The 57,671-nt window shown below is 53.1% G+C and carries 51 protein-coding genes and 1 pseudogene (1 of these 52 running past the window's edge); 16 read left to right on the forward strand and 36 right to left on the reverse strand.

Annotated elements, in window-relative coordinates:
• Positions 1-400 precede the first annotated feature (400 nt).
• Positions 401-1,693, forward strand: coding sequence for an MFS transporter (locus tag OMR58_RS11985; RefSeq protein ID WP_200561489.1), 1,293 nt, complete (start codon positions 401-403; stop codon positions 1,691-1,693).
• Here OMR58_RS11985 and OMR58_RS11990 read toward each other — a convergent pair whose 3' ends face one another.
• The 5 genes from OMR58_RS11990 to trxC form a co-directional block, all read right to left on the reverse strand.
• Entirely contained in the window at positions 1,694-2,014 is a 321-nt protein-coding gene (locus tag OMR58_RS11990) for a YfiM family lipoprotein (RefSeq protein ID WP_200561491.1), read from the reverse strand. It abuts the gene before it with no gap.
• Between the two features lie 55 nt (positions 2,015-2,069).
• A complete protein-coding gene (pssA, locus tag OMR58_RS11995) occupies positions 2,070-3,425 on the reverse strand; it encodes a CDP-diacylglycerol--serine O-phosphatidyltransferase (protein WP_234471941.1) in 1,356 nt (451 codons plus the stop codon).
• A 99-nt stretch (positions 3,426-3,524) separates the two neighbouring features.
• Positions 3,525-6,194: a bifunctional acetate--CoA ligase family protein/GNAT family N-acetyltransferase gene (locus tag OMR58_RS12005; protein ID WP_200561495.1), complete on the reverse strand. Its 2,670-nt coding sequence runs from the start codon at positions 6,192-6,194 to the stop codon at positions 3,525-3,527.
• 91 nt (positions 6,195-6,285) lie between these two features.
• A complete protein-coding gene (locus OMR58_RS12010) occupies positions 6,286-7,014 on the reverse strand; it encodes a tRNA-uridine aminocarboxypropyltransferase (RefSeq protein WP_264546057.1) in 729 nt (242 codons plus the stop codon).
• Positions 7,015-7,148: 134 nt separating this feature from the next.
• The gene (gene trxC / locus OMR58_RS12015) at positions 7,149-7,568 is read right to left on the reverse strand and encodes a thioredoxin TrxC (protein WP_105593345.1); all 420 of its coding nucleotides are present in this window, start codon (positions 7,566-7,568) and stop codon (positions 7,149-7,151) included.
• Between the two features lie 266 nt (positions 7,569-7,834).
• Between trxC and OMR58_RS12020 the strand changes: the two genes are divergently transcribed.
• Positions 7,835-8,875: a tRNA/rRNA methyltransferase gene (locus tag OMR58_RS12020; RefSeq protein WP_200545674.1), complete on the forward strand. Its 1,041-nt coding sequence runs from the start codon at positions 7,835-7,837 to the stop codon at positions 8,873-8,875.
• A 77-nt stretch (positions 8,876-8,952) separates the two neighbouring features.
• Here the strand turns inward: OMR58_RS12020 and emrB are convergent, their stop codons facing one another.
• The 14 genes from emrB to OMR58_RS12090 form a co-directional block, all read right to left on the reverse strand.
• Positions 8,953-10,491 carry a multidrug efflux MFS transporter permease subunit EmrB gene (emrB, locus tag OMR58_RS12025; RefSeq protein ID WP_105593132.1) on the reverse strand — a complete coding sequence of 513 codons (1,539 nt, stop codon included), beginning with the start codon at positions 10,489-10,491 and terminating at the stop codon, positions 8,953-8,955.
• Between the two features lie 14 nt (positions 10,492-10,505).
• Positions 10,506-11,678 (reverse strand): multidrug efflux MFS transporter periplasmic adaptor subunit EmrA, encoded by a 1,173-nt coding sequence (gene emrA / locus OMR58_RS12030; protein WP_264546058.1) that lies wholly within the window; start codon positions 11,676-11,678, stop codon positions 10,506-10,508.
• Positions 11,679-11,846: 168 nt separating this feature from the next.
• Complete coding sequence (gene mprA, locus OMR58_RS12035; RefSeq protein ID WP_105593133.1) at positions 11,847-12,377, reverse strand: transcriptional repressor MprA; 531 nt, start codon at positions 12,375-12,377, stop codon at positions 11,847-11,849.
• An 82-nt stretch (positions 12,378-12,459) separates the two neighbouring features.
• Positions 12,460-12,807: an L-valine transporter subunit YgaH gene (gene ygaH, locus OMR58_RS12040; RefSeq protein ID WP_105593134.1), complete on the reverse strand. Its 348-nt coding sequence runs from the start codon at positions 12,805-12,807 to the stop codon at positions 12,460-12,462.
• Entirely contained in the window at positions 12,804-13,547 is a 744-nt protein-coding gene (locus OMR58_RS12045) for an AzlC family ABC transporter permease (RefSeq protein ID WP_264546059.1), read from the reverse strand. The genes ygaH and OMR58_RS12045 overlap by 4 nt, the downstream gene beginning before the upstream one ends.
• A 139-nt stretch (positions 13,548-13,686) precedes the next feature.
• Positions 13,687-14,871 carry an MFS transporter gene (locus OMR58_RS12050; RefSeq protein ID WP_264546060.1) on the reverse strand — a complete coding sequence of 395 codons (1,185 nt, stop codon included), beginning with the start codon at positions 14,869-14,871 and terminating at the stop codon, positions 13,687-13,689.
• 263 nt (positions 14,872-15,134) lie between these two features.
• Positions 15,135-16,130 carry a glycine betaine/L-proline ABC transporter substrate-binding protein ProX gene (gene proX / locus OMR58_RS12055; RefSeq protein ID WP_264546061.1) on the reverse strand — a complete coding sequence of 332 codons (996 nt, stop codon included), beginning with the start codon at positions 16,128-16,130 and terminating at the stop codon, positions 15,135-15,137.
• 66 nt (positions 16,131-16,196) lie between these two features.
• Complete coding sequence (gene proW, locus OMR58_RS12060; RefSeq protein WP_264546062.1) at positions 16,197-17,390, reverse strand: glycine betaine/L-proline ABC transporter permease ProW; 1,194 nt, start codon at positions 17,388-17,390, stop codon at positions 16,197-16,199.
• On the reverse strand, positions 17,387-18,583 hold the full coding sequence (gene proV / locus OMR58_RS12065; RefSeq protein ID WP_200561512.1) for a glycine betaine/L-proline ABC transporter ATP-binding protein ProV: 1,197 nt from the start codon (positions 18,581-18,583) through the stop codon (positions 17,387-17,389). Before proV ends, proW begins: the two co-directional genes overlap by 4 nt.
• Positions 18,584-18,975: 392 nt before the next feature.
• Positions 18,976-19,935: a class 1b ribonucleoside-diphosphate reductase subunit beta gene (gene nrdF / locus OMR58_RS12070; protein ID WP_105593140.1), complete on the reverse strand. Its 960-nt coding sequence runs from the start codon at positions 19,933-19,935 to the stop codon at positions 18,976-18,978.
• Positions 19,936-20,021: 86 nt separating this feature from the next.
• Positions 20,022-22,148, reverse strand: coding sequence for a class 1b ribonucleoside-diphosphate reductase subunit alpha (nrdE, locus tag OMR58_RS12075; RefSeq protein ID WP_264546178.1), 2,127 nt, complete (start codon positions 22,146-22,148; stop codon positions 20,022-20,024).
• Positions 22,145-22,555: a class Ib ribonucleoside-diphosphate reductase assembly flavoprotein NrdI gene (gene nrdI, locus OMR58_RS12080; protein WP_105593142.1), complete on the reverse strand. Its 411-nt coding sequence runs from the start codon at positions 22,553-22,555 to the stop codon at positions 22,145-22,147. The genes nrdE and nrdI overlap by 4 nt, the downstream gene beginning before the upstream one ends.
• 4 nt (positions 22,556-22,559) lie before the next feature.
• Positions 22,560-22,802, reverse strand: a complete 243-nt coding sequence (nrdH, locus tag OMR58_RS12085; RefSeq protein WP_105593143.1) for a glutaredoxin-like protein NrdH — start codon at positions 22,800-22,802, stop codon at positions 22,560-22,562.
• 267 nt (positions 22,803-23,069) lie between these two features.
• On the reverse strand, positions 23,070-23,393 hold the full coding sequence (locus OMR58_RS12090; RefSeq protein ID WP_200545662.1) for a DUF883 family protein: 324 nt from the start codon (positions 23,391-23,393) through the stop codon (positions 23,070-23,072).
• Positions 23,394-23,542: 149 nt separating this feature from the next.
• On the opposite strand from OMR58_RS12090, the gene OMR58_RS12095 reads away from it, so the two are divergent.
• Positions 23,543-23,878 (forward strand): DUF2002 family protein, encoded by a 336-nt coding sequence (locus OMR58_RS12095; RefSeq protein WP_105593145.1) that lies wholly within the window; start codon positions 23,543-23,545, stop codon positions 23,876-23,878.
• Between the two features lie 78 nt (positions 23,879-23,956).
• On the opposite strand, the gene OMR58_RS12100 is transcribed toward OMR58_RS12095, so the two are convergent.
• The 9 genes from OMR58_RS12100 to OMR58_RS12140 all read right to left on the reverse strand — a co-directional run bounded on the left by OMR58_RS12100 (position 23,957) and on the right by OMR58_RS12140 (position 33,120).
• Positions 23,957-24,823, reverse strand: coding sequence for a nucleoside-specific channel-forming protein Tsx (locus tag OMR58_RS12100; RefSeq protein ID WP_105593146.1), 867 nt, complete (start codon positions 24,821-24,823; stop codon positions 23,957-23,959).
• A gap of 413 nt (positions 24,824-25,236) precedes the next feature.
• Entirely contained in the window at positions 25,237-26,301 is a 1,065-nt protein-coding gene (locus OMR58_RS12105; protein WP_264546063.1) for a DUF4056 domain-containing protein, read from the reverse strand.
• Positions 26,302-26,393: 92 nt separating this feature from the next.
• Complete coding sequence (locus OMR58_RS12110) at positions 26,394-27,536, reverse strand: BamA/TamA family outer membrane protein (RefSeq protein ID WP_444861317.1); 1,143 nt, start codon at positions 27,534-27,536, stop codon at positions 26,394-26,396.
• Complete coding sequence (locus tag OMR58_RS12115; RefSeq protein ID WP_234471938.1) at positions 27,533-28,519, reverse strand: hypothetical protein; 987 nt, start codon at positions 28,517-28,519, stop codon at positions 27,533-27,535. The genes OMR58_RS12110 and OMR58_RS12115 overlap by 4 nt, the downstream gene beginning before the upstream one ends.
• A gap of 326 nt (positions 28,520-28,845) precedes the next feature.
• Positions 28,846-29,412: an RBBP9/YdeN family alpha/beta hydrolase gene (locus OMR58_RS12120; protein ID WP_264546065.1), complete on the reverse strand. Its 567-nt coding sequence runs from the start codon at positions 29,410-29,412 to the stop codon at positions 28,846-28,848.
• A 61-nt stretch (positions 29,413-29,473) separates the two neighbouring features.
• Positions 29,474-29,977 (reverse strand): Lrp/AsnC family transcriptional regulator, encoded by a 504-nt coding sequence (locus tag OMR58_RS12125; protein ID WP_105593151.1) that lies wholly within the window; start codon positions 29,975-29,977, stop codon positions 29,474-29,476.
• A gap of 7 nt (positions 29,978-29,984) precedes the next feature.
• Complete coding sequence (locus OMR58_RS12130) at positions 29,985-31,355, reverse strand: aspartate aminotransferase family protein (protein WP_264546066.1); 1,371 nt, start codon at positions 31,353-31,355, stop codon at positions 29,985-29,987.
• The gene (locus OMR58_RS12135; RefSeq protein WP_264546067.1) at positions 31,352-32,419 is read right to left on the reverse strand and encodes a phosphotransferase; all 1,068 of its coding nucleotides are present in this window, start codon (positions 32,417-32,419) and stop codon (positions 31,352-31,354) included. The genes OMR58_RS12130 and OMR58_RS12135 overlap by 4 nt, the downstream gene beginning before the upstream one ends.
• 35 nt (positions 32,420-32,454) lie before the next feature.
• Positions 32,455-33,120: a haloacid dehalogenase type II gene (locus OMR58_RS12140; RefSeq protein ID WP_200545654.1), complete on the reverse strand. Its 666-nt coding sequence runs from the start codon at positions 33,118-33,120 to the stop codon at positions 32,455-32,457.
• A 535-nt stretch (positions 33,121-33,655) separates the two neighbouring features.
• Here OMR58_RS12140 and OMR58_RS12145 point away from each other — a divergent pair.
• The 3 genes from OMR58_RS12145 (at position 33,656) to OMR58_RS12155 (ending at position 38,978) form a co-directional block, all read left to right on the forward strand.
• Positions 33,656-35,101 carry a VasL domain-containing protein gene (locus tag OMR58_RS12145; protein ID WP_264546068.1) on the forward strand — a complete coding sequence of 482 codons (1,446 nt, stop codon included), beginning with the start codon at positions 33,656-33,658 and terminating at the stop codon, positions 35,099-35,101.
• A 486-nt stretch (positions 35,102-35,587) separates the two neighbouring features.
• The gene (locus OMR58_RS12150; RefSeq protein ID WP_264546069.1) at positions 35,588-36,871 is read left to right on the forward strand and encodes an HlyD family secretion protein; all 1,284 of its coding nucleotides are present in this window, start codon (positions 35,588-35,590) and stop codon (positions 36,869-36,871) included.
• The gene (locus OMR58_RS12155) at positions 36,864-38,978 is read left to right on the forward strand and encodes a peptidase domain-containing ABC transporter (protein ID WP_264546070.1); all 2,115 of its coding nucleotides are present in this window, start codon (positions 36,864-36,866) and stop codon (positions 38,976-38,978) included. The genes OMR58_RS12150 and OMR58_RS12155 overlap by 8 nt, the downstream gene beginning before the upstream one ends.
• Positions 38,979-39,071: 93 nt before the next feature.
• On the opposite strand, the gene OMR58_RS12160 is transcribed toward OMR58_RS12155, so the two are convergent.
• Both OMR58_RS12160 and OMR58_RS12165 read right to left on the reverse strand, forming a co-directional pair.
• The gene (locus OMR58_RS12160; RefSeq protein ID WP_264546071.1) at positions 39,072-40,526 is read right to left on the reverse strand and encodes a UbiD family decarboxylase; all 1,455 of its coding nucleotides are present in this window, start codon (positions 40,524-40,526) and stop codon (positions 39,072-39,074) included.
• Positions 40,527-40,562: 36 nt separating this feature from the next.
• Positions 40,563-41,114: a non-oxidative hydroxyarylic acid decarboxylases subunit B gene (locus OMR58_RS12165; RefSeq protein ID WP_105593158.1), complete on the reverse strand. Its 552-nt coding sequence runs from the start codon at positions 41,112-41,114 to the stop codon at positions 40,563-40,565.
• A 96-nt stretch (positions 41,115-41,210) separates the two neighbouring features.
• Between OMR58_RS12165 and OMR58_RS12170 the strand changes: the two genes are divergently transcribed.
• Both OMR58_RS12170 and OMR58_RS12175 read left to right on the forward strand, forming a co-directional pair.
• Entirely contained in the window at positions 41,211-41,672 is a 462-nt protein-coding gene (locus OMR58_RS12170; protein ID WP_200561533.1) for a MarR family winged helix-turn-helix transcriptional regulator, read from the forward strand.
• A gap of 5 nt (positions 41,673-41,677) precedes the next feature.
• A complete protein-coding gene (locus OMR58_RS12175) occupies positions 41,678-42,706 on the forward strand; it encodes a GlxA family transcriptional regulator (RefSeq protein ID WP_264546072.1) in 1,029 nt (342 codons plus the stop codon).
• A 33-nt stretch (positions 42,707-42,739) separates the two neighbouring features.
• On the opposite strand, the gene OMR58_RS12180 is transcribed toward OMR58_RS12175, so the two are convergent.
• Entirely contained in the window at positions 42,740-44,122 is a 1,383-nt protein-coding gene (locus tag OMR58_RS12180) for an MFS transporter (RefSeq protein WP_264546073.1), read from the reverse strand.
• Positions 44,123-44,462: 340 nt separating this feature from the next.
• Positions 44,463-45,374, reverse strand: a complete 912-nt coding sequence (yddG, locus tag OMR58_RS12185; protein ID WP_264546074.1) for an aromatic amino acid DMT transporter YddG — start codon at positions 45,372-45,374, stop codon at positions 44,463-44,465.
• Positions 45,375-45,764: 390 nt separating this feature from the next.
• On the opposite strand from yddG, the gene OMR58_RS12190 reads away from it, so the two are divergent.
• From OMR58_RS12190 to OMR58_RS12200, 3 genes are all read left to right on the forward strand, one after another.
• The gene (locus OMR58_RS12190; RefSeq protein WP_264546075.1) at positions 45,765-46,664 is read left to right on the forward strand and encodes a dihydrodipicolinate synthase family protein; all 900 of its coding nucleotides are present in this window, start codon (positions 45,765-45,767) and stop codon (positions 46,662-46,664) included.
• A 9-nt stretch (positions 46,665-46,673) separates the two neighbouring features.
• A complete protein-coding gene (locus tag OMR58_RS12195; protein ID WP_105593163.1) occupies positions 46,674-48,176 on the forward strand; it encodes an aldehyde dehydrogenase in 1,503 nt (500 codons plus the stop codon).
• A 326-nt stretch (positions 48,177-48,502) separates the two neighbouring features.
• Positions 48,503-49,174: a GntR family transcriptional regulator gene (locus OMR58_RS12200; RefSeq protein ID WP_105593164.1), complete on the forward strand. Its 672-nt coding sequence runs from the start codon at positions 48,503-48,505 to the stop codon at positions 49,172-49,174.
• Positions 49,175-49,204: 30 nt separating this feature from the next.
• Here OMR58_RS12200 and OMR58_RS12205 read toward each other — a convergent pair whose 3' ends face one another.
• Positions 49,205-50,041, reverse strand: a complete 837-nt coding sequence (locus OMR58_RS12205) for an alpha/beta fold hydrolase (RefSeq protein ID WP_105593165.1) — start codon at positions 50,039-50,041, stop codon at positions 49,205-49,207.
• Positions 50,042-50,494: 453 nt separating this feature from the next.
• On the opposite strand from OMR58_RS12205, the gene OMR58_RS12210 reads away from it, so the two are divergent.
• Both OMR58_RS12210 and OMR58_RS12215 read left to right on the forward strand, forming a co-directional pair.
• Entirely contained in the window at positions 50,495-50,842 is a 348-nt protein-coding gene (locus tag OMR58_RS12210) for a DUF1129 domain-containing protein (RefSeq protein WP_264546179.1), read from the forward strand.
• Between the two features lie 360 nt (positions 50,843-51,202).
• A complete protein-coding gene (locus OMR58_RS12215) occupies positions 51,203-51,685 on the forward strand; it encodes an Hcp family type VI secretion system effector (RefSeq protein ID WP_105593166.1) in 483 nt (160 codons plus the stop codon).
• Between the two features lie 22 nt (positions 51,686-51,707).
• On the opposite strand, the gene OMR58_RS12220 is transcribed toward OMR58_RS12215, so the two are convergent.
• Together OMR58_RS12220 and OMR58_RS12225 are read right to left on the reverse strand one after the other, a co-directional pair.
• Positions 51,708-52,085 carry a hypothetical protein gene (locus tag OMR58_RS12220; protein ID WP_200561544.1) on the reverse strand — a complete coding sequence of 126 codons (378 nt, stop codon included), beginning with the start codon at positions 52,083-52,085 and terminating at the stop codon, positions 51,708-51,710.
• On the reverse strand, positions 52,066-52,578 hold the full coding sequence (locus OMR58_RS12225; protein WP_264546076.1) for a DUF2778 domain-containing protein: 513 nt from the start codon (positions 52,576-52,578) through the stop codon (positions 52,066-52,068). The genes OMR58_RS12220 and OMR58_RS12225 overlap by 20 nt, the downstream gene beginning before the upstream one ends.
• 116 nt (positions 52,579-52,694) lie before the next feature.
• On the opposite strand from OMR58_RS12225, the gene OMR58_RS12230 reads away from it, so the two are divergent.
• The 3 genes from OMR58_RS12230 (at position 52,695) to OMR58_RS12240 (ending at position 56,952) form a co-directional block, all read left to right on the forward strand.
• Positions 52,695-52,892 (forward strand): hypothetical protein, encoded by a 198-nt coding sequence (locus OMR58_RS12230; RefSeq protein ID WP_264546077.1) that lies wholly within the window; start codon positions 52,695-52,697, stop codon positions 52,890-52,892.
• Positions 52,893-53,129: 237 nt separating this feature from the next.
• Positions 53,130-55,202, forward strand: coding sequence for an ATP-dependent nuclease (locus tag OMR58_RS12235; protein WP_264546078.1), 2,073 nt, complete (start codon positions 53,130-53,132; stop codon positions 55,200-55,202).
• Complete coding sequence (locus OMR58_RS12240; protein ID WP_264546079.1) at positions 55,192-56,952, forward strand: UvrD-helicase domain-containing protein; 1,761 nt, start codon at positions 55,192-55,194, stop codon at positions 56,950-56,952. The genes OMR58_RS12235 and OMR58_RS12240 overlap by 11 nt, the downstream gene beginning before the upstream one ends.
• Positions 56,953-57,125: 173 nt before the next feature.
• On the opposite strand, the pseudogene OMR58_RS12245 reads toward OMR58_RS12240, so the two are convergent.
• A pseudogene (locus OMR58_RS12245) lies at positions 57,126-57,671 on the reverse strand (phage integrase central domain-containing protein); its annotated part runs 135 nt beyond the window's last position; the annotation flags it as partial.

Raw genomic sequence — 57,671 nt, forward strand, 5'->3', positions numbered from 1 at the left:
CATGCGAGAGTAGGGAACTGCCAGGCATCAAATAAAGCAGAAGGCCATCCTCACGGATGGCCTTTTTGCGTTTACGCGTTATCAATACTCCCTTGACGAACTCCCCACGGTACAGGTATCCATTTTTTACTATCCGTGTACCTGTCTTCTGCCAGTTCCTAACAACGTTAACCACTCCGAATAAGACATTGTTACTCAACCGTTTCACCACTCAGAACAGTAAAAATCGCTAAATCCACTGCATTAGATGTCCGAATAATTTCCTCAGGTTGTGCCATAATCGGGCTGCGTCTAAAAGGCTATATGCCATATAAATCATAATGTTATAAACACATCATCATCACTACCAATAGCTTTCTTTGGCACTAAAGTTGGCGAGGAAAACTTACGAGGATTTTACATGGACTCAATTACCGAAAAGCAGCAGGGAGACACACTGACTGCACGGCAACGAATCTGGGCGATTGTCGGAGCATCGTCCGGCAACCTGGTTGAATGGTTTGATTTCTACGTTTATTCATTCTGCTCGCTTTATTTTGCCCATATTTTCTTCCCCTCGGGCAATCCAACTACCCAGCTGTTACAGACTGCCGGTATTTTTGCCGCGGGATTCCTGATGCGGCCGATCGGCGGCTGGCTGTTTGGTTACATTGGTGACAAGCACGGGCGTAAGACCTCTATGCTGATTTCCGTCTGCATGATGTGCTTTGGTTCGCTGGTTATCGCCTGTTTGCCGGGCTACGATACCATTGGCGTCTGGGCTCCTGCGCTGCTGCTGCTGGCGCGTCTGTTCCAGGGGTTATCAGTGGGTGGAGAATATGGCACCAGCGCAACCTACATGAGTGAAGTTGCGGCAGAAGGGCGTAAGGGTTTTTACGCTTCTTTTCAGTATGTTACGCTGATCGGTGGTCAGCTAATGGCTCTTCTGACGGTGGTCGTGCTCCAGCAAATTCTCTCCGATCAGGAACTGCGCAGCTGGGGTTGGCGTATTCCATTTGCCCTGGGCGCGGCGCTGGCCATCGTGGCACTTTATCTGCGCCGTTCACTGAATGAAACCTCAGACAGCGCCTCACGCGAGAGTAAAGATGCCGGATCGCTGAAGGGATTATGGAAGCATCGCCGTGCGTTCATTATGGTACTGGGTTTTACCGCAGGTGGTTCACTCAGCTTTTATACCTTCACCACCTACATGCAGAAATATCTGGTCAACACGTCCGGTATGGATCATAAGACGGCCAGTGGCTTGATGACCGCCGCGCTGTTTGTATTTATGCTGCTGCAGCCTGTTATCGGCGGCTTATCGGATAAAATTGGCCGCAGGAGCTCCATGCTGATCTTTGGCGGGCTGGCTGCGGTTTGCACGGTGCCGATCCTGACGTTATTGCAAAGCGTACACGATCCGATCATCGCGTTCGTTTTAGTGATGCTGGCGCTGGTAATCACCAGTTTTTACACCTCAATTAGCGGCATCCTGAAGGCTGAGATGTTCCCGCCAGAAGTCAGGGCGCTGGGGGTAGGGCTGTCCTATGCGGTGGCCAATGCGTTGTTCGGGGGATCTGCGGAATACGTAGCTCTGTCGCTGAAGGCGGTGGGCAGTGAAACCACTTTCTTCTGGTACGTCTCCCTGATGGGCGCGGTGACTTTCCTGGTGTCACTGATGCTACATAAGCGGGGCAAGGGTCTTAAGCTGTAACTAGTGGCCGATATTCCATAACGTATAGCCGGTGGCAGCACCGGCTAAATCCCAGGTAAAATCTTTCCAGCTCCATCCGGTTCCGCCTTCCCGACTGTCGTACAGCTCTTTCGCCGCACCAAGGGAGATGGCAAACGTCAGGCCAAAACTTGCACTACGTCCTTCGCTCCAGTTTTGTCGTTCACCGTAGGCATTTCCCGCTGCCGCCAGAAAGGCGGAAGAGATAAAATGCTGAGCCTTATCACGCCCGGTCCATTCATCCTGGGCCAGATGAGTGCAGCCGCTACAGCAAAGCAAAACCAGGGGAAAACAGATGCGCATATTCGCTCCGGTTAAAAAAGCCCCGTAAAAACGAGGCTGTATAACAGGTCAGACACTACAGAATTCTGCTAATCAGTCGGTCAATGCGAATGCGCCGCAGACGACGGATCAGCTTACGGACCTTAACTGGATAATCGGCAATGCTTTCCAGATCGCGGAAGTGCTCAACCACGGTGGTATGCTGACGGATCAGGCTAAGTTCGCGATCGCGCTGTTCAGTCAGCTGCTGGAGAGGATCGTGGATCAGGACCGCATTTTCCAGATCGAGGCGCCAGGCGCGTGGATTCAGGTTATTGCCGGTGACCATAATCCATTCATCATCTACCCAGAGTCCCTTAAGGTGATAACTGTTCTCGCCGTCTTTCCATAAACGCACGGTAAGCTGCCCGACATCAATGTAATACTGCAGGCGGCTAAGGAAGCGGCGCAGGTTGATTTCGTACAGATAGGGCAGCGCACCGATAATCTTAAATGGCTGATCTTCAGGGATATAGAAATCATTCGCCGTCTTATCGCCAACGATAATCTCAACCTCTTTGCCCCGGCGCAGCAGCCAGATAATGTTTCGAACCAGAATCGCCGGCAGGTTGAAGTAGGGGGTGCAGATCGTCAGCTTGCGCTCGGCGCAGGGCATCAGATGGTAGATGGTTTTATTCAGCAGACTGCGTTTACCCAGCCCAACCAGTGGGGTGACCGCAAGCTGCTCATTGTTGGCGTTGCCGGTGAACTGATAGTCAAAACCACGCAGATCCTGGCGGAACTGGCGGGTTTCATTTTTGATTTCCGGGCTTTTAGGTCGCTGGTGACGATCCAGGCGGTGAACGGCTTCGGCCTGGATCAGATTTTTATCGATCCATCTGAACATCGTATCGGCCAGCTCACGGTTGGTAATGAGCTGATAGCGGTCATAGCGGTATCGGTCACGCTGATGCAGATAGACATCGTTGAAGCTGGCACCGGTATACAGCACCGTATCATCGATAATCGAACCTTTCAGGTGCAGCACGCCCAAAGCTTCGCGGGTGTTGACCGGAATGCCGTAAACCGGGATCGCAATATCTTCGTTCTGACTGGCCATTTCACAGTACCAGTCTGCATTCGTTGCGGAAGCCGCTGCGCCGATTCGGCCGCGCTGAGCGCGGTGCCAGTCGACCAGGACGCAAATATCCAGCGTGGGCCGCAGCCGTTTAGCCGCGTAAAGCGCTGAGAGAATCGCCTGGCCGCCTTCATCATTTTCCAGATAGAGAGCCACGATGCAGATACGCCGTGTCGCCGTCGCGATTTTTTCCAGCAGCGTCTGGCGAAAATCCGCAGGAGAATACAGCGTGGCGAAATCAGCAACTGACTGAGAAAGTTTAGGCAGTTGCGCAAGGTGCTGTTGGTGTTTATTGCGTTTAAAATTTGACAACATCACAGTGCGTTTCTTCTCTGTTCATTGAATGGCCTTTATCCGTAAAATCATGACCCTAACCGAGAATAATACCATTAGTTTGTGCGAAAGGCGTTAGATTTACTTTTCATTGCCGCCTTCCTGTTCGCGCAGCGGCAGCGACAGACCAACAATATCGTCTTCCAACTGCACGTCGACGACAAACCCCAGTTTGCGTGCCAGTGCCAGCATGCCCTGATTACGCGGCATCGTAATACCATTTAACTGCTGCAGGCCGTGATCGCGGGTGTAAACAATCATTTTCTCCAGCAGGCGTCGGCCAAGCCCAAGGCCTTTCAGATCGGAGCGCACCAGGACGGAAAACTCCGCGTCGATATTGTCCGCATCTGAAATTGCGCGGGTTACACCGATAATCTCATCCAGTCCATTATGCTGACGGATGGCAACAATCGCCATTTCTCGATCGTAGTCGATTTGCGTCATGTTAGCCAAATCATCATGGGTGAACTCATTGATCTCGCTGAAGTAGCGATAGTAGAGATCTTCTTTGGTTACCTGAGCGATAAACTGCTGTAGCAGAGGTTCGTCCTCTGGAAGAATGGGCCTGAAGAGGCACTCTTGTCCATTCTTCAGGACGATTGTCTCTTCCAGCGCATGCGGATAGGGACGGATGGTCAGACGGTCTTCCGCATCACCGTGAAACTCCGCCAGCTGAAGCGTTACGTCCAGCAGGGTAAACTCGTTGCCTGTGGCCAGCAGGGGGTGAATATCCAGACGAACAATCTGCGGACAGTCGACAATCAGGTCAGACACCTGAACCAGCACCTGGCTCAGGCCAACGATATCAAGCGGATGTAGCGCACTACGTCCGCGGATCTTGCCGCTTTTAATCGCCTGAATCACCAGATAGCGCGCCAGCGTCATATTCAGCGGCGGCAGTGCCACCACTGCCTGGCGGTCACCCTGCCAGGAGATACCGCCTTCACCCAGCATAATCACCGGACCGAACAGCGGGTCCTGTTCAACCACAATTCGCAATTCCTGCGCCCCGGCACGGTTCGCCATACTTTGTACCAGCAGGCCGTGAATGCGTGCCTGCGGCGAAGTCAGCCTGACGCGATCGATAATCGCCTCGGCCGCCTGCTGCACCTCGGTCGAAGTCCGGAGATACAGCATCACCCCCTGGACTTCTGACTTATGGCGGATATCCGGCGAGCGCAGCTTCAGCGCCACCGGATAGCCAATCTGCGTGGCGATCTGTACCGCTTCACTGCTATCGCCGGCAATCCAGGTCGGAAGCGTATTCAGCCCGTAGGACTGGAGAATTGGCTGTACTTCATGCGTATCCAGCGTGGTGGCACCATTTTCCAGCGCCTGCTGGATCAACTGATGAGCATCACTGGTATTGGCGGTGAGGTTCGCGGGCAGAGCCGGGGTTTCACGTAGCTGCTTCTGGTTACGCCGGTACTCAACCATATGCATAAAGGCCGTCACCGTCCCTTCCGGCGTACGATAGGTGGGGATACCGGCATCGCTGAACAGCCGTCGGGCTTCCTGGGAAGAATGTTCGCCACACCAGTTAGTCAGCAGCGTTATCTGCCTGCCGCGCGGATGCTGTTTCACCAGCTCAATCACCCGCTGAGCCGTTAGCGTCGGTGGCGCAACGGCGCTGGGCGCATGAATGATCAGCAGGGCATCAACGTCATGGCTGTCGAGCAATAGCGACAGCGCCTGCAAATAGCGCTCCGGCGTGGCGTCATCTTTTAAATCCAGCGGGTTACCCGGTGTAATCCCTTCCGGCAGCCGCTCACCGAGTTCAGTAAGTAAAGACTCACTCAGCGTTGCCAGCTTGCCGTTGCGGTCGTACAGCTCGTCCAGCGCCAGCGCGGAGGGCGCGCCGCCGTTGCTGACAATCATCAGCCGTTCACCGCGCAGCGGGCGCATATGGCTGAGCGTTTCCACTGCTGAAAACAGTTCGTGAGTATCCTGCACGCGCAGCAGACCGGCGCGCTGAATGGCCGCATCCCAGGCGGCATCCATTCCGCCATGGGACTTCAGCAGCTGGTTGGCGTGAGGGCTGCGGCCACTTTTGATCACCAGAATCGGTTTATTACGCGATGCGCTGCGGGCGGCAGAAACAAAGCGGCGCGCATCGCTAAGATGCTCCAGATAGAGCAGAATCGCGCTGGTTTTGCCATCGCGCGCCAGGAAGTCGAGCAGATCGTCGGCATCGATATCCAGGCTGTCGCCCAGTGCGATAAACCAGGAGAAGCCAAGCTGGCGCTGCTGCGCCCAGTCGAGAATCGTGTTTGACACTGCCGCCGACTGTGAGATAAAAGCCAGCTTGCCCTTAAGAATCGGCACCGGGGAGAAACTGGCATTCAGCCCCTGCCACGGGGCCAGCAGCCCAAGGCTGTTCGGGCCAAGCAGGCGGATTTGCCAGCGGCTGGCGCAGGCTTCCAGCTCGGCGAGCTGGCTGGCGGGCGCGGAGAGAATAATGCAGGCTTTACAGCCACGTTCGCCGAGCGCGGTCAGCAGTTCCAGATTACGCCGGGCGTGAGTGCAGATAATGGCGAGGTCCGGGGAAAGCGGCAGGCTGGCAATATCAGGCCAGGCCAGTACGCCGCAAACTGCCTGATATTTTGGCGTCACCGGCAGTACCGGTCCGCTGAACCCGCCCGCCAGCAGATTACGCATCATCAGATATCCGGCGCGTTCGGGCCGGGTGGAGGCTCCGATCACGGCGATCGATTTCGGTCGCAACAGTGCTTCTAAACCGCGTTGGCTCATCTCCGCTCCCTTCGAGAAATTATCCGCTACCCTGCAGTAACGTATTTTGATTCTACTCCGGGCGGCGAGAAGATGCTGCGCTGCGTATCAGTTAATTGATCGTGGGCAGAATTTGCGATTCTTCATCAACATTCTCAACGGAAGCCTGATGCAGAGGGTGGTGCGGCTTCCCGGCCAGATAACGCTGGCGGAACAGGTCGAAATGCCGGAACAGCGCTTCACCGGCAGCGGTATCTCCGGCCTGTAACAGCAGTTCTGCTGCGACTTCAGCGGTACAGTGCTGGCCCTCGCCGTGCGACTCGCGTAACAGATAGTTTGAAGGGCGGGTCAGCGTTAGCGACATCACCGGTAGGTCATCGAGCCATGGACTTTTGCGAAACATTTTCCGCGCTTCAGTCCAGGTGCCGTCCAGCATAATAAACAGCGGCGGCTTGCCGCTGAGCGGCGGAGTATTCAGCACCGGACGATCGGCATCGGCGTAAGACTGCGGAAAAACCACCATTGGCTGGAAGTCGGGATTCTGAACAGCCCGGAGCAGGTCGGGCTCGGGCTCCGTGCGTGACCAGCCAAACGCCTCAGTATCCGGCAGGATATCGGCAATCAGCCGCCCGGTGTTGCTGGGTTTCATCGGTTCGCTGTCGAACATCACCAGACAAAAGCGGCTGCGGGCCTGCTGCGGTTCGAGCGTGGCGCACAGGCAGTTCTTCTGCGGCAGCAGGCAGCGCTGGCAGCGTTTGATGCGGTTACCACGGGCAAGGAACGGGCGGGTGGCGCGGGCAAGTCGTGCGGCGCGCAGGCGAAGGACGGCGTTATCGGTCATCAGAGATCATCAGCAAAAAACGCTATTCTAACGGATTCTGGCCGGGTGTGCCCGGCCTTGATAACGCAGTAGGGTGAAGACCCAATCACTGGTCCTCAGTGCATCCTTTTTTCAAACAGAATATCGGCACCGGGCTAGATGTTTTCATCAAGCCACTGGTCGAACGGCGCTTTCGGCATTGCGCCGCTGAGCATATCCGCCATCTGGCCCTGCTTAAAGACCATAATGGTAGGAATGCTGCGGATGCGGAAGCGTGCGCTCAGCTGCTGTTCGGCCTCGGTATTCACTTTCAGGAAGCGTACTTTACCGCTGCGCTCTTTTGCTACGGTTTCATAAACCGGTGCGAAGTTCACGCACGGCCCGCACCACGGAGCCCAGAAATCAATGACTACCGGCAGATCGTCCTGTAGATATTTATCCAGCGTATCGGCAGTGGCATTAATCACCTGGCCATCAAACAGCGGGTCACCGCAGCGACCGCATTTCGCACCATCGGTAATACGTTCTTCAGGCACGCGATTGGTTGCCTGGCAGGATACACAAACTGTATTCATCATTTACCTCGCAGATCGGCGAAAGGGTAAGCGTTTACTTACCTCATTGATCGTTATAGTCCTGTTATTATGCGGGGCGAGAATCCTGGCAACAAAGAGATTTGTTCAATGGATATAATAGGTAATGTCTCATACGCTTCAGGATACAAAACGCGCGGCTGCACTGGCGATATTTGCCGAACGGCGGCTTTTATTGGAAGTTGATAGCTAACTGTTGCCACATCAGGTAATCTGCGCGCTTCGCGCTCAGCCCAGGTGGAGGAAAAATGAACGACGAATCGAAAGGTAAAAGCAGCAAGGTTAAAGTGATGTATGTCCGCAGTGATGATGAAGGCGGCGGCAGCAAGGGTGGATATAATCCTCGCACCGGTAAAGGCCCTCGTCAGGATGACGCGCGGCGTCCATCTCGTCATGCTGACAGTAAGCCACGCGGCGGGCGCGATCGCAGCGAAGGGCGTTCTGACTCTCCGTGGCGCACCGTTTCCCGTGCACCGAATACCACGCCTGATGCGGATAAACCGGATCATGGCGGTATCAGCGGTAAAAGCTTTATTGATCCGGAACAGCTGCGCCGTCAGCGTATGGAAGAGACTCGCGTGTATGGCGAAAATGCCTGTCAGGCGCTGTTCCAGAGCCGTCCGGAGTGCATCGTACGCGCCTGGTTTGTGCAGAGCGTAACGCCACGTTTCCGTGATGCATTGAAGTGGATGGCGGCAAATCGTAAGGCTTATCACACCGTTGATGAAGCCGAGCTGCAAAAAGCGTCCGGTACTGAACACCACGGCGGCGTGTGCTTCCTGATTAAGAAGCGCGTTGGCACGCCGGTGAGCGAGTGGCTGGCTAAAGCCGATCAAAAAGATTGTGTGCTGGCGCTGGAAGGCATCGGTAACCCGCACAATCTTGGTGGCATCATGCGTAGCTGCGCGCACTTCGGTGCAAAAGGCGTGCTGGTGGACGACGCGGCGCTGCTGGAATCCGGTGCGGCAGTGCGAACCGCCGAAGGCGGAGCTGAGCATGTGCAGGCGATCACCGATGAGAGCTTTGCCGCGGGTCTGGATGCATTCCGCCGTGCAGGCTACACCATCGTTACCACATCCAGTCATAAAGGGACTTCCCTGTCGCAGGCAGAACTGCCGGCGAAAATGGTCCTGGTTCTCGGTCAGGAGCGTGATGGTCTGTCAGACAGCACTTTCCAGCAGGGCGATCTGAGCGTATCGATCGGTGGAACGGGCAACGTGGAAAGTCTGAACGTTTCCGTAGCAACCGGTATTCTGCTTGCCGAATGGTGGCGCCAGAACAAGGCGTAATGCCATAAAAAAAGGCGGATAGTCTTATCCGCCCTTGAAAATATCGCTGAAGGCGGCCGGTTCACCGGCCGCCTTTTTTAATGCGCGCCGCCGCCGCCACCTCCGGCACCAAACGGAGGACGGGCGAACCACACCAATATCAGCAGGATCAGGAACACCCCGGCAGATGCCCAGAAAATCTCATTGGCGGAGATAATCAATCCCTGGTTGGTGATCTGCTGCGCCAGATAAGCGGATGCCTGATCGTGGCTCATGCCTAACTGCTCCAGCTTGCTGTACATCTCCTGAGTATTGGCGCTGTAGGGCGTTACGGACTCGGTAAGATGGGCATGGTGTAGCGACTCACGGTCGGTCCACATGGTCGTGGTGATCGATGTACCAATCGAACCAGCCAGCGTACGGGTGAAGTTCGACAGGCTTGATGCCGCCGCCAGCCTCTCCGGCGGCAGGCCGGATAAGGTTATCGTGGTGAGCGGCATAAAGAAGCAGGCCACGGCAAAGCCCTGAATAAACTGCGGCCACGCCGATGCGGCAAAATCCATCCCCGGCTCGAAAGTGTACGCACGCCAGTAGAAGCATATCGCGTAAACAATAAAGCTGAAGGTCACCAGCCGTCGCATATCCAGCTTATGGGCGAAGCGGCCGATAATCGGCGACAGAATCACCGGGATGATCCCAACCGGGGCCGACGCCAATCCTGCCCAGGTGGCGGTATAGCCATACACCTCCTGCAACAGCTGCGGTAGCAGAACGATAGAGCCAAAGTAGAGCATATAGGCGAGGCTGATCGACAGACAGCCAATGGTGAAATTGCGCGACTTAAATAGCGACAGATCCACAATCGGATGATCGTCGGTCAGTTCCCAAACCAGTAGGACAACCAGAGCCACCACGGCGACCACCGTCAGCGTAATAATCTCCGGGGAACTAAACCAGTCCAGCTCTTTACCCCGGTCCAGCATCACCTGCAGACAGCCGACGCCGACAACCAGCAGTACCAAACCGACAGTATCAATCGGTCGGATCACCGTTGGCGTTTCGCGATTGCGCAGCGTTTGCAGCGTCAGCACCACCACCGCAACGCCAATCGGCACGTTGATAAAGAAGATCCAGCCCCAGTGGTAGTTATCGCTGATCCAGCCACCCAGAATCGGGCCGCAGATCGGCGCGACGATCACCGTCATCGCCCACAGCGATAGTGCAATACTGCGCTTCGCCGGAGGATAGTTGCTGAGCAGCAGGCTCTGCGAGAGCGGGATAAGCGGACCGGCCACGATCCCCTGAATCACGCGGAAGAAGATCAGCATGCTCAGGCTTTCCGACATGCCGCACAGCCACGAGGCGACGGCAAATGCCACCGTTGACCACAGGAACAGTTTCACTTCGCCGATGCGCTTTGCCAGCCAGCCGGTAATCGGGATCGAAATGGCGTTTGCCACGCCAAACGAGGTGATAACCCACGTTCCCTGGGAGTTTGACGCCCCCAGGTTACCGGCAATCGTAGGAATGGCCACGTTTGCAATCGTGGAGTCCAGAACCTGCATAAACGTAGCCAGCGACAGCGCAATGGTCATCAGGACCAGTGGCGCGCCCTCAAGCGGTTTTTGTGCCATCACAACCTCCCGCTGGCTTAGTTAGCATTCGCGCGGATGATATCGGCAATCAGGGCGTTAGCCGGGGCCAGATCCAGCGCCAGCGCATCACTTTCGTAAGCAGGTTTACTGCGTACGCTGGTGGCCAGAACCGCGCCGTCACGATTGCTGGTATCAATTTTTACCAGTGTAGACAGACCGATACGCAGCGGATGTTTTGCCACTTCCTGCGCATCCAGCTCAATACGCACCGGCAGGCGCTGAACCACTTTGATCCAGTTGCCGGTCGCATTCTGCGCTGGCAGCAGTGAGAACACGCTGCCGGTACCCATATCCAGGCCGACGACCTTACCGTGATAGACCACGTCATCACCGTAGATATCGCTCACCACGGTAGCGGACTGGCCAATACGTACGCCTTCCAGCTGGGTTTCTTTAAAGTTAGCATCCACCCACAGATTATCAGCAGGAACCACGGCCAGCAGTGGTGTAGCGCTGGTGATCTGAGAACCCACCTGTACGCTGCGGCGTGAAACATAACCGTTAATCGGGCTGATTACGGTGGTACGCTGCAGGGCCAGCCAGGCATCGCGCAGTTCGGCCGCGCTTTGCTTAACGGCAGGCTGATTTTCCAGCGAGGTATCCAGAATCATCGCCTGATTGGCATTGTACTGCTGGGTAGCCACATCGAGCTGAGCCTGAGCCGTAGCCACGGCATCACGAGCGTGTTGCAGGTCTTCACGACCAATCAGATTGGCGGCACCCAGCGGTTCACGGCGCTTTAAATCTGCCTGCGCTTGTTCCAGGGCCGTTTTTTGCAGTGCGATGGTGGCCTGATACTGCTTGCCGTTGATAATGAGCTGATGGGTTTGCCGAACGCTGGTTGCGAGTGCCGTTTGCGCTTTTTCAAACGCCTGCTCGGCATCGGTTCGATCCAGAGTGATCAGGACATCGCCTTTTTTCACATAATCGGTGTCATCAAACCACACTTTATTAACGCTGCCTGAAACCTGCGCCATAACCTGGGTCTGGTTACCGGCAACGTAGGCGTCGTCCGTTTCCTGATAATGACGTAATACCAGGAACCAGTAAGTCAGATAGGCTACCCCGATAATAATGAACAGCACAGCCAGAAAAATCAGCGCGCCTTTACGCGTCTTTTTTTTATTTTTCGGCTGCTGCGGATCCTGCGTGACCGCGTTTGCACTCATGTTTTTCTCCACGTTCTCTTGCCATTCAGGTTCGCCGGACATCCTGTCAGCAACAGCCTGAGTCTAAAATGCCAGCGGGGTTAGCGCTGGCATGAGTTTATTTTTGGATGCTTAAAGTAACGATTCCCTGATACGGGTGTGTCGCACAATATGCTATTAGTGGTTCAATTAACGAGAAAGTGATGCGATAACCTGCTCTTCATCCATTTTATCAAGGCGATTTAATAACTTACGGATGATGCCTTCTAACTGGGATTTTTCGGAATCATTCAGTGATGACCACAGAAGCTGCAGGCTCTGATGCTGAGGTGGCAGCAGCTGACGCAGGAAATCATTGCCCTTAGGCGTCAGATGCAGGTGCAGACAGCGGCGATCGTTATCGCTCTCGCGGCGCTCAATCCATCCACGTTTTTCCAGTTCGTCGGCGATACGGGTCGCGTTTGTACGGGAAGACCCGAGAGCTGAACTCAGCTCGGAAGGTTGAATGCTGTGATCTTCCTGCGCATCCAGCGTGATCAACGCCATGAACAGCGTCTCGTTAATTCCCTGTGCCTTCAGCATCTTGTTGCGGTTTTCCAGTAGTTTGCTCTGCATATGCATACACAAACGGGTCAGCATGATCTCCTGTAACGGGAAATCTTTCTGACGGTTCGCTCGAAAATTAAGCATCTGTTCAATGGGAGAAAACGAACTTTCCATTATAAAGGGACCTCATTAATTGAAACTGGTGTCGTAACGATGATGGCATTTGAGAAAGATCGCTTTCCCGGTTGATGGCTGTTCACAAAGCCGCACTCATCATCAGTAATTTCCAGGTCACTCCATAACCCAGGGCGCTGAGCAGCGTTGATAAAACAATGCTGCGCGAAAAATAGAACGTCATACACAGCACGGCGAAACCGAGCAGCGTAGGAATTAATCGGTCAGGATGCCGCAAGATATCGGGCAGGCTGGAGACAATCAGCAGGGCGCAGATAGAGGCAATGCCGATGCTGTCTAACAGCAGACCGGTCACGCCACGCTTGATGCTGGTGGCCTTGTTCCTGCCGTGCAGGCGCAAAGGCAGATAGCGAAACAGGAAGTTCACCAGGCCTACCAGCACACCGAGTATAAGAATTTGCGAACTCACGGGCGCTCCCTGCCGCCCGGTGGCGGTAGCAGTCCTGCCAGACAGCCGGCAACGATGCCGCTGAGAATGGCAACCGGAATAGAGAACAGCATCATTCCGGCCAGCGCGCCCGCCAGCGCGGCGATAACGGTAAAGCTCTGTCGGCGCTGGAACGAGGCCAGCAAAAAGCTCAGGAACAGTGCGGGCAGCATAAAGGTCAGCGCGCCTTCAACGGCGGGGTAATCATCTAAAAGGCCGTTACCGGACCACGCCCCTGCAACCGTGCCTGCAACCCAGGAAAGCCAGGAGCAGAACGCAATACCCAGCATCCAGTTTTCGCTCCAGCCACGGTTGTCTCGGTAGAGTTTTGCGGTCGCTGCGGCGAAGACTTCATCAGTCAGGCCAAATGCCCAAAAAGGTGTTTTACGTGGGTTAAGTTTTTGAGTGATGCGCTGGCGCAGGGAAGGACCGTAAAGAATGTGTCGCACATCCATCGCCATCACGGTCAGTGCCGCGATCCACAGGGAAGCTCCGGCGCTGAGCAGTGCGGTAATCACAAACTGACTGGCTCCGGCATAGATAATGCAGGAAAAAAATATCGCTTCTAACGGCGTGAAGCCCAGCTTTGTTGCATTCAGTCCAAAGGCAAAGGCAACCGGCACGTAGCCAATAACGATTGGCAGACTGTCGATAACACCTTCGCGCCAGCTGGAAGGAGGGAAATCTGTATTTTCCGAAAGATAATTTCGTTCAGCTGTCATAGCCCGTATCGCTTGTATTGCTGAATAATTGCATGTGAAAAAATAACCAGCTTGAATAAATCGCGTCTAACATTACCAGAGTGTGAAATCTGTTAACAGGCCGTCATACTTGAAAAAACTTCATTTTTGACTCAAAAAATCAGCCTGGAGCAGACTCATGCTTAGAGTTTCGCCACCAGTTGAATAGATTAACGACGGTTAACAGAGCGCCACAAACGCAGACGCCATACCACCCTGCCATCTGATAGGCCGACGCGGAAAGCAGTGAGCCCGCAGCACCACCAATAAAGTAGCAGGTCATGTAACCTGAGGTCAGACGATTACGCGCTTCCGGCATATGGCGATAGATCACGCTCTGGTTGGTGATATGCACACCCTGAACGGCCAGATCGAGCAGCAAAATGCCAATAACCAGTGCGATAAGTGAGTGAGCGCCAACTGCTGTGATTCCCCACGACAGCAGCAGAAGTATCAGCCCTACGCTGGTGGTCAGTCGGGCTTTACCTTTATCGGCCAGCGCGCCGGCCTGGCGTGCTGCCAGTGCCCCTGCCGCACCGACCAGTCCTAACAGACCGATTTCTCCCTCAGAGTAGCCCCATTCGGGCGAAGAGAGCAGAAACGCCATTGAAGTCCAGAGCACGCTGAAGTTGGCAAAAATCAGGCAACCGGTGATGGCCCGGGTGCGCAGAATGGGGTGCTGAGCAAACAGAGAGAAAATCGAACCCAGCAGCTGGCCGTAGTTAAGGGAAACCGATTGCTTATAGCGCGGCAGATAGCGCCACAGGGCCAGAGACATACAGACCATCAGCACGCTGGCGACCCAGTACACGGTACGCCAGCCGCCCAGCTGTGCCAGCCCGCCCGCAACGGTCCGCGCCAGCAGTATCCCCAGCAGCAGCCCGCTCATTACCGTGCCAACAACCCGGCCGCGTTTTTCCGGTGCAGCCAGCGTAGCGGCCAGAGGGACAAGGATTTGCGCCACCACGGAAAACAGTCCGGTGAGAACGGTTCCCAGCAGCATTAGCGGCAGCGTTGGGGAGAGCGCGGTAATGACCATCCCGCCTGCCGCCAGCAGACTCATGGTGACAATTAAACCACGCCGCTCAAGCATATCGCCCAGTGGCACCAGCAGCAGCAGCCCGGCGGCGTAGCCAAGCTGAGCGGTGGTGACGATAAAACCGGCCTGATGGAAAGAGAGATCGAATGCCTGGGCAATGGTTGCCAGCAGCGGTTGAACATAATAATTACAGGCAACGGACAAACCGGTGGCGACAGACATCAGCGCAACCAGCGCCGGATTCAGTCCGGTATGGGGGGATTTCATAGCAGCCAGAACAGGGGTAAGAAATATCTCATAGGCTAATAGTAACCTAAAAAACTATTTCACTCACAGAATAATTAACAGGACAAACCAGTTCGCCCGGAGCTTTCCGCGCGGTGAATACTGTCCTCAATGAGGACTTTTACAGCCTGGGAGGAGTGCGAGATCGGGGGGATGGCGCGATCGAAATAAAAGGGCTGCTCGTTGAAGACGAGCGGCCCTTGAAAACGCGTTGTCGAAATGATTTCGCAGCGGCTAATGCGCCTTTATTTCGCTGCGGCCAGTGCGTCCTTCACCCAGCCATCGAACAGCGCCTGGTGCGCTTTGATCCAGCCGTCAACATGGGCGTTGATATCCGCTTCTGAAGCCTGGCCGCTGTGCATACGTGCATTCTGCGCGTTGATATCGGTAATCGGCAGCTTCATTTCCGAGAACAGTTTCGCCGCCGCAGGGTTTTTCTCCGCCCAGGCTTTGTTGGCCACAATGTGCATGGTGTTCACCGGGAAGCCATAGTTCGCGCCGTTAGGCAGCTTGGTATCCACATCTTTCTGCTCGCCCGGCATGGAGGAGAACGGAACCTGTAGCCACACCACATCACGGCCAGGCACCAGCACGTCGCTGACCCAGTACGGCGTCCAGGTGTAATACAGGATCGGTTTACCTTCTTTAAAGCGGGTAATGGTATCGGCGATCATTGCCGAGTAGTTGCCCTGATTATGCTCAACGCTGTTGCTGAGATCGAAGGCTTTAATCTGGTGGTTAATCACCGCTTCACAGCCCCAGCCAGGCGTACAGCCGGTCAGATCCGCTTTGCCGTCGCCGTTGGTATCAAACAGCTTCGCCAGCTTCGGGTCTTTCAGCTGATCGATACGCGTAATGTGGTATTTCTCGGCGGTTTTCTTGTCGATCAGATAGCCCTGAGCAGCGCCCTGGACGTAAGTACCTTCACGGTAGAATTTTGCGTCGCCGCCCGCGGCTTTGTACATATCGTCATGCAGCGGCTGCCAGTTAACGGCGGTGAAGGTGGCATCGCCGGAGGCAATCGAGGTGTAACCCACGTTGTAATCCACCTCGCTGGTGCTGTCTACGGTATAGCCCAGTTTTTCCAGCGCGCGGCTGACCAGCTGCGTCTGGAAGCTCTCTTCACTGATGGTGCTCTGAACCGGCTTAACGGTAATACCTTTACCCGGCAGATCGGCGGCGGAAACCTGAGCGGCGGCCAGCGTAGTTAACGCGGCGGCCAGCAGTGCGGTCTTGCGCATAGTAACTCCTGGTTGTCATTAATTGTGGGGAGGTGAGCGGCGGCACGATGTCATGCCGCCGAAAGCTTATTTGATAAACGGACGGGTCAGCAGACCGAGTGGCCCGGTGGCGTACCAGCGGCGGTTACCCCGGCTGCGAACGTCGCGGCCCAGTGACTGGGTCAGACGGTCGAGGATAATCGCCAGAATCACAATACCGACGCCGCCTACAGTAGCCAGACCCATATCAAGTCGACCGATTCCGCGCAGGACCATCTGGCCCAAGCCGCCGACGGCAATCATTGAGGCGATCACTACCATCGACAGGGCCAGCATCAGCGTCTGGTTCACGCCGGCCATAATGGTCGGCATCGCCAGCGGCAGCTGCACTTTGAACAGCATCTGGCGCGGGCTGGCACCGAACGATTCCGATGCCTCGATCAGATCGGCAGGTACCTGCTTGATGCCAAGAATGGTCAGACGAACGATCGGCGGCAGAGCAAAGATAATCGTCACGACTACGCCTGGGACGTTACCGATACCGAACAGCATGACGATCGGCACCAGATAAACAAAGGCCGGTGTCGTCTGCATGGCATCCAGCAGCGGACGGATAATTTTTGCCGCTCGCTCGCTGCGTGCCAGCCAGATCCCCAGAGGGAGCCCGATGACGATACAGAACAGCAGGGCGGTCAGCACCAGCGCCAGGGTGACCATGGCCTGCGACCAGGCACCAATAGCCCCGATGGCAACCAGCGAGATAAGCGTGGCGATACCCATTCCCAGGCCTGACATCTGCCAGGCAATCAGCGCAAACAGCACGATGGCCACCGGGGCGGGCATGCCCGTTAACAGCTGCTGAAATCCACTCAGAATGTAATCCACCGGCAGGCGGATACCCTGGAACAGCGGGCGGAAGTGAGAAACGACCCAGTCGATGCCGTTTGTCACCCAGCTATCCAGTGGGATCAGCGTTTTGTGAAACGGATCGAGAATATTGAAGTGTTCCGCCTGCGGAGCCGGCGCGCTGTTCAGCCAGTCGCTGCCGCCGCTGGCTGCTGCATGACCACCGTCCGGCGCACCCCAGGCATCTCCGCCTGCTGCGCTGCCGTCAGCCGGAGCGTTGGATGATGCACCGGCGTCGGCAGGTGCTGCTGCACTGCCACCCCATGGATCGCTGCTGGCGGAAGCTGCGCTACCGTCAGCCGGTGCGGCCGCTGTATTGCCGCCATCGGCCGCGTTGGTGGAGGTATCCCACGGATTACTGGTTTGTTTGCTCATGGTTGGCCTCCATCACGATCTAATGCCTGTAGTAACATGCCCTTGGAAATAATACCGATGTATTGACCCTGTTCGCCGGTAACCGGAACCGCGCAGGGAGCCTGCGCCACATGGGACAGCAGATCGCTTAACGAGGTATCGCCCGGCACCGCCGCAGGATTTTCCAGTAGTGCATGATTCAGCCCCTCTCCGGCGGCGAGAGCCGCTTTCAGGGAATCGGTGGAAACTACGCCAATAAATTTTTCTTTCGCCAGCACGTAGCCATACTCGCGGTCGTTATCCTGTAGCAGCTTGATTGCTGAACGCGGGCCAAAGCCCGGAGCCTGACGAATCAGCGCTGCGGCGCTGCGGCGGGCAATATCTTTTGCGCTGAATACCTGGCTGATATCCACGCCGCGGAAGAAGGTGCGGACATAGTCATTGGCCGGGTTATTGAGGATCTCATCCGGCGTGCCGACCTGCACCACTTCACCGCCCTGCATAATCGCAATACGGTCGCCAATACGCATGGCTTCATCAAGATCGTGGGAGATAAATACGATAGTGCGCTGATGCTTCGATTGCAGTTTTACCAGCTCATCCTGCATCTCAGTACGAATTAATGGATCGAGAGCAGAGAACGCTTCATCCATTAATAATATATCCGGATTAATCGCCAGAGCGCGGGCTAATCCAACACGCTGACGCATACCGCCGGAGAGTTCATCAGGATAAGAATGCGCGTAATTTTCCAGTCCGACCTGACGCAGTGCTTCCAGGGCTTTTTCCTGTCTTTCCTGCAACGGCGTTCCCGCTAATTCCATACCGAAGGCGGTATTATTTAATACCGTCATATGCGGCATTAGCGCGAATGACTGGAATACCATGCTGATCTTATTTCGGCGAACCTGGCGCAATTCACTGTCAGATATTTTGGCAATATCTTCGCCGTCGATGATGACCTGGCCGCGGGTGGGTTCAATCAGACGATTGAGAAGGCGAACCATGGTGGACTTGCCGGAACCGGAGAGCCCCATGATGACGAAAATCTCGCCTTCTTCAATGGCCAGACTGGCGTTCTTAACGCCAAGAGACAGTCCGGTTTTTTCCAGAATGGCCTCTTTGCTGAGCCCTTTATCAATATACTTAAATGCCCGCTCGGGATGTTCCCCAAATACTTTATATAAATTCTTAACTTCTAATTTAATTGCCATGCATTAATTAATTCCTGGTTGATTAATTTTCTTATAGGGGTTCTTCTTTCAGTTTAGTTATTAACGATATATACCGTAGCACACTGAGACTGAGAGGCAACCCTTGAGGCGGCATTTGAAAATGATCGGGGAGATGTCAGTATCAAAGAATGTCAGTGCTGGTAAGGGATTGAGCGGTGTTGAGCTGCGGTGAAAAAAAATCAATATTTACCTGAGAAATATCCTTATGTTGCGGAAATATGAACCCGTCATGGGTAAATATAAGGCTAAACAGACGGGTCTGGCAGGCAGTTATTGAAAGCAAAAAATCAGCCGATTGGCTGATTTTAATTACTAATTTCGCGAGGGACTATTATAAGCGGGGATTCGGCAAGAATCCCCCGATGAAGCAATTAAAAATCCCAGTCTTCGTCTTCAGTATCGACGGCTTTACCCATCACGTAGGATGAACCGGAGCCGGAGAAGAAGTCGTGGTTTTCATCGGCATTCGGTGACAGTGCAGACAGGATCGCCGGGTTCACGTCGGTCATTTCCGCCGGGAAAAGCGCCTCATAGCCCAGGTTCATCAGCGCCTTATTGGCATTGTAGTGCAGGAACTTCTTCACATCTTCCTGCCAGCCAACGCCCTGATACAGCGCATCGGTATATTCCACTTCGTTTTCATAGAGTTCCAGCAGCAGGCCAATGGCGAACTGTTGCAGGTCCTCTTTACGCTCGGCGCTCTCACTTTCCAGCGCTTTCTGGTACTTATAGCCAATGTAGTAGCCGTGCACCGCTTCATCCTTAATAATCAGGCGGATAAGGTCGGCGGTGTTGGTCAGCTTACCGCGGCTGGACCAGTACATCGGCAGATAAAAACCGGAGTAGAACAGGAACGATTCCAGGAATACGCTGGCGATTTTCTTCTTCAGCGGGTCATTTTCGTAGTAGTGCTGCAGAATGATGTCGGCCTTACGCTGCAGCGGCTCGTTTTCCTCGCTCCAGGCGTAGGCGGCATCCACATCGCTGGTGTGGCACAGGGTGGAGAAGATCGAGCTGTAGGAGCGAGCATGCACCGCTTCCATAAAGCTGATGTTCGACATCACCGCTTCTTCATGCGGGGTCAGCGCGTCGGCCATCAGTGCCGGTGCGCCCAGGGTATTCTGAATGGTATCCAACAGCGTCAGACCGGTGAACACACGGATGGTCAGCTGTTGTTCATCGGCATTAAGGCCGTTCCACGCCGGAATATCGTTCGACAACGGAACCTTTTCCGGCAGCCAGAAGTTACTGGTCAGGCGGTTCCACACTTCCAAATCCTTTTCGTCTTCGATTTTATTCCAGTTAATAGCGTGAACTTTCTTCAGTTTCATAGTGATATCGTGAGTTCCGATTCGGCACCGGCCGGTAGAAAAAAAGTTGACGGGCCGGAAGATCCGGCCCGCGATTTAATGTGCTTTTACAGCGAGCAGGAAACGCAGCCTTCGACTTCGGTTCCCTGCAGCGCCATCTGGCGAAGACGGATGTAGTAGAGCGTCTTGATGCCTTTCTTCCACGCATAAATCTGCGCTTTGTTAATATCGCGAGTTGTCGCGGTATCGCGGAAGAACAGGGTCAGTGACAGGCCCTGATCGACATGGCGTGTGGCTTCGGCGTAGGTATCGATAATCGCTTCCGGCCCGATGTCGTACGCATCGCGGTAGTAGTCCTGATTATCGTTATTCATAAACGGTGCCGGATAGTACACGCGGCCGGTTTTACCCTCTTTACGAATCTCAATCCGCGACACAATCGGGTGAATGCTCGACGTTGCGTGGTTGATATACGAGATCGAACCGGTTGGCGGGATAGCCTGCAGGTTCTGGTTATACAGACCGTCCTTCATCACCGCCGCTTTCAGCGCCTGCCACTGCTCGCGGGTTGGAATTTCGATCCCGGCATCGGCAAACAGCTCGGCGACGCGGGCAGTGCGCGGCTGCCAGCTCTGTTCAACGTACTGGTTGAAATACTCACCGCTGGCATAGCGTGAATCGCTAAAGCCGCTGAAGGTGGTACCGCGCTCGCGCGCCAGCAGGTTCGACGTGCGCAGCGCGTGGTAGGTAACGGTATAGAAGTAGATATTGGTGAAATCCAGTCCTTCTTCACTGCCGTACTGAATGCGCTCACGCGCCAGATAGCCGTGCAGGTTCATCTGCCCCAGGCCGATAGCGTGCGACAGCGCGTTACCCTGCTCAACGGAAGGTACCGAGCCGATGTGGCTCTGATCGGAAACCGCCGTCAGGCCGCGCACGGCGATTTCAATCGTCCGCGCGAAGTCTTCGGAATCCATCGCATGGGCGATATTCAGCGAGCCAAGGTTGCAGGAAATATCCTTACCGATGCGGCGATAGCTGAGATCGTCGTTGTATTCGGTTGGCGTATTGACCTGCAGGATCTCCGAGCACAGATTACTCATATTAATCCGGCCGTGGATCGGGTTAGCGCGGTTGACCGTATCTTCAAACATGATGTACGGGTAGCCGGATTCAAACTGGATTTCCGCCAGCGTCTGGAAGAATTCACGCGGATTAATAAACGTACGGCGGATACGCTCGTCGGCCAGCATCTCGTCATATTTTTCGCTGATGCTGATATCGGCAAACGGCAGGCCGTAGAGGCGCTCCACGTCATACGGTGAGAACAGCGCCATCGGCTGATTGTCTTTCGCCAGCTGGAAGGTCACGTCCGGGATCACCACGCCGAGCGACAGCGTTTTGATACGGATTTTTTCATCGGCGTTTTCGCGCTTGGTATCGAGGAAGCGCAGAATATCCGGGTGATGGGCGTTCAGATAAACGGCACCGGCACCCTGGCGTGCGCCCAGCTGGTTGGCGTAGGAGAAGGCATCTTCCAGCATCTTCATCACCGGGATCACCCCGGATGACTGGTTTTCAATACGCTTAATCGGTGCACCCGACTCGCGCAGGTTGGAGAGCAGGAATGCCACGCCGCCGCCGCGCTTGGACAGCTGGAGCGCTGAGTTTACCGCACGGCCAATCGACTCCATATTGTCTTCAATACGCAGCAGGAAGCAGGAGACCAGCTCGCCGCGCTGCTGCTTGCCGCAGTTCAGGAAAGTTGGCGTAGCGGGCTGGAAGCGTCCGGCAAGGATCTCATCGGTCAGCGCCAGCGCCAGCGCCTGGTCACCCTGAGCCAGGGTCAGCGCCACCATGCACACGCGCTCGGTAAAGCCTTCAAGATAGCGTTTGCCGTCGAAGGTTTTCAGCGTGTAGCTGGTATAGAACTTCCATGCACCCAGAAAGGTCTGGAAGCGGAAGCGGCGCGAATAGGCCTGCTCGAACAGCGCGCAGACGAAGTCGAACGGGTAGGCGTTCAGCACATCGGCTTCGTAGTAGCCTTCAGCAACCAGATACTGCAAACGTTCGGCCACGGAAGAGAACTGCACGCTATTTGGGATCACGTGCTGAATAAAATACTGACGCGTGGCTTCGCGATCTTTTTCGAACTGGATGTTGCCTGCGGCATCATACAGATTCAGCATCGCATTGAGCGCGTGATAATCAGGTGCGGCCGCTGCGGCCTCTATGAGGGTGCTGTCTGTCGCTGCCAAAATTCGGTTACTCCCTTGTAAACGTTAGCGATATCGTCTGCGGTGCCCATCAATTCAAAGCGATAGAGGTACGGCACCTGACATTTACGCGCAATAATATCGCCAGCAAGGCAGTAGGCCTCACCGAAGTTCCGGTTTCCGGCGGCAATCACACCGCGGATAAGCTGACGATTATTGGTATCATTAAGAAATTGAATCACCTGCTTAGGTACCGCGCCATGACTGGTGCCCCCGCCGTAGCTGGGCACTATCAGAATGTAGGGCTGGTCGACCTGCAGGCGCTGAGCGCTGTCTAACGGAATGCGTCGCGCCGGCAGGTTTAAGCGGGTGATAAATCGATGGGTGTTTTCCGACTGGCTGGAAAAATATACCAGCGTAGTCATCGCCTTAACCCCGGACGGCTGCCAAATGGCTCAGTGCCTGAATTTTATCCGGGCGGAAGCCGCTCCAGTGATCCTGTTCGGCCATCACGACCGGGACCTGGCGATAACCAAGAGATTTAAGAGTTTCTACGTGAGCAGGTTCGCTATCGAGGTTGATCAGCTGATAGTCGATCCCTTTCTTATCCATCGCATTTTTTGTCGCGTTGCACTGGACACAATTATTTTTAGTGTAAATAATAATGCGCATGATTCGTATTCACCTTACGGGCTGGTTAACTGAGTATCTGGCGCGGAAATTACTGCCCGACTCGCGCCGCCACTGCCACGCCATGTTGCGTGGTCTTGATGAAGTGAATACTAGATATAGTGGCCTTAAAAAGCAACCACACAAGATATAGGAAAAGCGTATTTATTTAGTCAACATGCTCACAAGCCTTACGCCACAAGGTTTTGTGCAGATAAAAAAAATGCCCACACTGTGATCTGTGAGCATTTGTTCAAAAAGTAAACGGTACTAACGGCGGGTTGTGCTAGTGGTGATTAATGCGCCGATCAGCACGCCGAGAGCGGTACCGATCCCCACGCCGTGCCAGGGTTTATCACGCACGTAAGTGTCAACCTGAGCACCTGCATCTCTCGCTGCCTGAGTCACCCGATTATGCCCCTGTAGTTTGGCACGAGTCTCTTTTAGCAGTGTTTCAGCACGGCTTTTGGCACCTTCCACGTCATCCTTAGCTTTACTGCCGTAGGATTTCAGCAGGTCATCAAGCGTATCTGCCAGCAGTGATACATCTTCACTCAGGTCAATATCGTTATTTTTCGCTGTCCGGTTGAACATTTTCGCTCCCTAATTCTGAAATGTACTATTAAGTATAGGACAGGCTAAAAATCCGTAACGCTGAAAACCTGCGTTTTGGATTATTCCGAAAGCACTGACTATGTGGCCTGAGGTAAGGTTGCGGGGTTTGCAGACACAGAGGAAAAAGCATGTATTTACGACCTGATGAGGTAGCTCGCGTACTGGAAAAGGCGGGATTTGAGATGGATACGGTCACTGCCAAAAGCTACGGTTACAGTCGGGGTGAAAACTACGTCTATGTTAATCGTGAGGCGCGTTTAGGTCGTACGGCGCTGGTTATCCATCCGACACTGAAAGAGAAAAGCCAGGCGATTGCGGTACCGGCATCGGATATAAAAACCTGCGAACATTACGTCCGCTTTCCCATGTATCTGGTGGGCGACACAAACGATCACTACGGGATTCCCTACGGATTCAGCTCGCGCGCCGCGCTGGAGCGCTATCTGGAACGGATGTTTGACTGATTTCCCCGCCGGATGCTGAAATCGCGCAAAAAAATGCGCCCGCAGGCGCATTAGGAATTCAGTACGTTTTTGCCACAATCAGAAGTTATAACCCACAACCAGGTAGTAGCCAAAGCCGTTGGATTTGACGTGGAACGGACCGTTGCCGAAGTTCAGCTCGGTGCCATCGTTCCACTGGCCGCCGTTGTGGAAGTAACGCGCCACGAACGAGTAGTGCCAGTGATCGTAACCCAGTGACAGAATGTGGCTGGAGGCGATGGAGTTGCTGGTACGCGCAGGCGCAGAGTTATCGCCCAGATCGGAGCCCCAGTCAAAGTTGGTGAAACCGATATAGCTCAGGTTACCGCCCCACAGACTGGTGATCGGCACAAAGTATTTCACCTTGAAGCGATAGCCATCCCACTCATTTTCGTTCGCGGCACCGTAGTTCGCCCACTGATATTTTGCGTAAACGTTCAGTGACAGGCCAACATCTGAATGCGTATCGATATCGGTACCCAGACCCATATACCAGGTGTTCTGGCGGTTTGCGCGGTTGTCGCCCATATCGTAGATATAGTTGTTAGCGAAATACCACTCTTTAAACGGACCAAAGCCCAGATTAACGCCGGTCAGCTTATCGATAGAGAAGCGTGGCTCAATTTCCATAAAGAATGGAGAACCGTTATCCCAGGCACCTTTATCGTTGCCGTTGCCCACGCCGAAGAATTTAGGCACATCGATATAGCCGTAGAAATCAAACCAGTCTTTTTTCGCGAAGGCTTCATATTCCAGGTAAACATCGTTGTTCAGCTGCGGTCCGAAACGGGTGTGGTAGCTTCCAACAACGTTAACACTCTGGTGCCACCAGTCGGAAACGTATTCAGGGCTGCTCGAATCAGCGAAAGAGACGTTGGTATAAGACAACGCTGCCAGTGCACCAGCCATCATAATTTTATATTTCATTATATTACCACATGCTCAGAGACCATCCTCCGCAGCCAGCGCGAGGGTCAGGTTGGGTTAGTAAAGCCTTCAAAACGGGTACCGCCGCAATTGACGAAAATCCCCATCAGTAATGTTGCGGCAGTGTGCCGTTATCCGGCCATTAGGAAATAGAGATTGCTCACACTTGTCAAATTCTGTTTCATTTCAAGTCAGCTAAAGTGTGATGAATGTCACACAAATGTGTGTGGGATTAGGGAACTTTACGTTTTAGTGCCAGTTAGCTCATTAAATCAGCAGTTAAACGTTTGCCTGTGGCGAGTTTTAGAAAAGGGGATCGCCGGTAGAAAAAAAGGCTGATGTGCTGAGGTTAAAAATTGAAATGAAATATAACTTTTGATTATGGCTTTTCGGCGTGAAAGGTGGTTTTTTGCTCAATTGCAGCGGTAATGTAAATTGGCCAAATGCTGTAAATCGGCTTTTTTTGCCTCCCTGGCCAGTGCGGGGAAATCAGAAAACAGGTAGCGTGAAACCGGTGCAGGCAGGCGAGCCATTGAGCGCCCGGGGCGTATTTCAAGGCGGCCAAAGTGGGAAAGCTCAACGCCGTTAAAGCGGTCGGGCAACGTCAGCCAGAGCGGAGGAACACTTTCCGGTGCACGTGACGGCAGCCGCCGTTCGCTAACGTCATAATTACGGTAGCGCAGCAGAAATTTATCCGGCAGGCGACAGGCACTGTTCCACCAGAGACGATCGAGCATATCGAAGTGAAAGCGCGTTGCGGCGGGAGGCTCTGCCTCAAGCTGTTCCAGCGCCTGCGGGATCATCGTGCGCATGGCGTACTGATAGCGAGACAGTGATGCGCCACCTCCCGCATTGAGTAAATCGATCGCCACGCGGGCACCGAGCTGATTGGAATAGAGGTCTTCCGGAGAAAAAGCGGAAACGCCTTCGGAAAATCCCTTCACTGATTCAAATCCATACCACTGTGCCACCTCGTGCCATGCGGCAAGTTCAAATGCCAGATGCGCTGCCAGGAATACTGCCAGCCTGTAACGCTCAGTGGCACTGGCCGGTGGGGGATAGGAAAACAGCTGGATTTCGCGCTCACCTAACTCATCGCCCAGTTTCAGCGTTGTTGCCTGGCCTATCCGGGGCCAGATATGGCTGAACAGCCATATCGTGTTATCAGCACTGTCGCGCAGATGGGCCAGATCGATGAAGCCGCCCCGCCGCGTGTAGACGAGGCCGTTATGTTCGCTGTTCAGGCCACTCAGCGTGCTTAACATGTCCATTACACCCGGATTGAAGTGGTGCTTGCCGGTGTCTGTCGGGGCAACCACGTTATCGACCTGATACCACGGCACCGGCATGCCAAAAAGTTTCACTTTAAGGCTATAGCCGAAAGCACAGCATGGCCTCAGGCCGTCCGGCTGCGGCAGTGGGCGCGTCAACAACCAAACCTGCGGTGACTGACCTGCCGGAAGGCTGAGATCGGCCATGGGAATTATCGGATCATCAGGTTGCTGAGCCTGGCCGTCGGCGAAAAAAATGAATGGCAACAGTAGCAGTAACAGGCCGATAAAGCGGAAGATCAAAACGCCTCCCCGACCTGGAAGTAAAAACCTGAACTGTGTTGGCCAAGGCCATAATCAAGGCGGATGTTCATATTTTTCTTAAACTCAAAGCGGTATCCGGCCCCGACAGACGGCAGCCAGTGCCCGTCAAGAACTTCACTCGGTTTGTCCGACATACTACCGGCACCCAGCCATGCCACAACGCCGTGACGCCAGCTGAGTTTTTTGCGCCATTCCAGCTGGCTGGTCAGCATATTACGATTACGATATCGCCCTTCGTAGTAGCCGCGCAGATGATGACTGTCCCCCAGCAGCGACTGCATCGTCCAGGGGACGTGTCCGCTGGTAAAACGACTGTAGACCTCCCAGGCCAGCAGGTTGGTGCTATTTATGGCATGGTAAAGGTTGTACTGCGCGTCTAAAGCATCAAAACGATTATCGCTGGCAATCGCCGGACTGTAGCGGGTCCATGACAGGTTCAGCACCTGACCGCGCGACGGATTCGCCACAAAATCGCGAGAGTCATAGCTAAACAGCACGCTGGCTCCTGAGCTGAAGATATGGCGTGACTCATCCTGTTGATAGAAACTGCCATTGGTTTTGTGCTGCAGTGATGACGCGCCTTCATAGGAGAATGACCAGCCAACGCCGGCGTAAGTATGGTTAGCCAACTGATAGAGTATGCGTGGCACGCCGCTCAATTTTGTTGAGTCGTAGGACTGCTTTCCACGCTGTTTTCGTCCGGCGTGGTATCCCTCTCCCCAGTAGTGCAGCGGTCTGCGGCTGAGGTCGCCGGACAGGTAAAAACGCCAGCTGTCATTATCGATAAAGGTGTAATTCTCATAGCCGATGCCGAAGGCACCTGTAGAGCTGGCAAATCCGGTAAAGGAGAGTGAGGAGAGCGGCGTATCGCGCTGGCGGTCGTCCGGCCGGTAAAGACCGACCGCCGCCACCCCGACGCCGACGCCCAGTTCCGGGGTATAAAAAGGGCCGGGAACAATTCCCCAGTCAATGGTTTTACGCATGTCGGCTTTACGGTCCGCCCCCAATTTATTCAGAAATCGGTCGATTTTTTCCCGGTTGGGGAATACGTTGGCCTGACTTACGGAGGGTAGAGTCATCAGGCCACAGAGCAGGAAGGTTTTAAACTGCATATTCAGAAACGAAACTCTCCGCCGACCATAAAGCTGTTACGGTTGGAAAAGCCCACTTCACTGGTGATATTAAAGTTTCGGGTTAGCTCATACTGCCCGCCGACCAGAATATTCCACGGTGATTTAAGATGCTGCTTAACCCGGAAACGCCCTTTATCATCGGCGTTAACGAAGTTGACCAGGCTGCTGAGCTGCGCTGGCATATGCAGGTCGCTGATATTCCCCCTGAAGTCCTGATCGACATCCTGATACATCGTGCCCACCCACAGGCTGGCATGGGTAACCGGAATGGAGAATCTCTCTACACCGGGTACGGTAAAGCGATAACCGACGCGTGGAGTAAAGGTAAACGCAGAAATATTACCGTCCAGAATGTCAAAATGCGTTTCGGTATAGTTGAAGTCCATGGTACCGAACCAGTCATGATAACCGTAGGCCAGCGTGGTGCCGCCGCCCCAGGTGGTGCCTTTAAATTTCAGCGTGAAATCCAGATCCTTCAGCTCTGGCGGGCAGCCTGCATCCGTAATGCAGGCACTGACGCTGGAAACGGAGCGCCCTTTGGTGTGCCCGACAATGCCGTATACATTCATAAACGGAAACAGCCACATGTCCAGCCTGGCCGTATCGGTTTTACTTTTTTCACGAGTGTGCCCGACGAGAATATTAAACATATTATCGACCGGGATCGGGGTCATTCCGGGAAACAAGCTGGGGATTTTCAGATTGGAGAAATCGATACTCTTAACTTTGATATTCTGATGAATATCCATATGGTTGTAACCAATACCATAAGGATCGGGCAGATCGTAACCGCGCTCACGTAATTCCTTACCAAAGAAAGGCAGAGGGCCGGTTGTTTCACCAAAAAGGTCCGGGGCTCGCTCCCTGGGCGGCGTGGTGGTTACCACCGAGGGGGTTAGTGGGTCGCTGTGATAATCGTAAGAAGGTGCATCTTTTTCCATAATGGGTACGGCGGCTTGTGTGACCATGACGGGTGCTGAGCACAACAAAATACCGCAAAGCGTATACGCTTCCCTGCAGTAAACCTTTCTCATAGTTCCATTCCATTTGAGGCTATGCAATATATGCAATAAAGGACGCATCATAATTTAATAATACGTAATTTATTAAAACAGAAAATGCGACTGGTTATAGTTTTATGATTTTTTTAAAAATAAATCCCCATGGTTTTATTTTATTAATTCTAAATGATTAGTCTAAGTCTTAAATATAATTCCGGGGGATGTTTTCAGTCTGTTTCAGGAAATGATGCCGGAATAAAACGACGAGCGGTTGTTCCGGCACCGGGCGAACATCATTCCTTAATAAACTGGCTCAGTAGTTGCAAAACCAACGGCAGTTCGGTCATACCGTTACGGCTAAGGAAATGTCCGCAGTCGGGTAGCGCGTAGAAAGGGGCGTTGAGCTGCTGACTGAAGCGCAGCGAGAGTACGGGAGGAACAATATCGTCGTTGAGTGATGCGATTACCGCGCGGTGTGGCACCCGTTGAACAACACGGTTGGCATCGAACGGCACCGACATAAAGGTGTCCAGCTCGGGCAGTGGGGGCACCGCTTCACTGAAACCCGCGACCATAATGACGCCGCCGGCATCCTGTCCGGCGGGCTGCTGATTCAGGTAGCGCAGGGCGGTAATGCAGCCCAGGCTGTGGCCAACGAACCAGGTTTGGTTGTCCACCTCGCCGACACATTCCGCCAGCGCGGTCTGCCATGCTTCCTTTTCGGGATGCTGTGAATCCGGTAGCGCCGGTACGGTAACCGTCATGCCCAGCGCTTCGGCTTCCGCTTTAAGCCAGTCAAACCAGTGGTGGTGCGGGCCTGCCGTGTAACCGTGAATAATAAATAAGCGGGGTGATGCCATTCGCTTTTTGCTCCTGAACGGTGGAATTCGTTCTACAGCATAGCGAGATAATGTAGCGAACTCACTTCCAACTCGATTTACCTTTCGCAATCACCAGTAATGGTTCAGCACGTTGCTGATAAGGCTGGCGCAAAACAATGCGGCTGGCGAACTTATCAATGCCGATTTCATCCTCGAGCAAACGATCCATCAGATCCTGAAAAAGGGCAATGTTAGGCGCGATGATCTTCAGCAGATAATCGTAACCGCCACTCACGTTGTAGCACTCCACGATTTCCCGATACTTGCTTGCGCCCATCTCGAACTTTCGGAAGTCAGCGGGGTAGTGGCTACTGAGGGTGATCTCAGAAAACACCACGACGTTGCTGCCCAGCTTATCCAGGGCGATTTTAGCGCTGTAGCCTGTGATAACGCCGCTTTGTTCCAGCCGTTTGGTCCGCGTTAAACACGGGCTGGGGCTGAGGCTTATCGCCTCAGCCAGCTCCAGGTTCGAACAGCGTCCCTCGCGCTGAAGATGCTCGAGTATTCTGAGGTCGGCGAGGTCCAGGGATTTTGAATTTGACATAGAAGGACTATACCACAGGATTTAACTGCCCGGTGCGAGCGGCGGCGGCTTCCGTCAGCGCCTGGTCAAGCGCCCTGATGACCATGGCCGCCTGCTCCTCGCTCAGGATCAGCGGTGGGCGGATTTTGAGCACGTTGTGCCCTTTTGCGCAGGCGCTTAGCAGTATCCCCTGCTGGCGCATCCGGTTCACCACCTGGCTGGTCAGCCAGCGATCCGGGGTACGCGTGAGGCGATCGGATACCAGCTCCACGCCGACAAAAAGACCGGCGCCACGTACGTCGCCAATTGCCGGATGCCGCGCCTGAAGTTCGATAATACCATCCAGCAGAACCTTACCCACCTTGCGGGCATGGTCTATCAGCCCTTCACGTTCGATGGTCTGCAATACGGCTAAGGCCGCAGCGCAGGAGACGGTATTGCCTGCAAAGGTATTGAAGTAACGGGAGCGTTGGCCGAACTCTTCCAGCACGTCGGCTGTGGCCAACAGACCGGCAATCGGCTGGCCGTTGCCCATCGGTTTGCCCAAGGTAACGATGTCAGGAATGACGCCGTGGCGCTGGAAGCCCCACATATGTTCACCCGTTCGTCCAAATCCAGGCTGTACCTCATCGGCAATAAACAGACCGCCAGCGCGTTTAATTGCCTCGACGGCACCTTTCAGAAAGCCTGCCGGACCCGGAAGAATACCGTCACTGGTGAAGAGCGAATCGACAATCAGCATAGCGGGCTTAATACCGTGGCGCTGCAAATCAGCGATGGCGGCTTCAACATCCTGCGTGAAGCGTTCATTCAGATCGACGCCTTCAGCATGATAATGGCAGGGGGCGGGGATCAGCCGTACGTGAGGGCCAAGATCAACCGAGGTCCCGAGCGACGGTGAGAACTGAGAAACCGCGTCGGTAATACCATGGTAGGCCGTTTCGGTGACGATAATCCCGCTTCCGTCGGTGCGCATCTTAGCGATGCGGTACGCGAGGTCGTTCGCCTCGCTGCCCGTGCAGGTCAGCATCAGGTGAGCCAGTGAGGTTTCAGGAACCGTCGCCAGCAGACGCTCGGCCAGTTCAAGGATCGTGTCGTGCAGATAGCGGGTATTGGTCGCCAGGGTCTGAACCTGCCTGCAAATCGCCTCGCTGACCGCTGGGTGGCAATGGCCCAGTGAGGTCACGTTGTTGTAAACGTCCAGGAAGCGGCGGCCGTCGGCATCAATCAACCATGCGCCTTCGCCGCGCACAATATGCAGAGGATGTTCATACATCAGACGGTAGGCCGGGCCCAGTAGCGCATCGCGGCGCTGTATCATTGCGGTGGTCGATGCGCCGACGTCAGCACGGCCGGGGATATAGGCATTCACCATATTCAGGTCAGTGGTGCTTTTCATTTATTTCTCCCATTTCGGATTTCAGACAGCAGCCGATCGCGCGCGTTATTGCGGGAAATCTCTGCCATTTGTGCCAGGGCTTCCCAGGCGGCGGGATTGTGGCGCAGGATATAGTCGCGATTATGGGGGTAGCGCGCAGCGCGCCACTCCGAAATCAGGGCGGTAATAAGATGGCGGGTTGCCATCAGGTCGGTCACGATCTCCTGCTCAGGCTCGGTAAGTGCCAGCGTGCGATGATAGGCTCCCACGAATTCGGCAGGCCCTTCGAACGGATCGGCACAGCCCGCCATATGGAAAGCCGCCGCGGTAGCCACTTCGCCAACCAGCGGCGCGTATAACAGATCGCCGAAATCAATAATCCCGCTGATGCGATCCGGCTCTTCCGGGGCGACGAGGACGTTATAGAGGTGGAAATCGTTATGTATCACCTGGGATCTGAGCGCGAGAAGAGAGGGCAGAACATGCTGCTTAAAACGTCTCATGAACTCTTCGGCAAGCCTGCGGCGATCGGGATGGATGACGCTTTCCAACTGCTCGTTGAGGCGATGAGCTGCCGAGACGTTCCACAGCAGATCGTGGCTGGCAGCAGAATGCGAGAATCCGTGCAAAGCCAGATTGAGCTGGGCCAGGCAGGTTGCCATGGAGCGACGCTGCCCGGGGGTGCGTTCCGTTTCCTTTATCTGTACCCCATCCAGATAGCTTAGCATCCGTACGAGGGTGATCGATCCGTCACGCCACGTTACGTTTTCACAGGAATGACCGGCCAGCGTCGGCACGACGCGCGGGATGGGCAGATCCGGTGAGGCGCCTGCAATATGGTTTAAGGCAGCAATCTGGAAATCTACAACTGATGCAGATTCAGATGGATTGCTGATCTTAAAGACATAGCGGTTCCCGTTTCCCTGTTCGATGCAGCAGTTCTGATCGCGTTCGGCGGTTAGCAACCGGGCCGTGCCCTCGATACCATACCGAGCAGCCACCACCGACTGTATCTCTGAAAGAGAGACGGCGGGCGCTGCAGTATTGAGTGCGGCAGCCCCGGATGAATGTTCTTTCAACATCATTTTCCTCTCTTCGTCATGCGGTTTCCCGGTAAGGATCACAGGCCCAGCAGGCCAGCAAGCTGACGGAAATCGGTTATCCGGCTGACGTCGTAACCGTCAACGCTGGGTTCATGTCCGCGATCGATAAATGCCTTCGCCATAAAGCCAAGATCGCAGGCCGTCATCAGGTCATAGCGGAAGCTGGAAGAGCAGTGCATCATCTCTTCCGGCCCACAGCCCAGCCGATCGAACATGTATTCGAAGATTTGCGCGCGCGGTTTGTAGGCACGCGCCTCTTCTGCGGTATAGACGGCGTGGAAGGGGGCTTTAAGGTGGGCGATGCTGTGTGGAATAAGGTCGACCATCGAATTCGACAGGATCACCAGAGGGATATGCCGGGCAATCCGCTCCAGCGTTTCGACTACGTGAGGATGAGGCTGCCAGGTTTTCACCGCGTTATACAGCGCCAGCGCGTCGGAGGAACGGTATTCAACGTTATGCGCCCGGCATGCCCGCTGGATGGCATTTTCGACCACCTGCAAAAACGGCTTCCAGTCACCTAACACTTCATCCAGACGATAAAAGCGGAAGCTGTCGAGAAAGGCGGGCATCTGCTGCTCCGCAACGCGCCCGGCAAAAAGTCCCTTTGCGGTCGGCCCCATTTCAAAATTAATAAGCGTGCCGTAACAATCAAAACTGATAAATTTTGGCTTAAAAATCATTGTATTAACCCTGTTGTGTGTTCGATTAAAAAAGTATATCGCTCCGTCCGAACACAAAAATTCATAAAATCGCAGAAATCGGGCAAGAAATTCTCCATTCTCAGCCACTCTCAGCATTTTTGATTTTCGTCATTATTACATTGTTGCATCGGGAGTATTGAACCGGCAGCTGTGGCGGTTGTGATGGCGCAATTCAGCCAGACGTTCGGGTAACGTTGTTGGATTAAGTAGAAACAGAGGGCAATAAGAAAGGTGGCGATGAATGAATATGAAAATAGTGGGGAGGTCAGTAATTTGGCTTTTCAATTTTCATTTATCGATGTGGAATTATAGCCATCTAAAACAGGGTGTGTTTTTGTCTGCCTTATCACAATAAATATTAGCCATCTTATTCCGGTTCGTTATTGGAATGTTACCGTGGCTTAAGACTTTTTACCGGTGGCAGCAAATTCGAGCATTGCCAGATTATTGATGTTAAATTAATCCGGTAGCAACCCGGCTATGAATCCTCCCTATATTTGATGGAACAAAACTGGTGAAAAAGGACAAACATCTCAGAACAGGCGGCGATCCGCGTGCACTCCCGGATTATATTGCGCTGCGTGAAGAATTAATGAAGCTGTCTCATCCCGCCCGGCCCGATGTGGACTGGAAATATGCGGAATCCCTTTGCCTGAAACTGTTCGAAAGCAACGGTGTTGAATTACAGACTGCCGCCTGGTATTTGTTGGCACGAACGCATCTTGCCGGGCTGGTGGGCATTAATGAAGGTCTGGCGCTGATAAATGCGTTAAGTACCTATCAGTGGTCCGTGATGTGGCCCGGCAGCACACATAACCGGATGGAAATAATTACCGCGATGAATCAGCGATTGCAGAAAGCCTTTCGAACGCTGCCGCTGGTGGATCGCGACGATCTGGCTTTGCTCTACCAGACCGAAAAAAGCCTGAACGCACTGATGGAGGTGCTGGCGCGGCATGAGCTGAAGCAGGCCAGCCGACTGGATGCCTTACAGCAGCTGGTTGGGCAGGCGATTACCCGTCTTGAGAATGCACCGCATGCTGAAATCCCCGACTCGCCGGTGATACTTCCTCCGCAGGCCGTTCTCTCCGAATCATTAGAGAGCCTTGCCGCATCCGGTCCGCGTATTTACGTCGTGCATCCAGCTCCTTCTGAGGCCGCTGGCTCGGCAGGTGAGCGTTCAGGAACGTATCCGGGCGCTTTGAATAGCACATCACCTGGCGATTCCGGGCCGCTCCCCGTCGCCTTGCGCCCTGACGGTAAGCTGTTCCGAGGCCGTTCGCGGCGCGCATTTCTCGCCGGGATGGCCAGCGCGCTGCTGATAGGTGGGCTGCTGCTGTGGGGCTGGCACAGTTTTACCCGGCCTTCTGCGGCACATCAGCAGTTCTCAGCCTCGTTGACACCATTGCCCGAGCGGCTGACGGAGCAACAGCTGAGTGAACTTCGGCAGTCCGTGCCGCAGGCGGATCGCCATACGGATAAGATGCAGAAGCAGCTTAAGTGGTTAATGTCGCTGCCTCCGGGCTGGCCTGAGCAATATAGTCAGCAATTAATGACTCAGGGCTTGGCGCTGTGGCCGGGCAATCCTGCGGTGTTACAGATGCAGCAGACGTGGCAGCAGCAGATGGAAAACAATGCGGTACCGCTGGCGGCGCTGAGTAACTGGCATCAGGCAATGCTCAAGCTGCAGCAGTTGGCCGAGCGCCTGAACGGTCTGGATGAAAAGCGCGGTAAATATATGACCGTCAGCCAACTGAAATCAGACGTTTTTGCTATTACTCAGGATTTTAACCGCGCACCGCCCGTTGAGGAACTGCTGCGCCAGTTTGAGGCGGATTCGCCGGATTTACAGCACAGGCAGGTTGAAATGGCCCTCGATCGGCTGCAAAAAAGATATGTTTTGCTTAGCGGAAAAGCGTCCCAGGTGCGGCAGATTAAGCCGACAGCAAAGGGGGAGTAACTGTTATCCATTGTGGCGAATACGATTATCCCAATTTCATCCTCTGATGAATTGGGATAAATCTCACGAGGTTTTCGATGTTTTACCTTAATTGTTAACAATGCGTTTTTTACGTTAATTAAAAATCTGCGCAGGTGTTTCTAACCTTCTCGCTCAATAGCGTATTTATGGATGTATTATTATTTATGCAGAAGTATTTTTGCCTGACTTGTAAACGGCGGAAGGGAGGCATATCATTCACGCCCCACAAAAACCGAACTACACGATGTCCTTATTCAAATGAACGATTTTTAAATCTTGTGGAAGGGATGCGTTTCTATTTGTGAGTCAAGTTAAATATAATATTTCGGTAAATTAACCATCCTGAAGCAGGCGTTAATTGGTTCTTTAGGATGATTTTGTGATGGGGAAACAACTGTGTTATCCGGTTAATATTGACTGCAAACCGAAGGATTCGGAAATTCTTAAAATCAGGGTTGAGTGTTAATGAGTCGAAAATTATTCAGGCAGGAAGCCGTAGACCACCAGAAAAGTTACTGGAACGGTCGGGTCATTTTACTGAGGGGCGTTTCATCCGTTGTTATTACCGCGTGCTGTATGACATTTCTGGCGCTTGCGATTGCCATACTGTGTTTCTTCAGCTTTACCCAGCGTATTGACGTTGACGGAGAGGTCATTACCTTACCCCATCCTTTAAATATCTCTTCACCGCAGCAGGGGTACATCCTGCGACAGTTTGTTCAGGTAGGAGATACCGTCACCAGGGGGACCGTGCTGTTCGAGCTGGATGTATCCAGGACAACCAGCGTCGGTAACGTTAGCGATGCCAGTATTTCCATGGTGCAGGAAAAGATCACCAATGCGGAAGAGATCATCGGGAAGCTGAAAGAAAATAAGGAAGATTTTCTTAAAACCACCCAGCAGCAGATTACGCGTTACGAAAATTCACTCAAAGAGACGGATGACATGCTGGTGGCGGCAAAGCGCGGCCTGGCGGATATGGAGCGCACGCTGGAGGGCTACAGCGGCTATCTTAAGCAGGGATTAATCACCAAAGATCAGTACAACGGTCAGCACTCGCTGTATGTCCAGCAGCAGAATACCTACCAGTCTTTGTCCTCGCAAAAGATGCAGCTGGAACTGCAAATCACTCAGTTACGCAGTGACCTGACGGTGAAATCGTCCGATATCGATAACCAAATCTCCAGCCAGTACAACCAGCTGAATGACTATCGTACCCAACTGGTGGAAAACAGCGCCAACGGTACGATTATGATCAAATCCACCATTGATGGTCGTCTGGAGTCGATTGCCGCCACGCCAGGACAGATGGTTGAAGCCGGCAGCAGCCTGGCACAGATTAAACAGACCCACGGTGTGAAGTATTATCTGATGCTGTGGCTGCCGGATACCAGCCTGCCGTATGTCAAACCCGGGGATGTGGTCAATATCCGCTACGACGCGTTCCCTTCCGATAAGTTCGGTCAGTTTTCCGGAAAAATCATCTCGATCTCATCCATGCCCGCCACCCGCCGGGAATTAAGCGATCTCAATAATCCCGCAGCGAACTCCGATACTCCGGTCACGCTGTATAAAACCATCGTGGATATTAAAGACAAAGAGTTTATCTATAAGGAAAGAAAATTAGTGCTCGCCAACGGCCTGAAGGCGAGGAGCGTGGTGTTTATGGAAGAGCGCCCGCTCTACATGTGGTTGTTCTCGCCAGTATATAAAATTGTGCAAAGCCTAAAGGGACCGGGTGATGAATAAAAACGTACTTGATCAGATTTATAAACGCATTAATTTTTCAATCCGCAGTAAGGTTCCGGTGGTTATTCAGTCCGAGGCCACGGAATGCGGTAATTCCTGCCTGGCAATGATTTGCGGCTACTACGGCAAAGATATCGATCTGTTTAACTTCCGCAATCGCTACGGATCTTCCTCGCAGGGAGCCACCCTGAACGTGCTGGATAAGGTTGCCCGCGAGGTGGGAATGAAAAGCCGCGCGCTGTCCCTTGAGCTGGAGGAGATAAAAGAGCTCAGGCTGCCCTGCGTGCTGCACTGGTCGCTGAATCACTTTGTGGTGCTGGTGGCGGTAAAAGGTAATCGCTATGTGATTAACGATCCGGCGATGGGCAGACGAGTGGTGCAGAAGAAGGAGATGTCTGAAAACTTTTCCGGTATCGCTTTAGAAGTCTGGCCCGACAGCCATTTTAAGAAAGAGACGCTGCGATCGCGGATCAGTCTGGCGGATCTGATGCACAGCATCGTCGGCCTGAAGCCGGCGTTAACCAAAATCTTTATGCTGTCGATCGTCATTGAAATGGTTAACCTGCTGCTGCCGATGGGCACCCAGATGGTCACCGACCATGTGATCCCGCCCCGCGATCACAACCTGCTGCTGGTGATCTGTATCGGGCTGATCTTCTTCACCATCTTCAAAACCTTTGTCAGTATGATCCGCGCGTGGGTGTCGCTAAAGCTGGATACCTATACCGATATTCAGTGGAAGACCAGCTTCTTCGATCACCTGCTTAGCCTGCAGCTCTCGTTCTTTGAAAAGCGGAAACTGGGGGATATTCAGTCGCGCTTCAGCTCGCTTGATACTATCCGCTCCACCTTCACCAGCAGCATTGTGACCGGCATTATGGATACTATCATGGCGGTCGGACTGCTGGTGATGCTGACCCTGTACGGCGGCTGGCTGGTGCTGGTGGTGCTGGGTTTTACCCTCTGCTACATCCTGATCCGCCTGTCGACCTACAAATTCTATCGCGCAATCAACGAGGAGCTGATCGTTAAGCGTGCGCGCTCAGGATCGCATTTTATGGAGTCGCTGTACGGCATTGCGACGATCAAATCCCTCAACCTGAAGCACCGGCGTTCTCAGCACTGGCTGAATACCAACATTGATGCCAGTAACGCCACCTTACGGCAGACGAAATTCGACATGATGTTCGGTGGGGTGAATAGCTTTATCAACTCTCTCGATCAGGTGGTGATTCTGTGGCTGGGGGCGATGATGATGATTGAGAACAACATGACCCTTGGGATGTTTATGGCCTTCAACGCCTACCGCGGGCAGTTTGCCGATCGGGCCTCGTCGTTGATTAACCTGACTATCCAGCTGAGGATGCTGTCATTACATAACGAACGTATTTCCGAAATTGCCTACAGCGAGCCGGAAAAAGAGCTGCCGGTGCGCAAAGTATTTGAAGAAAACGTCGGCGTGTCGCTGGAGATTAAGAACGTCAGCTATCAGTACGATGCGCTGTCGAAGCCGATTTTCTCCAATGTGAATATCACCATCGCTCCGGGCGAATCCGTGGCGCTGATCGGCACTTCCGGAATAGGGAAAACCACCTTGTTAAAAGTGATGTCTGGCCTGCTGCAGCCGGACAGCGGCGAAATATTTATCGGCGGTTTTGACGTGAATAAAATCGGCATCAATAACTTCCGCGCCAGTACCGCCTGCGTACTGCAGGAAGACCGCCTGTTTTCCGGTTCGATAGCCGATAACATCGCCGGTTTCGATGATGAACAGGATATGGAACTGGTGCTGGAGTGCGCGATGAAGTGCAATATTCACCATGAAATCATGATGATGCCTATGGGATACGAAACGATGATCGGCGAGCTGGGGGGCGGGATCTCCGGCGGGCAGAAACAGCGCCTGCTGATTGCACGCGCGCTGTATCAGAAACCCAATGTGCTGTTTATGGATGAAGCGACCAGCCACCTTGATGTTAACAACGAAAAGATGATTAATGCGTCAATCGTCGCGCTGAATATCACGCGTATTATCGTGGCGCACCGTCCTTCGACCATTGAAAGCGCAGACAGGATTATCGATCTTTCCCAGCCAATGACCGGCTGAGTGAATGAACCAGCGGCGATTTCGTTGCCGCTGGAGTAACGACTGCTGCTCCCGGCGAATCATGCCGGGAGCAGACTGAACACGCTTCAGAACTTACCAGTTATCCAGAATGCGCTGGCGCACTTCCTGCGGATAGCCCTGTTCGAATGAAGCGTGCAGATGGCGGGTGGTTTGCCGCGTATCGAACACCACCTTGGCACCTTTACCCGCCACGTACTCCTCTTCTTCGTAGCACTGCGGCAGGCGGATGACGCGCTGATCTTCAAACACCGCGCGGCGACCCACCGGATGCACGCGGGTGGACAGCACCCATACCACCTCACGCAGGTTGGTCGGATCGAAGTCGTCATCCACCACGTAGACCTTCGGAATAAACATCATTGCGCTGGTTTTAAACAGCACTTCACCAATGCGCTGTGACAGCTCTTCGCTGGACATACCCGGCAGCAGCTCGCGCCAGTTTTCCGGCATGACAATCAGCAGCCAGTGCACCGTTGAATCTTCCGGAATCCAGGCCGCTTTGACCGGCAGTTCCGCTTCCCTCAGATAGGTCAGCGCATCGGCCGCCAGCCCCATCGCCCACAGCGTGTGGGATTCATCGGTTGGACGGCCGGTGATCGACATTGGCCAGATCGGATCGTCGCGGTAGGTAATGGTTTCCACATGGAAGGTGGGCTGGGCGGAAGAGCCGGAGCCAAGGTAGCCGCCGTACTCGCCGTACGGGCCTTCCTGACAGTCGCGGGTAATTGATACGTGCCCTTCAATCACAATCTCAGCGGTGGCCGGTACATCCAGATCGATGCTGACCGCTTTCACCACTTCGACGGGCGCACCGGCCAGCGTGCCAATGTAATCCGCTTCGTCGGCGTGTGCCGGGATCGGAATACCGGAAACGCAGGAGATCGCCGGGGCAGGGCCCTGTACCAGTGCGTATGGCATCGGCTCACCGATCTTCACCCACTCCGCCCAGATCTGGCCAATATGCTGGCTGGGAACGATCAGACCGACCATTCTTTTCCCGTCAACCTTCATCACGCGAGCGATGGACCAGTTCACCCATTTCCCGTCCGGGGTTTTCACAATCAGCGTGCCCCAGGTATTGGCGTAGCGACCGCCATCCTTGTCGTGGGCAAACGGAATAGGGAAGCGGTCGAGGGTGGCTTGTTCGCCGCGCAGGATGTTCTGCTGGCACGGCGCGGCGGAGGACTCTACACGCACCGGCGGAATGCCAGGCTTGTGGCGGGCGGCCGACAGCGCTTCAACGATCTCTAGGCCGGTGGATTCCGGCGCAAGGCCCAGCGACATCGCCACGCGGGCATACGGCATATCGCTGCGTGAAGAGAGCGATGCCGGTGCGCCAAACAGGCGGAAACCGGATTCTACCCCAGTGATATGATGAAACAGCGGAGCGGGGGACTGGATTTCGTAGCTGCGGCGGGTGATGGCACTTGGCTCAAAATCGCAGTCGACCTCGCGGGTCACATGCATAATGTCGCCCATGGCATCCAGCGCATCGATAAAACTTCTTAAATCATCGTAATACTTCATCCGGCTCTCCTGATTCGTAGCGGAAGATGGCGGGCGTTAGCCCCAGCGTTTTGTGAGATCGTTATCAAGACCGAACTGATCGAGAATGCGCGAGACAAAATGATTGATAATGTCATCAATGCTGGCCGGATTGTTATAGAAGGCGGGCATAGGCGGCAGCATCATCGCGCCGGCGCGCGACAGCGCCAGCATATTTTCCAGATGGATCACATTCAGTGGTGATTCGCGTGGCACCAGTACCAGTTTTCGCTGCTCTTTCAGCGTAACATCAGCCGCGCGGGCGATAAGGCCATCGCCGTAGCCGCCGCGTATGGCGGCGAGGGTTTTCATACTGCAGGGCACCACCACCATGCCGTCGACGCGGAAGGAGCCGCTGGAAATCGCTGCGGCCTGGTCGTGTTCGCTGTAAGTCCTGGAGGCGAGGGCGATAACGTCCTGTACACTGTAGGGTGTTTCCATTTGAATCGTGGCGCGGGCCCACTTGGAGATCACCAGGTGAGTTTCCACGTCCAGGTCTTTCAGTGCGGTAAGCAGGCGAACGCCAATTGCCGCGCCTGTAGCACCGGTCATGCCGACAACAAGCTTCATGTGGTTCTCTTTTGCTAAACTTTTGGGTTATAGTTTGAGTATAAACAGTTTGAGCTCGAACTATAAGATTATCGTTTTAAGGAGTCAAGACGGTCCATGTCACAAAATCCTGACTTAATTGTTGCCGCTCCTCTGTGGCCGCACGGCGACACCTCGCTGATGCACCTTGTGCGCCGCGCCGGGCAGCACTCCACAACCTGCTGGGCTCAGTGCGTTGATACCGGTTTGTCCGCCGTGCAGTACGCCATTCTGGTGGTGCTGGCGGAAGAAACCTGTTGCGATCAGCAAACGCTGGGAAACCGCGCCGGGTTTGACAAAGCAACGGGCACGTATGTTATCGACCGGATGACCAAAAGCGGGTTAGTCAGCGTCGTCGTCGATCCGGATAACCGCCGCCGTAAGCTGGTGTCGATGACGGCTGACGGTGAAATCATGCTGGCACGGATGGTGGAACAGGCAAAAAGCGCAGAAAAAACCATCGCTTCCGGCCTGAACGAACAGGACATTCGCGATCTGAAGCGCCTGCTGAGCAAGCTGGGCGGATTACAGGAGCCCTGAGAATCATGCAGCAACAGATAGCGACTGAACAAAACGGTGAATCCAAGCCCGATCTGACCATCGGCTTTCTGCTGATGAAACAGTTCACTCTCGCGTCAGTGGCGGGGCTGGTAGAGTCGCTGCGCTTTGCAGCCGATGAATCTTTCTCCAGCCGCCAGATTTTCTGCCGCTGGGAATGGATGACCTGCGATGATCAGCCGGTCACCGCCAGCTGTGGACTGCCCGTATCACCGACGGCGGCGCTCGATTTTTCCCGCAACTGGGATTACTTCGTGGTGGCCGGTGGGCTGCTGGAGGAGACGCGCCAGCCGCCGCAGTGGCTGCTGCATGCGCTCAGAGAGATCCATGCGCGCAATATCCCGATCATCACTCTGTGCAGCGGGGCTTTTGTGGCGGGTAATGCCGGTCTGCTGGACGGGCGACAGTGTGCGATTCACTTCACCACCCGCGATGAGTTTCGCCTGCGCTTTCCGAAAGCGATCCCGGTGATCGATAAAACCTACATCAAAGACGGCGGCATTATCTCCTGCCCGGGGGGAACGGCTATCGATCTGGCAGCCGATCTGATCCGCCAGCACTGTGGGCTGGTACGATCGCAGAAGGTGCTGAAGTACCTGCTGGTGGATGATACGGCGATACCTGCCAGCCGGGCGAAGCAGAAAGAGAATCAGAACCCGCCGGACGTCTATGAAAACGATGTGGTTAATAAGGTGATCGAGCTGATGAAGCACCACCTCGATTCGCCGGTTCCTTTAGCCGAAGTGGCTGCTTTTGCCGGAGTCACGTTCCGTCAGCTGAACCTGATTTTTACCAAATGCACCAGCTATTCGGCAGCGGTGTACTGGCGAAGGATGAGGCTGGAACAGGCGCGCAAGCTGATGGCCGACTCCAGCAACAGCATCAACGCCATCGCCGCTGCTACCGGCTTTGCCGATGCCTCACATCTGATCGCCTGGTTCCGCAAGCAGTATGGCGAAACGCCCAGCTCTTACCGAAAACGCCGCAGGGAAGTGGAAAAGCTGATTAAACCGTGAAAGCAGGGGCTGCGATGCAGCCCCGAGGTGAGTTTACCAGGCACTATTCTTGGACAGATTCGCTCTGGCCGAGGCCGCTTCAGGCCGCTCATCGCTCAGCGAGGCGGCATCTTCCAGGCTGCGTGAGGCGGTTTCCGGTGCCAGGAACCAGGACACAATCAGCCCCACGGCAGTGATTCCGGCAGCGATGTACATCGTTGCGCCAATGCCGATCGTCTGTAGCGAAACCGGGATCAGCCAGGTGCCGATCGCCGCCCCAATCCGCGACATCGATGTACCAATCCCCACCGCACCGGCACGGATCTCCGTCGGGAAGATCTCATTTGGATAGACCAGCTGCAGCACCTGCGCACCGCCGATAAACAGCGCGTAGGTGCCGAACAGCAGCAGGATCACCGGTGACGGCCCGTCGCGCAGCATGCCAAGCAGCGCCAGCGCCAGGCCGGACCACAGGAAACTTTGCAGCAGCAGTTTACGGCGTCCCAGCGTGTTCACCAGCCGGGTAGCGATAATACAGCCGATAACGAACAGCAGCGTAATCGCCACCGAACCGTAAGAGGCCCAGCCGCCGCTGAGGTGCAGGGCATCCAGCACCTTCGGCGCAAAGGCGTAGACGGCAAACACCGGGATGACCGAGCAGGTCCAGAAAATGGTAATAAACGCCATGCGCTTGCCGTAGCCGGAGTGCAGCAGGCTCCTGAACGACAGGTGCTTATTTTCCGACTGTGTGGGCAGGTTTTTCAGGCTGAAGTCGTTGCCATAAACCTGGCGAATAACGACTTCGGCTTCGGCATGGCGTCCTTTACTGATGAGCCAGCGCGGCGATTCCGGCGTGCCTAAGCGGATCAGGAACAGCAGCAGGCCAATCACTGCGGTGCTGGCCAGCGTTATGCGCCAGGCTTCTGCCCCGCCAAAGTAGAGAATCGCTTCGCCGGTCATATAGGCGGTGGCGGCACCGGCAAACCACAGGATGGTCAGTGTTGCCAGGCACGGCCCACGGTATTTTTTTGGCAGAAATTCGACCAGAAACGCGGTGGCTACCGGGTACTCAATCCCCACCGCCACGCCGCTGAGCAGGCGCAGAATAAACAGCATTTCACCGCTTTGTACCCAGAACTGGGCCAGCGAGCAGAGGATAAACAGCGTAGGGCCAACGAAATAGATCAGACGCCTGCCGAGGCGATCGGTCAGTACGCCGCCCAAAAAGCCGCCAAAGAAGATACCGATCAGCGCCGATGCGGCAATCAGCCCTTCCCAGAAGGCGTTGAGCCCCAGCGCCGGGGAGACTTTGGTCATGGCGATGCCGATGATGCTCAGCACGTAGCCATCGACAAAGGAGCCGCCGCCGGAGCGAACGGTCAGTAATCGGTGGAAGCGGCTCAGCGGCACGTCTTCAACAGAAATATGAGCAGACATGGTAACTCCTGTTTTTTCTCCGATACCGTTGAATAAAAAGCACAACATAATGACTGTAATAAACATGAAAGCGAGGGATGCTTATTACGGTCACGGGGTTTATTACTTTTAATCACAGCATTAACGGGATTATTTTAAACCAGATAAATCCACCAGAATGTTATCCGGAGCAGGTTGTTTTCATTAATTGATTAAGCAGGTGAACGGTTATTATCAGTTTTTTTATATTCTATAAACTCTCCTTCGGTTAAAGAGGATGGAACAGGAATTGTTTTTGTTTAAAATTCAGTGAGTACGATCTGTAGAGGTTGGGAGGAGAGTACTCCTCCCGGGGTAAAAGCTAAGAGGCCTTACAGGAGAGCTTTTTTTCAGCCACCGTACGGGTTGCCCACCAGCAGGCGAGAGAACCGAGACTGACCATTGCGGTGCCCTGCCAGAAGGAAACGGACAGCTGCGAATTGAGCATAAACGCCGCCAGAACCGCAGAGATAATCGGAATAAAGTAGGATGCCGCCGCCAGAATGGTGACGTTCCCGTGCAGAATACCCACGTTCCAGGCTGCGTAACCGAAGCCCATCGCCATGGCCGCCAGCGCCAGATTAATCCAGACTTTCGCCGATAAAACAAACTCGGGCTGCGGCGACAGCAGGAATTTTACCCACAGGGTTAGCGCAGTTAAAATAAAGAACAGCGTAATGCCGTTGCTGCCCTGAGCAATTCTTTTCGTTACCACACAATAGATTGCCCAGATAATTTCACCGCTAAATGCCAGTCCGTAGCTGAGCGGGTTATCCATTATATTACTGGCCATTTCGCTCAGAGAGAATCCGCTGTCGCCACCTAACACGCGGCAAATTCCCATGACTGAAATAATAACCCCAGGAATAATTAACAGACTGGTTTTCTGTCGGTTAACAATAACCGATAAAACAATGGTCATGCTGGGCCACAGATAATTCACCATACCGACTTCAATCGCCTGGCGGCCGGAGTGGGTGAACCCCAGCGACAGCGACAGGCACAGCTCGTAGCAAACAAACAGCACGCTGCCGATAATCAGATAGCTGCGTGGAAACTTGCGGATGTTGGGGAAGCCGATGGTGAACAGCAGCAGCACGGCGCTGCAGGTGTAAATCAGCGCCGCGCCGCCAATCGCACCAAATCCTTCACTGACGCTCTTAATCAATCCCACAATCGCGCTCCAAAGCAGGATGGCAATCAATCCTGTGAGCGTCGCTTTGTTCTGGGGCATAGCCTTCTACCTCTGTTTACGGTGTTCGCCAGCGAACCGGACGGATATCTGTTAAAACCTGGTTAAATGCAGCATCAAAATTATGCTTCCTGGCCGGGGCTGTAAATATGCCAGATAGCGTAATAATCTCATAATGTGATCGTTATCTGAAATCATGTAGAAAATTTTTCCCATTTGAAAATAGTTTTAATTTACTGATTTTTAACACTTTAAAAAGATAATTTTGTATGAACGTACCATTCATACGAATTTTTTTTGTATTTTACAGGTATACAAAAAAATCCCCTTCATTGACCTGTCAAACCGGGCTGTGCAAATTGTTAACAAACGTCGCCATTTTCTGCCGCAAAGCGGGTGATTTTGGTCCTGATTTTCGCTCTGGAGGTTAACGTGTTGACATTTGATGGTATCTTCACCCCGGCTATCACCCCTTACGCCGCCGATGGCAGTATTGATTTTGCTCGCTTTGCCGACGTGCTGGAATCGCTGATTGAAGCCCGCGTACACGGCATTATCATCGGCGGTTCTACCGGTGAATACTACGCGCAAACCACCGAAGAGCGCCTGGCGCTGGTGGAACATGCCCGCAAGGTGATTGGCAACCGCCTGCCGCTGGTGGTGGGGACGGGAGCTATCCGCACGGAAGATGCCGTTGCTTTTGCGCAGCACGCCCGCGAACACAAGGCCGACGCCATTCTGGTGACCTCGCCGCCTTACGCGCTGCCAACCGAACTGGAAAATGCCCACCACGCGCTGACCGTGGATAAAGCCGCTCAGCTGCCGATCATGCTTTACAACTACCCGGGCCGTATGGGTATCAGCATGGGGGAAACCTATTTCACCGAAGTCAGCAAATCGAAAAACGTGGTGGCGATTAAAGAAAGCTCCGGCGATCTGAACAACCTGCATCTTCTGGCCATCAAATACCCGAACATTGCGCTGTCCTGCGGCTGGGACGACCTGGCGCTGGAGTTCTTCGCCTGGGGCGCACGCAGCTGGGTTTGCGCTGGCTCTAACTTTATTCCACGCGAGCACGTTGCGCTGTACGAAGCCTGTGTCATTGAGAAGGACTTCACCAAAGGCCGTAAGATCATGGCGGCGATGATGCCGCTGATGAACTTCCTCGACGGCGGTAAGTTCGTGCAGTCCATCAAGTACGGTTGCGATCTGGCCGGTCTGACCGCAGGCCCGGTGCGCGCACCGCTGCTGGCGCTGGATGAAGAAGAGAAAGCGCAGCTGCAGGCTGTGATTGAAGGCGTGAAACGCAACGTCGCTGCGGTTACCGGGTAAGGGGATAGCATGAGCCAGATTCAGACATTAAATGATGTGGCCGCTGTGGTTGAGGGGCTGAAATTTGCCGATAAGGCATTTATCAACGGTCGCTTTGTGGCGGCAGCCTCCGGCAAAACCCTGCCAACCACCAACCCGGCCACCGGCGATAAGCTGGCCGATCTCGCCGCGTGCGATATTACCGACGTGAACAGCGCCGTTGACGCCGCGCGCGCCGCATTTGACGCCGGTAGCTGGAGCCAGCTGCCGCCGGGCGAGCGTAAAGCGGTGCTGCTGAAACTGGCGGCACTGATGGAACAGGAAGTCACCGAACTGGCGGTACTGGAAAGCCTCGACAGCGGTAAGCCGGTCAGCGAATGCCTGGCGGTGGATGTGCCGGAAACCATTCACATTATTAAGTGGTACGCGGAAGCGATCGATAAGCTCTACGATCACACCGCCCCGGTGGGTAACGGTGCGATGGCGCTGGTGGTGCGTGAACCGATTGGCGTAGTGGGCTGCGTGCTGCCGTGGAACTTCCCGCTGCTGATGCTGGCGTGGAAAATCGGCCCGGCGCTGGCCGCAGGCTGCTCGGTGGTGGTGAAACCGGCCGAACAGACCTCGCTGACCTCGCTGCGCGTGGCGGAACTGGCCTTTGAGGCGGGCGTTCCGGCAGGCGTGCTGAATATCGTTACCGGCACCGGCAAGGACGTGGGCGAGCCGATTGGCCTGCATGCGGATATCGATATGGTCAGCTTTACCGGTTCCACCGCGACCGGCCGCCGTTTCCTGCACTATTCGGCGGACTCTAACCTGAAAAAAGTGGTGCTGGAGTGCGGCGGTAAAAACCCGGCGGTGGTGTTTGATGATGCGGAAGATCTGGCGACCGTTGCCGGGCACGTGCTGAACGGCGCGTTCTGGAATATGGGTGAAAACTGCTCGGCCACTTCGCGCCTGCTGGTGCAGGAAGGGGTGAAGGATCGTCTTCTGGCGCTGATCGCTGAACAGATCGGCAGCTGGCCGATGGGCAACCCGCTCGATCCCGAAAACCGCCTGGGCACGATGATCTCCGCCGATCACTTCAGCAAGGTCAGCGGTTATCTGGAAACGGCACGCCAGGAAGGGCTGCGCATCGTGCAGGGCGGCGACACCGAGAACGGTATCTACGTCCAGCCGACGGTGATCGACGGCGTGACGCCGCAGAGCGCGCTGTTTCGCGAAGAGATCTTCGGGCCGGTACTGTGCATCACCACCTTTAAAACCGAAGCCGAAGCGATTGCGCTGGCCAACGACACCCCTTACGGGCTTGCGGCATCGGTCTATACCGGCAAGCTGAACCGCGCTATTCGTGTCTCCCGCGCCGTGCGTGCCGGTACGGTCACTGTGAACTGCTTTGGTGAAGGCGACGCCACCACGCCGTTTGGCGGCTACAAGCAGTCCGGCTTCGGCGGGCGTGATAAATCCGCCTTCGCGCTGGATCAGTACACCGAGCTGAAAACCATCTGGATTGATGTACCGGGTGCCGACAGCTAAGTCTTAGCTTTGACCCTCCGCTGCCCGCTATTCCCGGCGGGCAGCGCTTACTCTGCTAACATTCCCAGTCCTGAGAGGGCAGGGTATGCCTCTTTTCCCACCAGAATCGCTCTACTCTAGTGATAAAAATGCCTCGCGATGAATTTCGTTACCTGTTGATTATACGTAAGTCTTGGCTGATTGATGAAAGTGTTATGTCGATCCAGGTATCGCATGAAATATTTGAATTATTTTTGCTGTATACGCACTTTTTCTGTAGGTTAATCGGCATGGGATAGCGCGTTTCTCGCGCAAACATTGAAGATGATGGCGTTCAGGAGGCAACATTGAGATCGGGTAAAGCTGCACTATATGAGGATTTAAAACGTCTCATTTTAACCATGGAACTCGATCCCGACGAGCTGCTGGATGAAGCCAGCCTGACGGCACAGTATGGTTTATCGCGCACGCCGGTAAGAGAAGTCTTCCAGCGGCTGGCCGGTGAAGGCTATCTGGAGATTGTGGAAAAACGCGGCGTGCGGGTGATCCCAATGAGCCACTCCAGCCTGCGCAATTTCTTCCTCGTTGCCCCCATGATCTATGCCGCCACCGGTCGCCTGGCGGTGCAGAACTACAAGCCCTCGCAGATGAAGGCGCTGAAGGAAACGCAGAAGCGCTTCCGCAAAGCGGTACAAACCCGCGATGCCGAAGCGCTGGCGCTGGAAAATAACCGCTTCCATGAAATCATGGGCGAGATGGCGGCCAACCCCTATCTGCAACCGAGCCTGGGCCGCCTGCTCATCGATCACTGCCGTATTGGTCACACCTTCTTCCGCCCGCAGAATGCCGATATGGAACGCCGCCTGCAACTCGCTGCCGAGCACCACGACGCGTTTATCGTCGCTATTGAAGCGCGCGACGAGCAGGCCGTGGTTGACCTGGTGTTCGAGCACTGGGAGCTTTCCCGCGAGAATATGGAAATCTTTATTGCGCCGCAGGGGCTGAAGGCGGACTTTTAGCCGCTTTTTATAACGCGTTATTACTAACGATTAATCACGAATAAAGGCCAGCAGGTCGGCATTGATCACATCCGCATGGACGGTATGCATGCCGTGTGGGTAGCCCGGATAAATAATCAGTTTGCTGTTGGCCAGCAGTTTATCCTGCAATACCGCTGCGGCTTTGTAAGGCACAACCTGATCGTCGTCGCCCTGCATTACCAGCGTTGGTACGGTAATGGCTTTTAAATCTTCGGTCTGATCGGTTTCAGAGAAAGCCTTGATACCTTCATAATGCGCCTGCGCGCTGCCGGTCATGCCCTGACGCCACCAGTTCTGGATGGTGCCTTGTGACACCTGTGCACCGTCACGGTTGAAGCCATAAAATGGACCTGATGCGACATCAAGGTAGAACTGAGCACGGTTGGCAGCCAGACCTGAACGGAAGCCGTCGAAAACCTCCAATGGGGTGCCTTCAGGATTGTCAGCGGTTTTCAGCATCAGCGGCGGTACAGCGCTGATCAGCACTGCCTTAGCGACGCGGCCCTGCGGCTGGCCATACTTCGCGACGTAACGAGCCACCTGACCACCACCGGTAGAGTGACCGATATGAACCGCATTCTTCAAATCCAGATGCTCAACCACTGCGGATGCATCGGCTGCATAATGGTCCATGTCATGGCCTTCGCTCACCTGGTCAGAACGCCCGTGGCCACGACGATCGATGGCGATTACGCGGAAGCCTTCTGCCAGGAAGAACAGCATCTGGCTGTCCCAGTCATCCGCACTCAGCGGCCAGCCGTGATGAAACACAACGGGCTGCGCGTCTTTCGATCCCCAGTCTTTGAAATAGATATTTACACCATCATCAGTCGTTACAAATGCCATGAAGCGTACTCCTTTATGAGGAAAGATATTTTTCTTCTACGGAATGTGTATTCCGGAAGACTTTAGGCAGGAACCATTTCAATATCATGAATATATTATCAATGGGTTATAAACGTATTGGTGGTTGCATTAATGACTAATGTTTCCAAAACCATAGTAGATAAATATTCTCAATATTTTTTGCAAACTATGCCATTTGGAAAACTTCGATTATGAGTTGATCCCGGTCCCGGCTTCTTCTGCGTTCTGAAACGGAATGCTGGCGTGATAATCACACCTGGAAACTGAGTTTGCGGCAGCGATGCCAGGATGCGAACGGGGCCTTGTCTCTGGAGGATGCCGGGTGCAAAATCGAGGCTGGCTCATACTCTAGAATCAGAGTCGTCCTTATTTTGCTCTGAGCTGAATGAGCCCCTCCGAATTTTAAAGATATCCAGTGAAAGGATTCAGATGATGGCATTTGAAGATAAGAAGCAAAAGGCAATCGCGCTGATGGAAGAAAAAAAGATGTGGCGGAGCAACTATGCGCCACCGATCCTGCGCTTGTGCTGGAAACTTGGGGCTAACGTACCGCCCTCACCGTTTGCCCCTTTCTGGCTGAATACGTTGTTATATACCGCCTGGTTCGGCCCTATTTGGGGCGTTTGCATGTGGTTTAGCCGCTGGCAAAATCAGGACTTCAGCGTGTTGCGTGCGGTGTCTACCGCCCTGATTACCGGTTTGCTCTTTGGCATATCCATGGCGCTATTTCACTATTGGGGCAGGTGGAAAAACAAGCTTCCTGACTGGAAGAGTCTTTGATAGGGCGGTGCTCTAAACGACATGAGCTGGTGTTTGATGAATCGGGATTTGCGTATGGCTATCTTCTGATAGGGCATACTCAGTGAGTTGGGGGATCTCTGTAGGTGAGTGGTTTTTTTGGTGGGATAATCGCAATACCATCTATTTATGCGACGGAAAACATTAAGCTGCCAAAAAAAGCCCGAGGACTTTTTATCTTCTTACGAAGTTACCAGGTATCCAACACAAACTACCTGATAGAACTTTCTTCAAGGCTCAGCAAAAAAATGATAAGAGGGATTTATTCCATAAAATAACTGCGCGTAACTATATTGTCTGATGTATATTGCTGAAAGGATTAACAATAAAGGACGTTGTAAAATGCCAATTCCAGCTTATCTGTGGCTTAAAGATGATGGCGGTGCGGTGATCAAGGGAAGTGCGGATGTGCAGCACCGGGAAGGTAGTATTGAAGTTGTCGGATTTTCTCATGCAATAACGCTTCCGGTTGACTCCCAGACGGGGAAAGCTACGGGCAAACGAAAGCATGCGCCTATCTCATTCGAAAAAGACTTTGATTCTTCCAGCCCCTATCTATTCAAAGCCGTGACAACGGGCCAGAAGCTCATGTCAGCAGAGTTCAAATGGTATCGTATCAACGATGCTGGTCAGGAGGAGGAGTACTACAACATGCTTCTGGAAGGCGTGATGGTGATCTCCTTCAGCCCAGGCATGCCCAACACGAAAATCGCTGGTCTTGGCGGCATTAATCACAGCGAATCGGTGTCATTGATGTACGAGAAAATCACCCATAAATACTGTGACGGGAACGTGCAGCACTCGGATGCCTGGAATGAGCGGTGACACAAGGGGCAGGTGCCCCTTTTTAAGGCGCAATGTAGGCAATAAGGTAAATGACTGCTATCACAGCGGTAACAGTCAGGACGGTTTTAAGTAGTTTATTCAGAAACACTCTCATATAACTGTTTTGTAATTCCGGCCTTTTCATCAGACAGGGGGCCGTCATTATTGCTGAATAAACGGGGACGGTTAATAACAGATCCAGGTAAATATTTAACTCGTCAAATATCATCATGGTCTGCTCACCCATGCCCGCAACGCCCCTCCATCCTGATACGGTATAAACGAACTCCCAACTGATGATGCGCTCGCCAAGTGAGAAATAGCCATCAGTCATAACGACTGCAATGAATGAGGCAATGAAAATCGCAAACCCCATAAGCTTACGGGCAGCTTGTGCCATTAGCGATAACCTCTATTTTCCCGTATGCCCGCAATTTCGAATTGGGAATATCACATTTTACCGTATTCAGAATGATCTCCCGCAACCTTAGAAAATCAGTCCGGTGCACCAGAGTAATACATCCCTCTGAAATACTGCCGGGATGTAGCCTGAATCCCCCTCTTTCAACGCCCTCGATGAAGGTTGTGTCATCAATACTCCCATCAGCACGAAAAAGCGCAAACCATTCATAATGATTGATGATGGAACGGGTCTTGATGGATTTGTAAACGTCTATCCCCGCCGCCCGGACCCTATTTTTCCAGTCTCCGGTAGGTCTGTCTACGATGTAATAGTTGCCGGGAGGGATCGGGCCCAGCTTCGACATGTGGCCGCACCCGCCTTTGTTCATGTAGACCTGCTGCCCGGAAAACGCCATGAAAGTGCCAACGCCGTAGATCGTTAGTGGCGCAATGTCCGCACCGTTTAGAATAAACTTCCCCTGTAATGCCATCCGTGAATGCTCCATATAATAAACCATGTGTATTATATGGTTTTTGGGAGCTGATAACAGATAACTTTCGAAAAACCTGTGCAGTTTCACATGATAAACGTCAGAATGGTTGTGAAATGATCATTATTCCTTTGTCCGGTGAATGGGAAGGCGGTAAATCATCGAGAATTTACCAGATCCATATTGATGAATGGGCGCACTGGTCTAAAGCTAAACGCACCGTGATTCGTAAGGAACTGGAGGCCGCTCAAGAAAATGAGCAGCAGAATAAAGTCTGGATCTTTTCCATGGGTGAACAAGGCGTTGATAATTAGGAGATCTTTTATGTAACCGACTACCGATTAATCTGTTATATTACGGGGTATATTACTTATTCCTGAAGAGAAAATCTGCTTTGAAAATGATTGTCGGAAAACAAGCTAACCAACACTAGAATGCAAGACTCCGACATTATCTGTCGAAATAGAACGTCTGGATTGAGTAAGGTCACCTATTTACACTTGAGGTTTCATTATTATCTTTCATAACTGAATTCGCAGGGAGCAGAGCATATGCTAGTTAAAAATATTGAAATAGAAAATTTCCGGCTCCTAAAAAAAGTATCTCTTGGGCTTGAAGAAAAAATTACGCTAATCGTCGGTCGTAATAATAGTGGTAAAACTTCAATTGCTGAATTATTTCGTAGACTTTTATCCGATAAAGGCCCTTCGTTCAGACTTGAAGATTTTTCGCTTGGAAGCCATGAGGGATTTTGGTCTGCATTTGAAGCACTGCGAGCAGGAGAATCACGTGAGGATATTTATCATCATTTGCCGTCAATTATAATTAACCTTGATGTAGAGTATGACGTTGAGTCCCCGGACTTAGGGCCAATAAGTGACTGCATAATCGACCTTAACCCTGATTGTAACTTTGTACGCTTGACTCTCACTTTTGGACCTAACTCGGTAGCCACTGAATCGCTTTTTGCTGACGTTACTACCCCCCCTGGGGGAATGAATATTGAGCGTACATCTCTATTCCGCACAGTCGAAGCGCGTTTACCCCAATCGTATGAATGCAAGCTTGAAGCTGTTGATCCAAATGATTCTACCAACCGTAAAAATCTTGACCTAAAAACGATTAAGATCTTGATTAATGGTGGATTTATTAATGCTCAGCGTGGTCTGGATGACGATACTCACCGTGAACGCGATGTACTAGGAAAGATTATTGAAGTTCTTTTTCAATCAGCTTTAACTGATCCGATAGATAGTAATAAACGTACGACTGCGGCACAACTCAAAACTGCTGTTGAGCAGATTCAGACAGAGCTTCATGTCGGTTTCAATGAAAAACTGACCTCCCTATTACCCACATTTGATTTATTTGGATATCCTGGCTTAGCTGATCCTGGGCTTGTAACTGAGACCAGCTTTGATGTCGATAAGTTGCTAAATAATCACACGAAAGTCCGCTATGTCGGTGTTAATGGGATCACTCTGCCTGAGACTTATAATGGGCTCGGAATGCGTAACCTCGTTTATATTTTGCTCCAACTTCTGCGCTTTTTCCGAGAATATCAGGCAACTCCAACCGCTGTGGGAGTGCATCTCATATTTATTGAGGAGCCAGAAGCCCATATGCATCCGCAGATGCAAGAAGTCTTTATTCGCCAACTGAGTAAAATAGCAAAAACTTTCGAAACACAGCTCAATAAGAACAAACCCTGGCCGGTTCAGTTTGTCATTAGCACCCATTCGCCACATATGGCGAATGAAGCACGTTTTGAGTCAATGCGATATTTTCTAACTCGGGAAGGCAATGATGGTTTCAGACAGTCGGTAGTCAAAGATCTGCGTAAGGGGATGGGGAATGCACCTGTTCCTGAACGTGATTTTTTATATCAATATTTGACTTTGACTAGATGCGACTTGTTCTTTGCAGATAAAGCCGTCTTGATTGAGGGCACTTCTGAACGATTGCTATTACCTGCGATGATTCGTAAAACTGATGCTGCAGCTCCAGGAGGAGCACAACTTGGTAGCCAGTATTTGACAGTGATGGAAGTTGGAGGGGCTTACGCACACCGATTTTTTGACCTCTTGTCCTTTCTCGAATTACGCACGCTGATTATCACCGATATTGATTCGGTGAAGCGTAATGCAAACAATAAACGCATTGCAACACCTGTTGCAAGTGGTGAATTCACGAGTAACAGCTGCATCAAAGCTTGGTTCTCCAATAATGATATTACACCGACTCAATTATTAACTCAGTCTCATGTGAATAAGATTGTTGATAGCCGTCGCCTTGCATATCAAGTACCTGAAATGGATGGAGGGCCATGTGCGCGAAGCTTCGAAGATGCTTTTATTTTAGCTAATTTCGAAAGTTTCGCACTTGGCGACGGTGATCGTGCAACACTTGCTTACGAACATGCCGCTGATCAAAAAAAATCAACATTTGCATTGACCTATGCAATTGAAAATAGCACGTGGAATGTGCCGCGCTATATTTCAGAAGGTTTAAGATGGCTTGCCGAAGGCAATCCAGTCGTAGTGATACCACAAGTTACACCATCAGATATTGCCGCTGCTGCAGCTGGGATTGAAATAAGTGGGGAGGGGCTCAATGACTACTGAAATTCATGAAAGCCCGGCAGATACTGCGGGACGGTTGGCATTAGAACGCATGTTTGATTGCCTTGAACAAGAGCGAAGTTTTCGTCTTGAGGCTGGTGCAGGTGCAGGCAAGACATTCTCTTTGGATAAAGCCCTCCGTTGGCTAATCGATAAACGCGGTAGCGAATTGATTCGTAAACGTCAACAAGTTGGCTGCATTACCTACACTAATGTTGCTAAAGACGAAATTATCTCGCGAATTAAATCGCATCCAGCAGTAAGCCCTGATACCGTACATGGATTTTGCTGGTCAATCTTGAAAGATTTTCAGGCAATGTTGCGTGAGTTTGTTCCTCTTCTCCCTGGCTGGGCTGAGCGCCTTGAGCAAGTAAATGGCATCGGTGTTCGGCGAGTTCATTATGAATTGGGATATCCGAGTGTTGCTGACCATCAAGTCTCGATCCGCCATGAAGATGTGTTGGCTTTGATGATTAAAGCAATGGATTTACCAAAATTCCGTACTGTTCTTTGCGCTCGTTACCCAATTTTATTGATCGATGAATACCAAGATACTGATGCTGCGTTTATTACTGCGTTGAAAGATTGGTTTCTGGATCGCCGAGAAGGGCCTGTCATTGGTCTTTTTGGTGATCATTGGCAAAAAATCTATGGAGAAGGTTGTGGTTTAGTCGAACACGCTTCTCTTGTAATCATTGATAAAAATGCCAATTTTCGTTCGGTTGATCCCATTGTGCGTCTGCTGAATCGGATGCGTCCGGCTTTACCTCAGATGGTTAGCGATCCATATGCGCCTGGCGAGGCCCGTGTATTCCATACTAACCGGTGGGTAGGCCAGCGGCGTACAGGGAGAGGAGGTGGTCACTGGACAGGCGATACGACGCCTGAAGCAGCCAAAGCGTACTTTAACTACCTTAAATCTCATCTCATTTCTAATGGTTGGGACTTTTCGAACGACAATACTAAAATTCTCATGCTTAGCCACAGTGTGCTGGCCCGCGAACAAGGTTATGCCTCCATTCCAACTATTTACGGTCAATACAACGATCCATGGCTCAAGAAGGAAGATCCGCATATTAAGTTTTTGACCGATCAGCTCGAGCCTGCATGCTCGGCTTTTATTGAACGCCGCTATAGTGACATGTTTGAGTCTTTCGGGACCAGCATGCCTCATATTCGCAGGCATCAAGACAAGATTGCTTGGACTGAATCTATGAATTATTTAATTGAGCTCAGGTTAAGAGGATCAATTGGTGAGGTTGTGGATTTTATCGGCGTACAGCCACACATGCGGCTACCTCGAGCAGTTGAGGAACGTGAGCTTAAGCTGGAGGAGATCGGTGCCGTACCGGTAGATGAAGAACCTCGCCGCGTAACGCAATTGCGCAAATTGCGGAATGTTCCCTATACCGAAATTATTGCGCTGGACTGCTTTATTGATGGCAACACACCATTTGCAACTAAGCATGGTGTTAAGGGCGCTGAGTTTGAAAATGTGCTCGTCATTGTTGGGCGTGGCTGGAATAAATACAATTTTGTACAAATGTTAGAATGGATTGATGCAGGGCCACCGGCGGATAAGACCGAGTTTTTTGAAAACAACCGTAATCTTTTTTATGTTGCTTGCTCGCGCCCTAAAAGACGTCTTGCGGTTCTGTTCACCCAAGAGTTAAGTGCCAACGCTACGGCTAAGCTGACAGAATGGTTTGGTAGAGAAAACATTGTGGAACTTCCTGCTAATCCAGAGTTGTAAGAGTTGCATTAGCTAGCCTTCTTTATGAGAGGACAATTATCGGCAACCCTGAGATGTTTTTTCATCACGATTTTTTTCGTGAAAGGTACGCACTGTGTTGGCTTATGGATTAAAACCTAGTTTTAAGTCATGATTTGAAACATCTTTGTAAGTTAAACTCAGGGGTAAATCGTGTTGGCCGTTCGCATCGTCTGCATCAACTGTGGCAGTTGATCGGGACGAATACTGGGCATGTTTTTCTTCTGCGGCTTTTCCAATGCTTTGCCAATATTGACGCTGGGAACAGCATCAATCAGCCCCCTGTTTTGGGCATAGATCATGATCTCATTAATGCGCTGGCACAGGCGACGAACAGTTTCCAGTGCTTCTCTGGCCTGGACTGGTTGCACGGCCTGAACCAGGTTATGAGCTTTAATATCTGTAACGCTGACGTCGCCAATCGCAGGAAAAACATCTCTCTCAAGCGAGCGCCAGATATCGTCGGCATAGTCCTCTGTCACGCTGGCTTTCTTCACATTCCACCATCGTTCAGCCACGAGTTGGAAAGTATTGGTTTTGGCTTCCAGCGAACTGCGAAGTTGTTCTTGCTGATGTCCCTGAGGATCGATTTGTTTCGCAAGGAGAGAACGTGATTCTGCCCGATAGCTTCGAGCATCGGCAAGATTAACTGACGGGTAAGGGCCTATGCTCTTTTTAGGGCCTATGCTCTTTTTCGCATA

The sequence above is a fragment of the Erwinia sp. INIA01 genome, assembly GCF_025947915.1.
Classification (GTDB): Bacteria; Pseudomonadota; Gammaproteobacteria; order Enterobacterales; family Enterobacteriaceae; genus Erwinia; species Erwinia coffeiphila.

What these genes read in the sequence shown, in the direction of transcription:
- OMR58_RS11985 (WP_200561489.1), top strand. Translation starts at nt 401, where the DNA reads ATGGACTCAATTACCGAAAAGCAGCAGGGAGACACACTGACTGCACGG.
- OMR58_RS11990 (WP_200561491.1), bottom strand. Translation starts at nt 2,014, where the DNA reads ATGCGCATCTGTTTTCCCCTGGTTTTGCTTTGCTGTAGCGGCTGCACT.
- pssA (WP_234471941.1), bottom strand. Translation starts at nt 3,425, where the DNA reads ATGTTGTCAAATTTTAAACGCAATAAACACCAACAGCACCTTGCGCAA.
- OMR58_RS12005 (WP_200561495.1), bottom strand. Translation starts at nt 6,194, where the DNA reads ATGAGCCAACGCGGTTTAGAAGCACTGTTGCGACCGAAATCGATCGCC.
- OMR58_RS12010 (WP_264546057.1), bottom strand. Translation starts at nt 7,014, where the DNA reads ATGACCGATAACGCCGTCCTTCGCCTGCGCGCCGCACGACTTGCCCGC.
- trxC (WP_105593345.1), bottom strand. Translation starts at nt 7,568, where the DNA reads ATGAATACAGTTTGTGTATCCTGCCAGGCAACCAATCGCGTGCCTGAA.
- OMR58_RS12020 (WP_200545674.1), top strand. Translation starts at nt 7,835, where the DNA reads ATGAACGACGAATCGAAAGGTAAAAGCAGCAAGGTTAAAGTGATGTAT.
- emrA (WP_264546058.1), bottom strand. Translation starts at nt 11,678, where the DNA reads ATGAGTGCAAACGCGGTCACGCAGGATCCGCAGCAGCCGAAAAATAAA.
- mprA (WP_105593133.1), bottom strand. Translation starts at nt 12,377, where the DNA reads ATGGAAAGTTCGTTTTCTCCCATTGAACAGATGCTTAATTTTCGAGCG.
- OMR58_RS12045 (WP_264546059.1), bottom strand. Translation starts at nt 13,547, where the DNA reads ATGACAGCTGAACGAAATTATCTTTCGGAAAATACAGATTTCCCTCCT.
- OMR58_RS12050 (WP_264546060.1), bottom strand. Translation starts at nt 14,871, where the DNA reads ATGAAATCCCCCCATACCGGACTGAATCCGGCGCTGGTTGCGCTGATG.
- proX (WP_264546061.1), bottom strand. Translation starts at nt 16,130, where the DNA reads ATGCGCAAGACCGCACTGCTGGCCGCCGCGTTAACTACGCTGGCCGCC.
- proW (WP_264546062.1), bottom strand. Translation starts at nt 17,390, where the DNA reads ATGAGCAAACAAACCAGTAATCCGTGGGATACCTCCACCAACGCGGCC.
- proV (WP_200561512.1), bottom strand. Translation starts at nt 18,583, where the DNA reads ATGGCAATTAAATTAGAAGTTAAGAATTTATATAAAGTATTTGGGGAA.
- nrdF (WP_105593140.1), bottom strand. Translation starts at nt 19,935, where the DNA reads ATGAAACTGAAGAAAGTTCACGCTATTAACTGGAATAAAATCGAAGAC.
- nrdI (WP_105593142.1), bottom strand. Translation starts at nt 22,555, where the DNA reads ATGACTACGCTGGTATATTTTTCCAGCCAGTCGGAAAACACCCATCGA.
- nrdH (WP_105593143.1), bottom strand. Translation starts at nt 22,802, where the DNA reads ATGCGCATTATTATTTACACTAAAAATAATTGTGTCCAGTGCAACGCG.
- OMR58_RS12090 (WP_200545662.1), bottom strand. Translation starts at nt 23,393, where the DNA reads ATGTTCAACCGGACAGCGAAAAATAACGATATTGACCTGAGTGAAGAT.
- OMR58_RS12095 (WP_105593145.1), top strand. Translation starts at nt 23,543, where the DNA reads ATGTATTTACGACCTGATGAGGTAGCTCGCGTACTGGAAAAGGCGGGA.
- OMR58_RS12100 (WP_105593146.1), bottom strand. Translation starts at nt 24,823, where the DNA reads ATGAAATATAAAATTATGATGGCTGGTGCACTGGCAGCGTTGTCTTAT.
- OMR58_RS12105 (WP_264546063.1), bottom strand. Translation starts at nt 26,301, where the DNA reads ATGGCCGATCTCAGCCTTCCGGCAGGTCAGTCACCGCAGGTTTGGTTG.
- OMR58_RS12115 (WP_234471938.1), bottom strand. Translation starts at nt 28,519, where the DNA reads ATGGTCACACAAGCCGCCGTACCCATTATGGAAAAAGATGCACCTTCT.
- OMR58_RS12120 (WP_264546065.1), bottom strand. Translation starts at nt 29,412, where the DNA reads ATGGCATCACCCCGCTTATTTATTATTCACGGTTACACGGCAGGCCCG.
- OMR58_RS12125 (WP_105593151.1), bottom strand. Translation starts at nt 29,977, where the DNA reads ATGTCAAATTCAAAATCCCTGGACCTCGCCGACCTCAGAATACTCGAG.
- OMR58_RS12130 (WP_264546066.1), bottom strand. Translation starts at nt 31,355, where the DNA reads ATGAAAAGCACCACTGACCTGAATATGGTGAATGCCTATATCCCCGGC.
- OMR58_RS12135 (WP_264546067.1), bottom strand. Translation starts at nt 32,419, where the DNA reads ATGATGTTGAAAGAACATTCATCCGGGGCTGCCGCACTCAATACTGCA.
- OMR58_RS12140 (WP_200545654.1), bottom strand. Translation starts at nt 33,120, where the DNA reads ATGATTTTTAAGCCAAAATTTATCAGTTTTGATTGTTACGGCACGCTT.
- OMR58_RS12150 (WP_264546069.1), top strand. Translation starts at nt 35,588, where the DNA reads ATGAGTCGAAAATTATTCAGGCAGGAAGCCGTAGACCACCAGAAAAGT.
- OMR58_RS12155 (WP_264546070.1), top strand. Translation starts at nt 36,864, where the DNA reads ATGAATAAAAACGTACTTGATCAGATTTATAAACGCATTAATTTTTCA.
- OMR58_RS12160 (WP_264546071.1), bottom strand. Translation starts at nt 40,526, where the DNA reads ATGAAGTATTACGATGATTTAAGAAGTTTTATCGATGCGCTGGATGCC.
- OMR58_RS12165 (WP_105593158.1), bottom strand. Translation starts at nt 41,114, where the DNA reads ATGAAGCTTGTTGTCGGCATGACCGGTGCTACAGGCGCGGCAATTGGC.
- OMR58_RS12170 (WP_200561533.1), top strand. Translation starts at nt 41,211, where the DNA reads ATGTCACAAAATCCTGACTTAATTGTTGCCGCTCCTCTGTGGCCGCAC.
- OMR58_RS12175 (WP_264546072.1), top strand. Translation starts at nt 41,678, where the DNA reads ATGCAGCAACAGATAGCGACTGAACAAAACGGTGAATCCAAGCCCGAT.
- OMR58_RS12180 (WP_264546073.1), bottom strand. Translation starts at nt 44,122, where the DNA reads ATGTCTGCTCATATTTCTGTTGAAGACGTGCCGCTGAGCCGCTTCCAC.
- yddG (WP_264546074.1), bottom strand. Translation starts at nt 45,374, where the DNA reads ATGCCCCAGAACAAAGCGACGCTCACAGGATTGATTGCCATCCTGCTT.
- OMR58_RS12195 (WP_105593163.1), top strand. Translation starts at nt 46,674, where the DNA reads ATGAGCCAGATTCAGACATTAAATGATGTGGCCGCTGTGGTTGAGGGG.
- OMR58_RS12205 (WP_105593165.1), bottom strand. Translation starts at nt 50,041, where the DNA reads ATGGCATTTGTAACGACTGATGATGGTGTAAATATCTATTTCAAAGAC.
- OMR58_RS12210 (WP_264546179.1), top strand. Translation starts at nt 50,495, where the DNA reads ATGGCATTTGAAGATAAGAAGCAAAAGGCAATCGCGCTGATGGAAGAA.
- OMR58_RS12215 (WP_105593166.1), top strand. Translation starts at nt 51,203, where the DNA reads ATGCCAATTCCAGCTTATCTGTGGCTTAAAGATGATGGCGGTGCGGTG.
- OMR58_RS12220 (WP_200561544.1), bottom strand. Translation starts at nt 52,085, where the DNA reads ATGGCACAAGCTGCCCGTAAGCTTATGGGGTTTGCGATTTTCATTGCC.
- OMR58_RS12225 (WP_264546076.1), bottom strand. Translation starts at nt 52,578, where the DNA reads ATGGCATTACAGGGGAAGTTTATTCTAAACGGTGCGGACATTGCGCCA.
- OMR58_RS12230 (WP_264546077.1), top strand. Translation starts at nt 52,695, where the DNA reads ATGATCATTATTCCTTTGTCCGGTGAATGGGAAGGCGGTAAATCATCG.
- OMR58_RS12235 (WP_264546078.1), top strand. Translation starts at nt 53,130, where the DNA reads ATGCTAGTTAAAAATATTGAAATAGAAAATTTCCGGCTCCTAAAAAAA.
- OMR58_RS12240 (WP_264546079.1), top strand. Translation starts at nt 55,192, where the DNA reads ATGACTACTGAAATTCATGAAAGCCCGGCAGATACTGCGGGACGGTTG.